The 56153-nt window shown below is 64.4% G+C and carries 55 protein-coding genes, 1 tRNA gene and 1 pseudogene (1 of these 57 running past the window's edge); 30 read left to right on the forward strand and 27 right to left on the reverse strand.

Annotation, left to right across the window (positions count from 1 at the left end; genetic code table 11):
- Positions 1–261: 261 nt before the first annotated feature.
- A complete protein-coding gene (locus tag QJT78_RS16105) occupies positions 262–1959 on the forward strand; it encodes an alpha-amylase family protein (protein WP_038942116.1) in 1698 nt (565 codons plus the stop codon).
- Between the two features lie 160 nt (positions 1960–2119).
- On the opposite strand, the gene QJT78_RS16110 is transcribed toward QJT78_RS16105, so the two are convergent.
- Complete coding sequence (locus tag QJT78_RS16110) at positions 2120–3724, reverse strand: alpha-amylase family glycosyl hydrolase (protein ID WP_038942117.1); 1605 nt, start codon at positions 3722–3724, stop codon at positions 2120–2122.
- Positions 3725–3896: 172 nt separating this feature from the next.
- Between QJT78_RS16110 and QJT78_RS16115 the strand changes: the two genes are divergently transcribed.
- Entirely contained in the window at positions 3897–4565 is a 669-nt protein-coding gene (locus tag QJT78_RS16115; protein WP_028149356.1) for an MBL fold metallo-hydrolase, read from the forward strand.
- 58 nt (positions 4566–4623) lie between these two features.
- On the opposite strand, the gene QJT78_RS16120 is transcribed toward QJT78_RS16115, so the two are convergent.
- A complete protein-coding gene (locus tag QJT78_RS16120) occupies positions 4624–4992 on the reverse strand; it encodes a helix-turn-helix domain-containing protein (RefSeq protein ID WP_028149355.1) in 369 nt (122 codons plus the stop codon).
- Between the two features lie 200 nt (positions 4993–5192).
- On the opposite strand from QJT78_RS16120, the gene QJT78_RS16125 reads away from it, so the two are divergent.
- Positions 5193–5495 (forward strand): hypothetical protein, encoded by a 303-nt coding sequence (locus tag QJT78_RS16125; RefSeq protein WP_240537480.1) that lies wholly within the window; start codon positions 5193–5195, stop codon positions 5493–5495.
- 22 nt (positions 5496–5517) lie between these two features.
- On the opposite strand, the gene QJT78_RS16130 is transcribed toward QJT78_RS16125, so the two are convergent.
- Both QJT78_RS16130 and QJT78_RS16135 read right to left on the reverse strand, forming a co-directional pair.
- Positions 5518–6690, reverse strand: a complete 1173-nt coding sequence (locus tag QJT78_RS16130; RefSeq protein WP_038942118.1) for a PHB depolymerase family esterase — start codon at positions 6688–6690, stop codon at positions 5518–5520.
- A 145-nt stretch (positions 6691–6835) separates the two neighbouring features.
- Positions 6836–8242: an MFS transporter gene (locus QJT78_RS16135; RefSeq protein WP_038942119.1), complete on the reverse strand. Its 1407-nt coding sequence runs from the start codon at positions 8240–8242 to the stop codon at positions 6836–6838.
- A gap of 159 nt (positions 8243–8401) precedes the next feature.
- On the opposite strand from QJT78_RS16135, the gene sthA reads away from it, so the two are divergent.
- From sthA to QJT78_RS16150, 3 genes are all read left to right on the forward strand, one after another.
- Positions 8402–9793, forward strand: coding sequence for a Si-specific NAD(P)(+) transhydrogenase (sthA, locus tag QJT78_RS16140; RefSeq protein WP_028149351.1), 1392 nt, complete (start codon positions 8402–8404; stop codon positions 9791–9793).
- Positions 9794–10051: 258 nt separating this feature from the next.
- On the forward strand, positions 10052–11287 hold the full coding sequence (locus tag QJT78_RS16145; protein ID WP_014491084.1) for an LLM class flavin-dependent oxidoreductase: 1236 nt from the start codon (positions 10052–10054) through the stop codon (positions 11285–11287).
- A gap of 150 nt (positions 11288–11437) precedes the next feature.
- The gene (locus QJT78_RS16150) at positions 11438–12811 is read left to right on the forward strand and encodes a cytochrome P450 (protein ID WP_028149350.1); all 1374 of its coding nucleotides are present in this window, start codon (positions 11438–11440) and stop codon (positions 12809–12811) included.
- A 200-nt stretch (positions 12812–13011) separates the two neighbouring features.
- Here the strand turns inward: QJT78_RS16150 and QJT78_RS16155 are convergent, their stop codons facing one another.
- Positions 13012–13851: a glucose 1-dehydrogenase gene (locus QJT78_RS16155; protein WP_028149349.1), complete on the reverse strand. Its 840-nt coding sequence runs from the start codon at positions 13849–13851 to the stop codon at positions 13012–13014.
- Positions 13852–14030: 179 nt separating this feature from the next.
- Between QJT78_RS16155 and QJT78_RS16160 the strand changes: the two genes are divergently transcribed.
- The 10 genes from QJT78_RS16160 (at position 14031) to QJT78_RS16205 (ending at position 28150) form a co-directional block, all read left to right on the forward strand.
- The gene (locus QJT78_RS16160) at positions 14031–14996 is read left to right on the forward strand and encodes a sensor histidine kinase (RefSeq protein WP_028149348.1); all 966 of its coding nucleotides are present in this window, start codon (positions 14031–14033) and stop codon (positions 14994–14996) included.
- A 206-nt stretch (positions 14997–15202) separates the two neighbouring features.
- Positions 15203–16939, forward strand: a complete 1737-nt coding sequence (locus QJT78_RS16165) for an EAL domain-containing protein (RefSeq protein ID WP_028149347.1) — start codon at positions 15203–15205, stop codon at positions 16937–16939.
- A gap of 257 nt (positions 16940–17196) precedes the next feature.
- Positions 17197–18636 carry a sigma 54-interacting transcriptional regulator gene (locus QJT78_RS16170; RefSeq protein ID WP_028149346.1) on the forward strand — a complete coding sequence of 480 codons (1440 nt, stop codon included), beginning with the start codon at positions 17197–17199 and terminating at the stop codon, positions 18634–18636.
- A 345-nt stretch (positions 18637–18981) separates the two neighbouring features.
- A complete protein-coding gene (locus QJT78_RS16175) occupies positions 18982–20166 on the forward strand; it encodes a substrate-binding domain-containing protein (RefSeq protein WP_028149345.1) in 1185 nt (394 codons plus the stop codon).
- Positions 20167–20227: 61 nt separating this feature from the next.
- The gene (locus QJT78_RS16180; RefSeq protein ID WP_038942120.1) at positions 20228–20992 is read left to right on the forward strand and encodes an ABC transporter ATP-binding protein; all 765 of its coding nucleotides are present in this window, start codon (positions 20228–20230) and stop codon (positions 20990–20992) included.
- The gene (locus QJT78_RS16185) at positions 20989–21711 is read left to right on the forward strand and encodes an ABC transporter ATP-binding protein (protein WP_028149343.1); all 723 of its coding nucleotides are present in this window, start codon (positions 20989–20991) and stop codon (positions 21709–21711) included. The genes QJT78_RS16180 and QJT78_RS16185 overlap by 4 nt, the downstream gene beginning before the upstream one ends.
- Positions 21708–22718, forward strand: coding sequence for a branched-chain amino acid ABC transporter permease (locus QJT78_RS16190; RefSeq protein ID WP_028149342.1), 1011 nt, complete (start codon positions 21708–21710; stop codon positions 22716–22718). The genes QJT78_RS16185 and QJT78_RS16190 overlap by 4 nt, the downstream gene beginning before the upstream one ends.
- A complete protein-coding gene (locus QJT78_RS16195) occupies positions 22715–23800 on the forward strand; it encodes a branched-chain amino acid ABC transporter permease (RefSeq protein ID WP_028149341.1) in 1086 nt (361 codons plus the stop codon). Before QJT78_RS16190 ends, QJT78_RS16195 begins: the two co-directional genes overlap by 4 nt.
- Positions 23801–23976: 176 nt before the next feature.
- Positions 23977–27087, forward strand: a complete 3111-nt coding sequence (locus QJT78_RS16200) for an EAL domain-containing protein (RefSeq protein ID WP_038942123.1) — start codon at positions 23977–23979, stop codon at positions 27085–27087.
- A gap of 1 nt (position 27088) precedes the next feature.
- Positions 27089–28150, forward strand: a complete 1062-nt coding sequence (locus QJT78_RS16205) for a diguanylate cyclase (RefSeq protein WP_049807426.1) — start codon at positions 27089–27091, stop codon at positions 28148–28150.
- Positions 28151–28185: 35 nt separating this feature from the next.
- Here QJT78_RS16205 and QJT78_RS16210 read toward each other — a convergent pair whose 3' ends face one another.
- A complete protein-coding gene (locus QJT78_RS16210; RefSeq protein ID WP_240537483.1) occupies positions 28186–28635 on the reverse strand; it encodes a hypothetical protein in 450 nt (149 codons plus the stop codon).
- Between QJT78_RS16210 and QJT78_RS16215 the strand changes: the two genes are divergently transcribed.
- From QJT78_RS16215 to QJT78_RS16235, 5 genes are all read left to right on the forward strand, one after another.
- A complete protein-coding gene (locus tag QJT78_RS16215; RefSeq protein ID WP_240537482.1) occupies positions 28528–29670 on the forward strand; it encodes an MBL fold metallo-hydrolase in 1143 nt (380 codons plus the stop codon). The two genes, QJT78_RS16210 and QJT78_RS16215, sit on opposite strands and share 108 nt — an antisense overlap.
- 1 nt (position 29671) lies before the next feature.
- A complete protein-coding gene (locus tag QJT78_RS16220; RefSeq protein ID WP_038942124.1) occupies positions 29672–30583 on the forward strand; it encodes a hypothetical protein in 912 nt (303 codons plus the stop codon).
- 25 nt (positions 30584–30608) lie between these two features.
- Positions 30609–31328, forward strand: a complete 720-nt coding sequence (locus QJT78_RS16225) for a metallophosphoesterase family protein (RefSeq protein WP_038952302.1) — start codon at positions 30609–30611, stop codon at positions 31326–31328.
- A gap of 104 nt (positions 31329–31432) precedes the next feature.
- Positions 31433–31509: transfer RNA gene (locus QJT78_RS16230), tRNA-Arg, on the forward strand.
- 447 nt (positions 31510–31956) lie between these two features.
- On the forward strand, positions 31957–32889 hold the full coding sequence (locus QJT78_RS16235; RefSeq protein ID WP_049807432.1) for a ferritin-like protein: 933 nt from the start codon (positions 31957–31959) through the stop codon (positions 32887–32889).
- A gap of 25 nt (positions 32890–32914) precedes the next feature.
- On the opposite strand, the gene QJT78_RS16240 is transcribed toward QJT78_RS16235, so the two are convergent.
- Together QJT78_RS16240 and QJT78_RS16245 are read right to left on the reverse strand one after the other, a co-directional pair.
- Positions 32915–33124 carry a hypothetical protein gene (locus QJT78_RS16240; protein ID WP_014491045.1) on the reverse strand — a complete coding sequence of 70 codons (210 nt, stop codon included), beginning with the start codon at positions 33122–33124 and terminating at the stop codon, positions 32915–32917.
- A 94-nt stretch (positions 33125–33218) separates the two neighbouring features.
- Positions 33219–33662 carry a TspO/MBR family protein gene (locus tag QJT78_RS16245; protein ID WP_028151139.1) on the reverse strand — a complete coding sequence of 148 codons (444 nt, stop codon included), beginning with the start codon at positions 33660–33662 and terminating at the stop codon, positions 33219–33221.
- Between the two features lie 43 nt (positions 33663–33705).
- Here QJT78_RS16245 and dinB point away from each other — a divergent pair, with 43 nt between their 5' ends.
- Positions 33706–34806 (forward strand): DNA polymerase IV, encoded by a 1101-nt coding sequence (gene dinB / locus QJT78_RS16250; protein WP_028151138.1) that lies wholly within the window; start codon positions 33706–33708, stop codon positions 34804–34806.
- A 123-nt stretch (positions 34807–34929) separates the two neighbouring features.
- Here dinB and QJT78_RS16255 read toward each other — a convergent pair whose 3' ends face one another.
- From QJT78_RS16255 to QJT78_RS16265, 3 genes are all read right to left on the reverse strand, one after another.
- On the reverse strand, positions 34930–35223 hold the full coding sequence (locus QJT78_RS16255) for a hypothetical protein (protein WP_028151137.1): 294 nt from the start codon (positions 35221–35223) through the stop codon (positions 34930–34932).
- Positions 35224–35428: 205 nt separating this feature from the next.
- Positions 35429–35722 (reverse strand): DUF1330 domain-containing protein, encoded by a 294-nt coding sequence (locus tag QJT78_RS16260; protein WP_028151136.1) that lies wholly within the window; start codon positions 35720–35722, stop codon positions 35429–35431.
- A 25-nt stretch (positions 35723–35747) separates the two neighbouring features.
- A complete protein-coding gene (locus QJT78_RS16265) occupies positions 35748–36437 on the reverse strand; it encodes a DNA-3-methyladenine glycosylase I (protein WP_038942165.1) in 690 nt (229 codons plus the stop codon).
- A 212-nt stretch (positions 36438–36649) separates the two neighbouring features.
- On the opposite strand from QJT78_RS16265, the gene QJT78_RS16270 reads away from it, so the two are divergent.
- A complete protein-coding gene (locus tag QJT78_RS16270) occupies positions 36650–37477 on the forward strand; it encodes a metallophosphoesterase family protein (protein ID WP_038942164.1) in 828 nt (275 codons plus the stop codon).
- Here QJT78_RS16270 and QJT78_RS16275 read toward each other — a convergent pair.
- The 5 genes from QJT78_RS16275 to QJT78_RS16295 all read right to left on the reverse strand — a co-directional run bounded on the left by QJT78_RS16275 (position 37416) and on the right by QJT78_RS16295 (position 40386).
- A complete protein-coding gene (locus QJT78_RS16275; RefSeq protein WP_038942163.1) occupies positions 37416–37904 on the reverse strand; it encodes a cyclic nucleotide-binding domain-containing protein in 489 nt (162 codons plus the stop codon). The two genes, QJT78_RS16270 and QJT78_RS16275, sit on opposite strands and share 62 nt — an antisense overlap.
- Positions 37905–37980: 76 nt before the next feature.
- Positions 37981–38517: a GNAT family N-acetyltransferase gene (locus tag QJT78_RS16280; protein ID WP_028151134.1), complete on the reverse strand. Its 537-nt coding sequence runs from the start codon at positions 38515–38517 to the stop codon at positions 37981–37983.
- Positions 38518–38638: 121 nt separating this feature from the next.
- The gene (locus QJT78_RS16285; RefSeq protein WP_028151133.1) at positions 38639–39379 is read right to left on the reverse strand and encodes a di-trans,poly-cis-decaprenylcistransferase; all 741 of its coding nucleotides are present in this window, start codon (positions 39377–39379) and stop codon (positions 38639–38641) included.
- Positions 39380–39407: 28 nt separating this feature from the next.
- Positions 39408–39782 carry a transcriptional regulator gene (locus tag QJT78_RS16290; protein WP_014491036.1) on the reverse strand — a complete coding sequence of 125 codons (375 nt, stop codon included), beginning with the start codon at positions 39780–39782 and terminating at the stop codon, positions 39408–39410.
- The gene (locus tag QJT78_RS16295; RefSeq protein ID WP_028151132.1) at positions 39769–40386 is read right to left on the reverse strand and encodes a hypothetical protein; all 618 of its coding nucleotides are present in this window, start codon (positions 40384–40386) and stop codon (positions 39769–39771) included. Before QJT78_RS16295 ends, QJT78_RS16290 begins: the two co-directional genes overlap by 14 nt.
- A gap of 205 nt (positions 40387–40591) precedes the next feature.
- Between QJT78_RS16295 and QJT78_RS16300 the strand changes: the two genes are divergently transcribed.
- On the forward strand, positions 40592–41836 hold the full coding sequence (locus QJT78_RS16300; protein WP_028151131.1) for a trypsin-like peptidase domain-containing protein: 1245 nt from the start codon (positions 40592–40594) through the stop codon (positions 41834–41836).
- A 166-nt stretch (positions 41837–42002) separates the two neighbouring features.
- On the opposite strand, the gene QJT78_RS16305 is transcribed toward QJT78_RS16300, so the two are convergent.
- From QJT78_RS16305 to QJT78_RS16330, 6 genes and pseudogenes are all read right to left on the reverse strand, one after another.
- Positions 42003–42737 (reverse strand): DUF899 domain-containing protein, encoded by a 735-nt coding sequence (locus QJT78_RS16305; RefSeq protein ID WP_080586491.1) that lies wholly within the window; start codon positions 42735–42737, stop codon positions 42003–42005.
- Between the two features lie 16 nt (positions 42738–42753).
- A pseudogene (locus QJT78_RS16310) lies at positions 42754–43086 on the reverse strand (SRPBCC domain-containing protein); the annotation flags it as partial.
- 11 nt (positions 43087–43097) lie between these two features.
- Positions 43098–43562, reverse strand: a complete 465-nt coding sequence (locus QJT78_RS16315; RefSeq protein ID WP_049807431.1) for a metalloregulator ArsR/SmtB family transcription factor — start codon at positions 43560–43562, stop codon at positions 43098–43100.
- A gap of 100 nt (positions 43563–43662) precedes the next feature.
- Positions 43663–43956: a DUF3551 domain-containing protein gene (locus QJT78_RS16320; protein WP_309248402.1), complete on the reverse strand. Its 294-nt coding sequence runs from the start codon at positions 43954–43956 to the stop codon at positions 43663–43665.
- 67 nt (positions 43957–44023) lie between these two features.
- On the reverse strand, positions 44024–44302 hold the full coding sequence (locus QJT78_RS16325) for a DUF3551 domain-containing protein (RefSeq protein WP_028151127.1): 279 nt from the start codon (positions 44300–44302) through the stop codon (positions 44024–44026).
- 149 nt (positions 44303–44451) lie between these two features.
- A complete protein-coding gene (locus QJT78_RS16330) occupies positions 44452–45426 on the reverse strand; it encodes a tripartite tricarboxylate transporter substrate binding protein (RefSeq protein ID WP_028151126.1) in 975 nt (324 codons plus the stop codon).
- A gap of 126 nt (positions 45427–45552) precedes the next feature.
- On the opposite strand from QJT78_RS16330, the gene QJT78_RS16335 reads away from it, so the two are divergent.
- Both QJT78_RS16335 and QJT78_RS16340 read left to right on the forward strand, forming a co-directional pair.
- On the forward strand, positions 45553–45963 hold the full coding sequence (locus QJT78_RS16335) for a VOC family protein (RefSeq protein ID WP_028151125.1): 411 nt from the start codon (positions 45553–45555) through the stop codon (positions 45961–45963).
- 185 nt (positions 45964–46148) lie between these two features.
- A complete protein-coding gene (locus QJT78_RS16340) occupies positions 46149–47729 on the forward strand; it encodes an AMP-binding protein (protein ID WP_028151124.1) in 1581 nt (526 codons plus the stop codon).
- A 180-nt stretch (positions 47730–47909) separates the two neighbouring features.
- On the opposite strand, the gene QJT78_RS16345 is transcribed toward QJT78_RS16340, so the two are convergent.
- The 3 genes from QJT78_RS16345 to QJT78_RS16355 form a co-directional block, all read right to left on the reverse strand.
- A complete protein-coding gene (locus QJT78_RS16345; protein ID WP_028151123.1) occupies positions 47910–49004 on the reverse strand; it encodes an HD domain-containing phosphohydrolase in 1095 nt (364 codons plus the stop codon).
- Between the two features lie 377 nt (positions 49005–49381).
- Positions 49382–51664 (reverse strand): molybdopterin cofactor-binding domain-containing protein, encoded by a 2283-nt coding sequence (locus QJT78_RS16350; RefSeq protein ID WP_028151122.1) that lies wholly within the window; start codon positions 51662–51664, stop codon positions 49382–49384.
- Complete coding sequence (locus QJT78_RS16355) at positions 51661–52152, reverse strand: (2Fe-2S)-binding protein (RefSeq protein WP_014491023.1); 492 nt, start codon at positions 52150–52152, stop codon at positions 51661–51663. Before QJT78_RS16355 ends, QJT78_RS16350 begins: the two co-directional genes overlap by 4 nt.
- A gap of 313 nt (positions 52153–52465) precedes the next feature.
- Between QJT78_RS16355 and QJT78_RS16360 the strand changes: the two genes are divergently transcribed.
- The 4 genes from QJT78_RS16360 to QJT78_RS16375 all read left to right on the forward strand — a co-directional run bounded on the left by QJT78_RS16360 (position 52466) and on the right by QJT78_RS16375 (position 55006).
- Positions 52466–53230: an alpha/beta fold hydrolase gene (locus QJT78_RS16360; RefSeq protein ID WP_038945347.1), complete on the forward strand. Its 765-nt coding sequence runs from the start codon at positions 52466–52468 to the stop codon at positions 53228–53230.
- 24 nt (positions 53231–53254) lie between these two features.
- Positions 53255–53590 carry a hypothetical protein gene (locus QJT78_RS16365; RefSeq protein WP_028151120.1) on the forward strand — a complete coding sequence of 112 codons (336 nt, stop codon included), beginning with the start codon at positions 53255–53257 and terminating at the stop codon, positions 53588–53590.
- Positions 53591–53761: 171 nt separating this feature from the next.
- Positions 53762–54436: a dienelactone hydrolase family protein gene (locus QJT78_RS16370; RefSeq protein ID WP_028151119.1), complete on the forward strand. Its 675-nt coding sequence runs from the start codon at positions 53762–53764 to the stop codon at positions 54434–54436.
- Positions 54437–54526: 90 nt separating this feature from the next.
- Positions 54527–55006, forward strand: a complete 480-nt coding sequence (locus tag QJT78_RS16375; protein WP_028151118.1) for a hypothetical protein — start codon at positions 54527–54529, stop codon at positions 55004–55006.
- 1 nt (position 55007) lies between these two features.
- On the opposite strand, the gene QJT78_RS16380 is transcribed toward QJT78_RS16375, so the two are convergent.
- Both QJT78_RS16380 and msrA read right to left on the reverse strand, forming a co-directional pair.
- A complete protein-coding gene (locus tag QJT78_RS16380) occupies positions 55008–55754 on the reverse strand; it encodes a polysaccharide biosynthesis/export family protein (protein WP_028151117.1) in 747 nt (248 codons plus the stop codon).
- Positions 55755–55911: 157 nt separating this feature from the next.
- Positions 55912–56153: the final stretch of a peptide-methionine (S)-S-oxide reductase MsrA gene (gene msrA, locus QJT78_RS16385; protein ID WP_028151116.1), read on the reverse strand. Its footprint extends 415 nt past the window's final position; only the last 242 of its 657 coding nucleotides appear in the window; its start codon lies beyond the right edge, outside the window; it ends in the stop codon at positions 55912–55914.

Genomic DNA, 56153 nt, shown 5'->3' on the forward strand with positions numbered 1-56153 from the left:
CTGAAGCTCTTGCCCGGGAAACAAACTCAAACTAACAGTCCCTTGTCCTGCCTCGCGGGTGGAGGAATTTGACTGACCACACCCGGAGGAATTTGAAGTGACCCGCGGGGAGTCTTCGCAAAACTACTCCCTGTGGTTATGGGTCCCGGATCTGCGCTTCGCTTGTCCGGGACGACAGCGAATGCGGCGCGGAACCTCGCCTTCCCCACGCACTTATCACGCAGCCGCCGCACCTCGGCGGAGCATCGAGGCCGCGCGCGCATGATCGACGATCTCTGGTACAAGAACGGCGTGATCTACTGCCTCTCCGTCGGCACCTATATGGATGCCAACGGCGACGGCGTCGGCGACTTCAAGGGCCTGCTGCGGCGGCTCGACTATTTGCACGGCCTCGGCATCACCACGATCTGGCTGATGCCGTTCCAGACCTCGCCGGGCCGCGACGACGGCTACGACATCGCGGACTATTACAGCGTCGATGCCCGCTACGGCACGCTCGGCGATTTCGTCGAATTCACCCATGGCTGCAAGCAGCGCGGCATCCGCATCATCATCGACCTCGTCGTCAACCACACCTCGGACCAGCATCACTGGTTCAAGGAGGCGCGGCGCGACAAGGATTCGCCCTATCGCGACTGGTATGTCTGGTCGGACAAGAAGCCGGCCGGCGCCAACAAGGGCATGGTGTTTCCCGGCGTGCAGAAATCGACCTGGACGCGCGACAAGGAAGCCGGCGCGTATTACTTTCATCGCTTCTACGATTTCCAGCCCGATCTCAACACCTCGAACCCGCATGTGCAGGCCGAAATCCTGAAGATCATGGGCTTCTGGATCCAGCTCGGCGTGTCCGGCTTCCGCATGGACGCCGTGCCGTTCGTGATCGCCACCAAGGGCGCGAAGGTGAAGAAGCCGGTCGAGCAGTACGACATGCTGCGCGCGTTTCGCGAATTCCTGCAATGGCGGCAGGGCGACGCCATCATCCTCGCCGAAGCCAATGTGCTGCCTGAGACCGACATGGAATATTTCGGCCGCGACGGCGACCGCATGCACATGATGTTCAACTTCCACGTCAACCAGCATCTGTTCTATGCGCTGGCATCGGGCGACTCGCGTCCGCTGGCGAAGGCACTGAAGGCGACCCGGCCGCGGCCGGCCAGCGCGCAATGGGGCCTGTTCCTGCGCAATCACGACGAGCTCGATCTCGGGCGCCTGACCAAGGCGCAGCGCGACATCGTGTTCAAGCGCTTCGGTCCCGACAAGGACATGCAGCTCTACGACCGCGGCATTCGCCGCCGCTTCGCACCGATGGTCGGCGGCGACCGAAGGCGGCTCGAGCTCGCCTACAGCCTGATGTGCACGCTGCCGGGGACGCCCGTCATCCGCTACGGCGACGAGATCGCGATGGGCGACGATCTCTCCCTGCCGGAGCGCAATTGCGCGCGCACGCCGATGCAATGGTCGACCGAGCCGCATGGCGGTTTCACCAAGAACGACAAGCCGGCATGTCCGGTCATCGACACGGGCCCCTACGGCTACGTGCACGTCAATGTCGCGAAACAGCGGCGCGATCCCAATTCCATGCTGAACTGGACCGAGCGCATCGTCCGCATGCGCAAGGAGGTGCCCGAGATCGGCTGGGGCGACTTCGCGATCATTCCGACGCGCGATCCCGCCATGTTCATAATGCGCTACGACTGGCGCAACAATTCCGTGCTGTTCGTGCACAATCTGGATGAGAAGCCGCGCGAGATCGCGTTCTCGGTGGGACTGCCCGGCGACGCCGGCGCGCACCTGATCAACCTGCTCGCGGAGGATCACAGCCACGCCGACAAGCGCGGCCAGCATCGCGTCGCGCTGGAGCCCTACGGCTATCGCTGGTACCGCGTCGGCGGCCTGGATTATCTGCTGAAGCGGAGCGATATCGACGGGAATACGACGGGCAACAAACATCCGGGGTAGGTGCGGCCTCACACGTCATTCCGGGGCGCGCGTAGCACGAGCCCGGAATCCATAACCGCAGGGAGGAGTGTGGCGCGAGCAGGTCACTCCGAATCTTCGCAAAACGACTTCCTGTGGTTATGGGTCCCGGGCTCGCGCTACGCGCGCCCCGGGACGACAGCTAGATATGTGGCGGCATCACCACCACGCCCTCGTTGCCGCGCAGGTCGAGCACGCCTTCCAGCCTCTCGCCCTCGCGATCCAGAAACGTCGACAGCAAGATCTCGCTGTTGAAACGGATCGCGCTGGTGGTCACGGCGATCGGGTCGGGCCCGAGATTGAGCACGACGATGATCGCGGTGTCCTCGGCCTCGCGGCGATAGACCAGCAGATCGCCTTGCGCGGCGATCGGATGGTAGTCGCCCTCGACCAGCGCCGGAGATGCCTTCCGCAAGGCAATCAGCCGCTTGTACAGACTGAGGATCGAACGCGAATCGGCTTCGAGATTGGCGACGTTCTCGCGGATATGGTCCTCCGGCAGCGGCAGCCAGGGCCTTACGCCGGAGAAGCCGCCGGCCGGCGACGCATCCCACTGCATCGGCGTGCGGCAGCCGTCGCGCCCCACCCCGATGCCGGGCACATTCTTCTCGAAGGGGTCGCGCACGTCCTCAGGGGAGATTGCCAGCTGGTGCATGCCGATCTCGTCGCCGTAATAGAGAGTCGGCGTGCCGCGCAAGGTCAGCAGCAACATGGCGGCGACGCGGGCCTGCTCCGGCCCGACACGGCTTGCGACGCGCGGACGATCGTGATTGCCGAGCACCCAGTTCGGCCAGGCGCCCTTCGGCAGCGCCTTCTCGTAATCCTCGACGATTGTCTCGATCGAGCGCGCGCTCCAGAACGTCGAGAGCAGCGCGAAGTTGAACGGCATCTGCGCGCCGGTGAGATCGTTGCCGTAATAGGCCATCAACCGGTGCAGCGGCAGATAGATTTCGCCGATCAGCACGCGGTCGCGATACGCGTCCGTGACGCGCCGCATCTCGGCGATGACGTCATGCACCTCCGGCTGGTCGGTGGAGTATTGCGTCAGGATCGTCTCGTTCGGCGGCCGGCCCTCGACGTAATGCGGGTTCGGCGGATTGTCGCGGAATTCGGCATCCTTGATCAGGTGCCAGATCACGTCGACGCGGAAGCCGTCGACGCCCTTCTCCAGCCAGAACCGCATCGCGTCGTAGATCGCCGCGCGGACATCCGGATTGCGCCAGTTGAGGTCCGGCTGCTCGGCAAGGAAGGCGTGGTAGTAATATTGACCTGTCGTCTCGTCGAAAGCCCACGCGCTGCCGCCGAATTCGGACAGCCAGTTGTTCGGGACGCCGCCATCGGCGGCCGGATCGCGCCAGACGTACCAGTCGCGTTTGGGATTGTCGCGCGAGGACCGGCTCTCGACGAACCAGGGATGCTGGCTTGATGTGTGGTTCGGCACCAGGTCGAGGATCAGCTTCAACCCGTTGTCATGCGCCGCCGCGAGCAGCGCATCGAAATCCGCCATCGTGCCGAACAGCGGATCGATGCCGGTATAGTCGGAGATGTCGTAGCCGAAATCGGCCATCGGCGAGGGAAAGATCGGCGACAGCCAGATCGCGTCGACGCCGAGCGATTTCACGTAAGGCAGCCGGCGCAAAATGCCGGCGAGATCGCCGACGCCGTCACCGTCTGTGTCCTGAAAGGAGCGCGGGTAGATCTGATAGAAGATGCCGTCGCGCCACCAATTGTCGCCGCCCTGAGCCATGCCGGAAAACCCACCCAAAAATCTGCGTCTCGCGCGAGTGAACGCGGAACGAACGCCGCGGTTCAAACCAGCAGCCGAATTGGGACGACCGTGTGACGGCGGGTGCGGCTGTTCCGGGGTGGGGCGCGAATCTTTTGCTTGGCGGCATGGCAAAAATCGGCATTGTGGCGCCATGACCGAGCAAAATGACACTCAAGCCAAGGCCGGCGCGATCATCGTCCCCGTGACGCTGTTCGAGCAGAACTGCACCATCATCTGGGACGAGCCCGGCAAGAAGGCCGTGGTGATCGACCCCGGCGGGGACGTGCCGAAGATTCTGGACGCGATCAAGCAGACCGGCGTCACCGTGGAGAAGATCTGGCTGACCCACGGCCATATCGACCATGTCGGCGGCGCGGCCGAATTGCGCGATGCGCTGAAGGTGCCGATCGAGGGGCCGCATGTCGCAGATAAATTCCTGCTCGACAACGTGGTCGAGAGCGGCGCCCGCTTCGGCATGACGGAGGTGCGCAATTTCGAGCCGGACCGCTGGCTCGACGAGGGCGACAGCGTGTCGATCGGCGGCCTGCAGTTCGACATTCTGCACTGCCCGGGCCACTCGCCCGGCAGCGTGGTGTTCTTCAACAAGGACTTGCGCTTTGCCCATGTCGGCGACGTGCTGTTTGCGGGCTCCGTCGGGCGCACCGACCTGCCCGGCGGCAGTCACGCCACGCTGATCAATTCGATCAAGACCAAGCTCCTGCCGCTCGGCGACGACGTCGGGTTCATCTGCGGCCACGGCGCGGGCTCGAGCATCGGCCAGGAACGGATGACCAATCCGTTCCTCACCGGCGAGATGTAGCCTTTTACTTGAGCATGATCTTTTCGGAAAACCGCTTCACACTTTTCCGGATCATGCTCTACTCGGCGGCCTCCGCCAACGCCGGGGTGTCACTGAGGTTGCGCTCGCCCCATTGCCGGATCGCGGCGACGACCGGCACGAAGCTCTTGCCCTTGCGCGTCAGGCGATACTCGACCTTCGGCGGCACCTCGCCGAAATCCTTGCGGTCGATCAGGCCGCTTTGGGTCAGCGCCTTCAATTCGCGGCTGAGCACGCGCGGGGTGATCTCGGCGCTGCCGGCCGTTCCGCGCAGCAGGCCGCTCCTGATCTCGCCATAGCGGCGCGGACCGTCCCTGAGGTCCCAGACGATGCGGAGCTTGTACTTGCCGCTGATCATCTTCTGAAAGGCCGCAACCGGACAGGTGCGCGCCGGGTTTGCCCTTGCCATGTCGCCTCCTCCATCCGCAGCCAGCGATTCTTGTTTTGACGCGTTTTCTTTACGCGAACCGGTATCCACTTCGCTCGAAAACGCTATGCGATAAGGATAGGAGCAACGTCGAAAAAGTCCATACTATCAATTTTGTCCATACTTGCAGGATCGCCTGCAAGGCGCAGATGATGGCGCACATGACGAACAGGGAGCGTCACATGAAGCACTTCATGATCAGATACGAATTCAGGAACGGCACGACGGAAGCCTGGCACCAGGAGATCGGCCGCTTCATCAAGGCGATCGACGGCGATCCGGAGTTGAAGGGGCGGATCGGCTATCGGGTCCTGAAGAACCGCGACGACGCCAGCTATTTCCACCTCGCCAGCGTCACCGACGAGGCCGCGCAAAAAGCGCTGCGATCGCGCGACTTCTTCAAGGCCTATCAGGAGATGACGCGGAAGGTCGCCGGCGGCGAGGTGACGGTGGCGCCGATCGAATGGATCGATCAGACGGCGTAGCCGTCGCTCATCGAGCGACGAACTACTTCATCAATCCCGCGGCGGTGAGTGCGCGGGTGATGATCTGGCCGAGATCGAAGCCGCGAGCCGCCTCGCGCTTCGGCTCGGCCGGCTCTTCGGCGACTGCGGCACGGATCGAGCGGGCGAGATGCGGCGCGGGTGAAAGCGCCGGCTTCGACGTCCCGGGCCCGGCCTTCTTTCCGGCCGCGTCCGGAATCCAGCCGGTGAGGCTGAAGAACTTTGCGATGTGGTACGACGAGGAAATACCGGCCTCGATCAGGAACGCGCCTTCGATGCCGTAACGCTGATCATTGTCGGCGAGGCCGAGCGGCGTGCCGTGGGCCATGTCGGTGATGGCGTAGGACTCGACCAGCGTTTCGCCGTCCTTGTTCCACCAGGCCTGGCGCGGATAGCCGTCGACGATCGTCTCCGCCATCGGCACGGCCGGCAGATCGTGCAAGTCGAGCCACTGCTTAACGATATCGCTGGCGTTGCCGGGATTGACGGTGCGGTCGGCGCTGCCGTGCCACACTGAAATCTTCGGCCAGGGCCCGCGATGGTTCGAGGCACGCCGCACGAAGTCGCCGAGCTCGCGCTCCGGCCGCGCCGGCGAATGGAACATGCCGTCGAGCGCCTCGCGCAGATTCGAGGCGATGCCATAGGGAAGTCCAGCGATGATCGCACCGGCCGCAAAAACTTCCGGATAGGTCGCGAGCATCACCGACGTCATGCCGCCGCCGGCGGAGAGACCAGTGATGAAGACGCGTTTGGGATCGATGCGGTGCGCTTCGGCTATATGCGCGATCATCTCGCGGATCGATTGCGCCTCGCCGCCGCCCCGCGCAGTGTCTTCCGGATTGAACCAGTTGAAACAGGTGTTGCCGTTGTTGGCGCGCTGCTGCTCGGGCATCACCAGCGCGAAGCCGTAATGCTTCGCGAGCGTCGACCATCCCGCACCGAGATCGTAAGCCGCAGCGGTCTGGCCACAGCCATGCAGCACGACGACGAGCGCGCGCGGCTTCTGGAGTTGCGCCGGCACGAACGCGAACATGCGCAAGTTTCCGGGATTGTCGCCGAAGCCCGTGACCTCTTCCAACGGACTGGATACGTCCGCGCTCCGGCCGAATTCGGCAAGGCGCACACCATCCACCTTTGGCAGATGTCTCAAGAGAACGAGATTTTTGGCAAGCGACACGGCAACTCCTGGCAGGCGACGTTCAACGTTCACCCGAACCAAATAGTTGCTGCGGTGCAAAATAAAAAGCCCGTGTGCTGTCTATCACCCGAAATCACGCAAAGATCCGCAGGAATCCGCATGAATTAACCGCAATGCCTCAACTTCATGCAGAGACGCGGCGCATCCACGCCAGAAATGCGGCGCAGATCGTGATTAACGCCGCAAACGCGGCGAGCGAAACGAAGAAGCCTGCGCGCGCCGATTGCAACGCTTCAACCGCGAAGAACGCCGCGCCGATTGCGGCCACTCCGGCCGCATTTCCGATCTGCGCCGTCGTGCCGTACATGCCGGACGCTGAGCCTGCCGCGACAGGCTTCACCGTCGAGAGTACCGCACCGGATAGCGGCGCCATCACCAGCCCCTGCCCGTAGCCGAAGATGATCATGACGAGTGCGAGCAAGATCGGCGCCGGCGTATCGATATAGCCTGTGACCAGCGCGAGTGCGGCGAGGCCCGCGATCTGCAACATGCAGCCTTCGATCAACACCTTGGTCCCGCGATGGCGCGCTCGCGCGCCGCTGTGACGCGACGCGACCACGAAAGCCAGCGCGAGCGGAATAAAGGCCATGCCGGCTGCGAGCGGCGGGATCTTCAGGCCGCGCTGCATGAACAGCGTCATGACGAGATAGAACGAGAGATTGGCGACGAAGAAAAAGAACGCCGCGCCGAGCCCGCGCAGGAAGGCTGTGTCGGACAGCAGCGTCAGATCGATCAGCGGCATGCCGCCGGCGCGCGCCACCGCATGCTCGAGCTTCAAGAACGCGACAAGGATCGCGCCGCCGCTCGCCATCACGGCCCATAGCCACGGCGCCCAGCCGACGTCGTGACCGAACAGCAGCGGTCCGATCAGGCACAACAGCCCCGCGAACAGCACCATGCTCCCTTTGATATCGAGCCGCGTGCCGGCCCGGCGTGGCACCGACGGCATGATGCGCCAGGCGGCGGCCGCAATGACGAGACCGCAGGGCACGTTGACGAAGAACACCGAGCGCCAGCCGGTACCGGCAAGGTCGATCGTGACCAGGAGACCACCGAGCAGGAAGCCCGCGGCGCCCGCAAGCCCGAGCACGATGCCGTAGATGGCGAAAGCACGGCTGCGCTGTTCGTCGGTGAACAGCAGATGCAGCGTCGCCAGCACCTGCGGCACCATCAGCGCTGCCGTCGCGCCCTGCGCCAGCCGCGCGATGATCAGCTCCGCGCCCGATTGCGCCAACCCGCACCACAGCGAGGTCACCGTGAAGCCGAGCACGCCGGCCAGGAAGACATTCTTCGTGCCGTGGATGTCGCCGAGGCGGCCGCCGGTGACGACCAGCGTGGCGTAGGCGATCAGATAGATCGCGATGACCGATTCGATCTGCGCCGGCGTCGCATGCAGATCGACCGCGATGGTCGGGATGGCCACGTTCACGATGAAGGCGTCCACGCCGAACATGAATTGAGCAGCGACAACGATCGCCAGCACGCCCCAGCGGCGCGACGAATCGACTTGTTTTGTGACGGTTTGATGCATTTTCGCGCGAGCTTTCAGCGATTTATTTGCGCGCAAAACTCGCAGATCGGCGTCATCAGTGCGATTACCTCCGAGGTAGGACTTGTTTTCCCCTTGCCGCTTTGGCCCGATTGCTGCATGGCAATTCCCGCTGGTTTTGCGGGCTCGGAAGTCTTCCGGATGTACGACTACGACATGGTGGTGATCGGCTCGGGCCCGTCGGGGCGCCGGGCCGCGGTGCAATGTGCCATGCTCGGCAAGGCCGTGCTGGTGGTGGAGAAGGGCCGGCGGGTCGGCGGCGTCTCCGTCCACACCGGCACAATTCCTTCAAAGACCCTGCGCGAGACCGTGCTCAATCTCTCCGGCTGGCGCGAGCGCGGTTTTTACGGCCGCTCCTACAAGGTGAAGCAGGACATCGCGGCGAGCGACCTGATGATCCGCCTTCAGAAGACGCTCGACCATGAGGTCGAGGTACTCGAGCATCAGTTCAGCCGCAATCTGGTGCGCACCGCCAATGGCGAGGCGCGCCTGGTCTCACCGCACGAGGTCGAGATCACCAGCGCCATCGGCGAAGTGAAGGTGGTGTCGGCCGCCTTCATCCTGATCGCCTGCGGCACGCGCCCGTTCCGCCCCGACTACGTGCCGTTCGACGGCACCACGGTGCTCGACAGCGACGAGATCATCGAGCTGCCAAAGCTGCCGCGCAGCCTGGCAGTGATCGGCGCCGGCGTGATCGGCGTCGAATACGCCACCATCTTCAGCGCGCTCGACGTGCCGGTGACGCTGATCGAGCCGCGGCCGACCTTCCTCGATTTCATCGACAAGGAATTGATCGACGAGTTCGTGCACGAGCTGCGCGACCGCAATGTCGCGCTGCGGCTCGGCGCCAAGGTCAACTCGATCGAGAAGACCGCGCAAGGTGGCATCGTCACGCATTTGTCGGACGGGCGGCACGTCACCACGGAAATGCTGCTGTTCGCGGCGGGGCGCGTCGGCGCGACCGATCGGCTGAACTTAGAGGCGGCCGGTATCGTCGTCGACCATCGCGGCCGCATCTCGGTCGATCCCGTGACCTTGCAGACCAGCGTGCCGCACATCTACGCCGCCGGTGACGTGATCGGCTTTCCGAGCCTTGCTTCCACCTCGATGGAGCAGGGACGCGTCGCCGCCTGCCACGCGCTCGGCATGGAGCCGCTCGCGCCGCCGGAGTTCTTCCCCTACGGCATCTATTCGGTGCCGGAGATATCGACCACAGGGCTCACCGAAGAAGAGGTACGCACGCGCGGCATTCCCTACGAGGTCGGCATCGCACGCTTCCGCGAGACCTCCCGCGGCCACATCATGGGGCTGAACAGCGGCATGATGAAGATGATCTTCTCGACCAAGACGCGCCGGCTGCTCGGCGTGCACATCCTCGGCGAAGGCGCCACCGAGCTGATCCATATCGGCCAGGCTGTGCTGAACCTCAAAGGCACCATCGACTATTTCATCCAGAACACGTTCAACTATCCGACGCTGGCCGAGGCGTACAAGATCGCCGGGCTGGATGCGTGGAACAGGATGACGCGGTGATGTTCTCCTCGCCCTCTTCTCGTCATGCCCGGGCTTGTCCCGGGCATCCACGTTCTTCGTAGCGCGTGGCAAGGCGTGGATGGCCGGGACAAGCCCGGCCATGACGGCGCGGAGCGTGTGCACGCAAGTCTGCTGAGAGGGAGAAGAAACACGCATGCCTGCATTCCGCCGCGCGGGACACCGCGCGATTGCGTTAAGTGCCCCCAGCACGTAGCCTCGCCACCTCAACAAACAGAAAATTCAGCCGGAGAGAACGCCATGGCGCGCCTGAAGTTCGGAGCCTTCCTTGCCCCGCATCACCCGATCGGGGAGCATCCGATGCTCCAGTTCCGGCGCGATCTCGACCTGGTCGAGCAACTCGACGCGCTCGGCTATGACGAGTTCTGGTGCGGCGAGCATCATTCCTCCGGCTGGGAGATGATCGCCTCGCCCGAGATGTTTCTGGCCGCGGCCGGCGAGCGCACCAAGCGGATCAAGCTCGGCACCGGCGTGGTGTCGCTGCCCTATCATCATCCCTTCAACGTCGCCCAGCGCATGGTGCAGCTCGACCACATGACCGGTGGCCGCGCCATTTTCGGCTCCGGTCCCGGCGCGCTGGCGTCGGACGCGCACACGCTCGGCATCGACCCGATGACGCAGCGCGACCGCCAGGACGAGGCGATCGGCGTGATCCGCCGCCTGTTCAACGGCGAGCGCGTCACCGCCAAAAGCGACTGGTTTACCATGAACGACGCCGCGCTCCAGATCCTGCCCTTGCAGGAGGAGATGCCGTTCGTGGTGGCCTCGCAGATCTCGCCCTCGGGCATGACGCTTGCCGGCAAATACGGCATCGGCATCATCTCGCTGGGCTCGATGACGACGCAGGGCCTGATGTCCCTGCAACAGCAATGGCAATTCGCCGAGGACGCCGCCAAGAAGCACGGCACCAAGGTAGATCGGGCGAACTGGCGCGTGCTGCTGACCTGGCACCTCGCCGAGACCCGCGAGCAGGCCCGCCGCGAAGCCGGCGCCGGCCTGATGCGCTGGCACAACGAATATAATGTCGGCACGCTGCAGCGGCCGGGCCTGACCGCGTTCGCTTCGCCCGATGAGGCCGTGGACAAGACCGCTTTCGTCGACGGTGCGGCCTCCGTGATCGGCACGCCCGACGACCTCGTCAAGATGATCAAGAACGTGATGCAGGTGTCGGGCGGCGTCGGCGCCGTGATCGGCTTCGTGCACGATTGGGCCAACCCCGAGAATACCCGCCGAAGCTGGGACCTGGTGGCGCGCTACGTCGTGCCGGAGATCAACGGCTATATCGACGGACTGCGCAAGTCGCAAAAGTTCGTGATCGAGAACCGCGCGATCTTCGAACGCGCCGGGCAGGCCGTGATGGCGAAGATCATGGAGAACGAGAAGGCTGCAGAGGCCTTGAAGGTGACCGGCGCCGGCCGCGTCGCCATTCCCGCCGTCAACGCCCCGGATTTGCAGAAGGAAGCGGCGAAGCGGTAGGCTCGTCGGAATTACGCTTGTAACGACGTTCACAAGGACGTTCATAAGAAAGACATACCGGCCTGTGCTATGCTGACCCCGGTCAGCTGGCGCGGGCCGTAGTCGTCTGTGTTCGCGCGGCTGTTCGGTCGGTCAACCGGAGCAATCGTCATGTCGATGCAGAATGTCGCCCCTGCGCTTCCGTTCACCGCACCCAGGCGCAACGAGCTGACGCACATCCCCGGCGACGAGGGCTGGCCGATCATCGGCAAGACCTTTCAGGTGCTCGCCGACCCCAAGGGACATATCGAGGCGAACGGCGCCAAATACGGCCCGGTCTACCGCACCCATATTTTCGGCGAGACCAATGTCGTGCTGCTCGGCCCCGAAGCCAACGAGCTCGTGCTGTTCGACCAGCAAAAGCTGTTCTCCTCGACGCATGGCTGGAACAAGGTGCTCGGCCTGTTGTTTCCGCGCGGCCTGATGCTGCTCGATTTCGACGAGCACCGGCTGCATCGCAAGGCGCTGTCGGTCGCGTTCAAGTCGGGGCCGATGAAGTCGTACCTGAGCGATCTCGACCACGGCATCGCCGCGCGCGTCGCGCAGTGGAAGGCGCAGCCCGGCGAGATGAAGCTCTATCCGGCGATGAAGCAGCTCACGCTCGACCTCGCGGCGGCGTCGTTCCTCGGCGCCGATATCGGGCCGGAGGTCGACGAGATCAACCGCGCGTTCGTCGACATGGTCGCGGCCGCGGTCGCCCCGATCCGCCGACCGCTGCCGGGCACGCAGATGGCGGCCGGCGTGAAGGGACGCAAGCGCATCGTCGCCTATTTCCGCGAGCAGATTCCGCTGCGACGCGGCAATCACGGCGGCGACGATCTGTTCTCGCAGCTCTGCCGCGCCACCCACGAGGATGGCGCCCTGCTCTCCGAGCAGGACATCATCGACCATATGAGCTTCCTGATGATGGCGGCGCACGACACGCTGACCTCGTCGCTGACCTCCTTCATCGGCGAGCTCGCCGCCAATCCGGACTGGCAGGACAGGCTGCGCGCAGAGGTCCTTGCGCTGGGGCTCGCACCGGGTTCACCGAGCAGCTTCGACGACCTCGAAAAAATGCCGCTGTCGGAGATGGCGTTCAAGGAGGCGCTGCGGATCAAGCCGCCGGTGCCGTCGATGCCGCGCCGTGCGATGCGCGATTTCACCTTCAAGGGTTTTACGATTCCGGCCGGCACCGCCGTCGGCGTCAATCCGCTCTACACCCACCACATGAAGGACATCTGGCCGGAGCCGGATCGCTTCGATCCCTTGCGCTTCACCGAGGAAGCGCAGCGCAACCGGCATCGCTTCGCCTGGGTGCCGTTCGGCGGCGGCGCGCATATGTGCCTCGGCCTGCACTTCGCCTACATGCAGGCGAAGTGCTTTGCCCGGCACTTTTTGCAGAACCTCGAAGTGTCGCTGGAGCCGGGCTACAAGCCGGACTGGCAGATGTGGCCGATCCCGAAGCCGCGGGATGGCTTGAGGGTGCGGGTGAAGGCGGTGTAGCTCACGTCTCTCGTGTCCCGGACGCGCTGCAGCGCTTGCGCTGCTGCGCTGCGTCCGGACACGAGACCTGCCGCGCGCGCAAGTCTCGTAGGGTGGGCAAAGGCGCGCAGCGCCGTGCCCACCATTCCTCGCGAAGAAAGAATTGGTGGGCACGCTTCGCTTTGCCCACCCTACGGCACTACGGCACCGCCGCCTATCCGCTACGCCCCCTGATCGAACGCCTTGCGCATGGCGACGTAACCCTGCTGCTGCTGGCTCCAGTTGCGGCCGCCGGTGACGGCGCCGTCGACGACGAGATCGTGTCCGTTGACGAAGCTGGATTCGTCGCTCGCCAGAAACACCGCGGCCTGCGCGATGTCATCGGGGAGGCCCGCGCGCGGGATCGGCTGTGCGGTCTTGAAGACCTCGCGCATCACGGCCGGCGTCGCCTCCGCCGCATCGGTCGTGAGCCCCAGCGCCTTGCCGAAAATGCCGGTCGCGATCGCGCCGGGCGAGATCGAGTTGACGCGCACGTTGGACTCGCCGAGCTCCATCGCCACGCATTTGGTGAGATGGATCACCGCCGCCTTGGCCGCGCCATAGACGACCGAGGAGGAAAAGCCGGCAAGACGGCCTGCGATGCTGCCATTGTTGATGATGCTGTCAGATCCCTGCTTCTTCATGACGGGCGCGGCATGCTTCATGCCGAGCATCACGCTGCGCACCAAGGTCGCCATCGCCGCGTCGAACCGCTCGACATCGAGGCCTTCGATGCCCCCGGTCTGCGCCGGGCCGCCGGCATTGTTGAACAGGCAGTCGATCCGGCCGAACTTCTCCACCGCGAGCGCGATCAGCGCCTGCATCTGCGCTTCGACCGTCACGTCGGTCTGGCGAAAGATGCAGGCGGCCCCGAGCTGCTTCGCCAGCGCCTCGCCTTCCGGTATGCGCCGCCCCGCGATCACAATTTTGGCACCTTCAGCAACGAAGACTTCCGCGGTACGCAGGCCGATCCCGCTCGTCGCGCCCGTGATCACCGCAACCTTGCCATCCAGCCTGCCCATGGAATGTTCCTGTTTTCGAATGATTTGATGTCAAATGGCGGACGCCGATCGATCTCGGCGCCGCGACAGTCACTATTCCTGCCGGTCTGCGACAAGGCAAGCTTTGCTTGTGCATGCGACATGCGTAACATTCCCGCTCCTTTCTCGATTTACGCGCGCATAGCGCAACCGGGCCGGGCATGGAGAAGCTGATCGACGAATTCCGCAAGGGCTGGCAGGGCGTGGCAGCGCCATCGCTCGCTCTGAGCCTCGGCTTCGCTGTCGCCTGCCTGCTGGTTGCGACGGTGGCGCGCTGGGGTCTCGCCCATGTGCGGCCCGACGTCTACTTCACCCCATACTTTCCGGCCGTGTTCTTTGCCGCCGCATTCGGCGGCTTGCGGATCGGCATCATCACCGCGCTGGTCGGCGGTGTGCTCGGCGTCGTCGTCAATTTCAGCGACGCTCTTGCCGATCGCTCCAGGTTCACCTTGCTGACCCTTTATTGGGGCGTCTCCGCACTCACGATCTGGGGCGTCGAGCATTATCGCGGGATGCTGGCGGAACAGCGCCGGATTTCCAAACGCCTGATCGAGGAAGAAGAATACCGCAAGCTGCTGGTCGACGAGCTCCAGCACCGGCTGAAGAACAAGCTGTCGACCGCGCACGCCGTGTTGCACCAGGTGCTGCACGACCAGCCGCAGGTCTGGGCCCGGATCGACCCGCGGCTACGGTCGCTGGCTGCAACCGACGATCTGATCTCGCGGATCGACAAGGGCGGCTGCGATATCCGCGATCTCCTGATCGCGGAGCTCGGACCTTACGGCCATGTCCGCTTCACGCTCAACGGCGACCGGCTGTTCCTGCCGCCGAAGCTCGCGGTCACGCTGTCCCTGATGTTTCACGAGCTCGCCACCAACGCGGGCAAATATGGTGCGTTCTCCGCACCGCGCGGATTATTGCAGGTGTCGTGGACCGTCAGCGGCGACCGTCTGACCGTCACCTGGGATGAAACCGAGGGCCCGAGCATCGACAAGATCTCCGAGCCCGGCTTCGGCACCAAGCTGCTGAAGTCGGCGCTGTCGGCTTTCGACGGCAAGTCCGAGGTCTCGTATCTCAAGACTGGCCTGCATTGCATCATGCAATGCCGCATCCCGCAAAACGGTTAGACGCGACACGAGCGCAAGAGACGCGCGCCCCGCTCGCAGTTTCGCTGCGCGCGTTGACGCTCCGTTAATGACGATGGGTCGGGCGCGTCGCATCGCCGCAAAACACCCCCGTATTTCTCCGTACCCCTTAACCAAACCTAAGAGGGAACTGCGCAAGATCGCGTTCATTGCAAAGGCGCGCTGAAACAACAAGATTCATGAATTCTATGAACGACAATGCATACAACGGCGCGAATGAAGCCGAACTCGGATTCCTCAAGGAAATCGTTAGAATGCTGCCTGCCGGTCTGACCGTGCAGGATGCGCAGGGCGAGCTTCTGCTGGTTAACGATGTCGCGGCCGCCCAGCTCGGCATGGACGGCAGCCGTCCGTCGCCCGATCTGACGCCGCGCCGGGAAGCCTGCCAGCGGGCACTGAGGTCCGGCGAGGCGGTCATCTCCGAGGAAGCGCTCCAGGACGGAGCTGCACGCCAGGTGCTGCTGACCACCCATCGCCCCGTCCGCGTTGCCGGACGCGAGCTGCTGATCTCGGCCTCCTCCGACATCACCGAACAGAAGAACTTCGAGGACCAGCTGTTCCGCTCGGCCTATTTCGACGAGCTGACCGGCCTGCCCTCGCGGCGCGTGATCGAGCATCGCGCCGGCAGCCTGCTCGCGCGCGACGACAAAGGCGAGCGGTTCGCGCTCGCCTTTCTCGACGTCGACAATTTCAAGCACATCAACGACTATTACGGCCACGCCGTCGGCGATGCGCTGCTGGTCGAGCTGTCAAAGCGGCTCGGGCGCGACCTGCGCGATTCCGACATGCTGTCGCGCATCTCCGGCGACGAATTCCTGCTGCTGCTCTCCCCGATCCAGAGCCAGGAGGAAGTCGCCGAATTCATGCAAGCGACGCTGGAGCGGCTGACCGCACCGTTCTTCATCGACAATTCGGAGGTCTTCGCCTCCACCTCCGTCGGCGTCAGCCTCTATCCCGACCACGGCCGCAGCTTCGAGACGCTGCGCCAGAACGCCGACATCGCGATGTACCGCATCAAGAACAGCGGCAAGGGCTCGACGGCCTTCTTCGACGCCAGCATGGAGCGCGAGGCGCTGGCGCGGATGAAGATCGAGCAGTCGCTGCGGCTCGCCATCCTCGAAAAGCGCTTCTGCTGCGCGTTCCAGTCCAAGGTCGACATCCGCACCCAGGCCGTGACCGGCATCGAGGCATTGGTGCGCCTGCGCGACGACGAGGGCGTGATCCAGGCGCCGGGCTCGTTCATCAACCTTGCCGGCGAATTGGGACTGATCGACGAGCTCACCCATCTCGTACTCGCCGAGATCGTCAAGTCGATCGACCTGATCAACGACAGCTTCGGCGCGGAAGCGACCATCAGCATCAACGTCGCCGCCAAGCAGGCCGGCAACCCCGAATTCATGCGCAGTTTCGCGCGGGCGCTGGACGAGACCGGCTTTCCGCAGCGCTTCATGATCGAGGTGACGGAAGACGCCTTCGTCGCCAAGAATCATTTCCAGACCGAGATCCTGCCGATGTTCCGCAAGCTCGGCGTCGGCATCTCCATCGACGATTTCGGCACCGGCTATTCCTCGCTCTCCGCGCTCGCCGACATCACTGCCGACGAGATCAAGATCGACCGCTCGTTCATCACCGACATCCATAAGCGCCCGCGCAGCCAGGGCATCTTGCGCGCGATCGAATCCCTGAGCGAGGCGCTCGGCATGACCGTGATCGCCGAAGGCCTCGAATCCTACGAGGAGCTGGCCTATCTCCAGGCCGCGACCAAGATCCGCTACGCACAAGGCTATTATTTCGCCCGGCCGATCTTCCTGGAGGAGCTCAAGCTCGCAACCCCCGCCTCCAGCGAAGCCCGCCCCGGCGTGTCAAATCGCCCGACGCAGCAGAACCGCCAGGGCTATTCGCGGGCGAGCGGGTACCGGCGGTAAGGCGACAACGGCGCAACAAGCACCGCCGTCGTCCCGGGGCGCGCAAAGCGCGAGCCCGGGACCCATAACCCCAGGGAGCAATTGTGGAGCGAGGCTCCCACTCCTAGTCTTCGCCAAACTTCATCCTGTGGGTATGGGTCCCGGGTTCGCTTCGGGCCCCGGGACGACGGCAATTGCTGAGCTGCTTACGTGCCATTTCCCCCTTTGAAATTACTGCCCTTTTGCTAATACACAGGCGGACTTCCCTGAGGTACGCCATGCCCTCCTCCCCCGACGTCAGCGATCCCGCCTATGTCCGCGCGCGGGCGATGGTGACGTTGTTCGAGCGGCTGGAGCATCTGTGCGAGGGCGCGATCGCGATCGATCGCGGCGGGCGGGTGATCTACGTCAACGAGAAATATCTGGCCTCGCTGGGCCTCAAGCACACCACCGAAGCGATCGGCCGGCCGATCGAGGAGATCATCCCGAACAGCCTGATGCGGACCGTCGCCGAGAGCGGCGAGCCGATCCTGCTCGACATCATGGAGCTCGGCGGCGAGCAGCTCGTGGTGACGCGCATGCCGATCGAGGACGAGGACCGCAACGTCATCGGCGCGATCGGGTTCGTGCTCTATGACCATCTCGAGAGTCTCAAGCCGCTGCTCGCCCGCGTCACCCAGCTCGAGAGCGATCTGCGGCTGGCGCGGCGGCAATTGTCCAACGCCCGCGCGGCGCGCTTCACCCTTGCCGATTTCGTCGGCACGACAGCGGCGATCGCGCAGGCCAAGGAGTTCGCCAAGCGCGCGGCGCGGCAGAGCGTGACCGTGCTGCTCACCGGCGAGACCGGCACCGGCAAGGAGCTGCTGGCGCAGGCGATCCACAATGCGTCCTCGCGCGCGGAAAAGCCGTTCGTCAGCGTCAATGTCGCGGCGATCCCGGAAACGCTGATCGAGTCCGAATTCTTCGGCACTGCGCCTGGCGCCTATACCGGCGCCGATCGCAGGGGGCGCGAGGGCAAGTTCCGGATCGCCGATGGCGGCACGCTGTTCCTCGACGAGATCGGCGAGATGCCGCTGCAATTGCAGGCCAAGCTGTTGCGCGTGCTGCAGGAGCGCGAGATCGAGCCGCTCGGCTCGGACAAGATCAGCAAGGTCGACGTGCGCGTCATCGCCGCGACCAATGTGGACTTGCGCAAGCGCGTCAGCGACGGCGCCTTCCGCGCCGATCTCTACTACCGCCTCAACGTGCTTTCGATCGACCTGCCGCCTCTCAGAAAATGCCTCGACGACCTGCCCGACATCTGCGCGCGGCTGATCGAGGACATCAGCGCCTCCGGCGACTTCCTCAATGCCAGGATCACGCCGAGCGGATTGTCGGCGCTCGCGCGCTACGACTGGCCCGGCAACGTCCGCGAGCTCCGCAACATTCTGGAACGCGCACTGATCCTCAGCGATTCCGGGCGCCTGACCGGCGACGATTTCGTTCACATCCTGCCGGTCACCGCGGAGGCCGGCCCTGGACCGGCGCCACAGATGACCGGCTCGGTCGTCCCCTATGCCGAAGCCGAGGCGGAGTTCGAGAAGCAGACGCTCGAGCATGCGCTCGCCGCCAGCAACGGCCAGATCTCGGAAGCCGCCCGGATGCTGCGCATCTCGCGCGCGACCTTCTACAAGAAGCTCGCCAAGTTCGGGCTGGCGTCGGGATCGCCGCCTGTCTGACTTTCGAGACGGCACATGTCCGGAGTCTCGGACTCCTGACACCGCCATATCGGCGCTCGCCTGTGGCGTTCGCGCATGATCCGCCGCATTTTCAGGCATTCCCGCGCAAAGCTCCGGATCTGGCGCAGGGCTTGCTCTGAGGCGGCCTGAGGAAACGCAAGGGCCGATGTGAAGCCAGGTGATCGTTAACGCGAACGCGTCGCGGCCTGCGACGATCCGGCACGCACACGTCAAGAGACTGTCACATGCGCCTCGTGCAAGCTCCGCCGGAAGGTGGAATTGCAATGTATGCACACTTGTGCAAATCGCTGTGATCAAGGCAGTTCATTCAAGGAGGAAATCATCGTGCGTCGATCGCTCATTCTCACGGCAGCCATTCTCGGCCTGGCCGCGAACACCTCCGCGCAGGCCGACGACCTCAAGGTCGCGCTGATCTACGGCAAGACCGGCCCGCTCGAAGCCTATGCCAAGCAGACCGAAACCGGCCTGCAGATGGGTTTTGAATACGCCACCAAGGGCACCATGACGCTCGACGGCCGCAAGATCGTCGTCATCACCAAGGACGACCAGGGCAAGCCCGACCTGTCGAAGGCCGCGCTCGCGGAAGCCTATCAGGACGACAAGGCCGACATCGCGATCGGCACGACCTCGTCGGCCGCGGCGCTCGCCATCCTCCCCGTCGCCGAGGAGAACAAGAAGATCCTGATCGTCGAGCCGGCGGTCGCGGACCAGATTACCGGCGAGAAGTGGAATCGCTACATCTTCCGCACCGCGCGCAATTCGTCGCAGGACGCGATCTCGAACGCGGTCGCGATCGGCAAGCAGGGCGTCACCGTGGCGACGCTGGCGCAGGACTACGCCTTCGGCCGCGACGGCGTCGCCGCCTTCAAGGAGGCGCTCGCCAAGACCGGCGCGACGCTCGCCGCGGAAGAATACGCCCCGACCAACACCACCGACTTCACCGCGGTCGGCCAGCGCCTGTTCGACGCGCTGAAGGACAAGCCCGGCCGCAAGGTGATCTGGGTGATCTGGGCCGGCGCCGGCAATCCGCTGGCCAAGCTGCAGGACATGGACCCGAAGCGCTACGGCATCGAGCTCTCCACCGGCGGCAACATCCTGCCGGCGCTCGCGGCGTATAAGGGCCTGCCGGGCATGGAAGGCGCGACCTATTACTACTACGACATCCCGAAGAACCCGGTGAACGACTGGCTGGTCGCCGAGCACCAGAAGCGCTTCAACGCGCCGCCGGACTTCTTCACCGCGGGCGGTTTTGCCGCCGCGATGTCAGTCGTCGCCGCCGTCACCAAGGCGAAGTCGACCGACACCGAGAAGCTGATCACCGCGATGGAAGGCCTGGAGTTCGACACGCCGAAGGGCAAGATGGTGTTCCGGAAAGAGGACCATCAAGCGCTGCAGAGCATGTATCACTTCAAGGTCAAGGTAGATCCGAACGTCGCCTGGGCCGTGCTTGAGCCGGTGCGCGAGCTGAAGATCGAGGACATGGACGTTCCGGTCCGCAACAAGCGCTGATATCAAATCTCCTCTCCCCGCATCGGCGGGGAGAGGCTTCCACATTCCCAGAGTTCTCCCGATGGCCCTGACGCTAGAGACGCGCGACCTCACCATCCGCTTCGGCGGCCATGTCGCGGTCAACAACGTCACCTGCACGTTCCGCCCGGGCGAGCTCACCGCCATCGTCGGGCCGAACGGCGCCGGCAAGACCACCTATTTCAACCTGATCTCGGGTCAGCTGCGCGCTTCACACGGCAGCATCCTGTTCGACGGCACCGACATCACGCAGCATTCCGCGCCGCTGCGCACCCGCGCCGGCCTCGGCCGCGCCTTCCAGCTCACCAACCTGTTTCCGAACCTCACCGTGGAAGAGAACGGCCGCCTCGCGGTGCAGGCGGCCAGCGGCACCCATTACGACATGCTGCGGCCCTGGATGGTCCGCCGCGACCTGATCGCCCGCGCCGATGCCATCCTCGACCAGGTCGCACTCGGCAATCGCCGCGGCGTCGCGGCGACAGCGCTGTCGCATGGCGATCAGCGCAAGCTCGAGGTGGCGCTGATGATCGCGCTCGAACCCAAAGTATTCATGTTCGACGAGCCGACCGCGGGCATGAGCATCGATGAGGTGCCTGTTGTCCTCAACCTGGTCGCCCAGCTCAAGCAGGACAAGAGCAAGATCATCCTCCTCGTCGAGCACAAGATGGACGTGGTGCGCTCGCTCGCCGACCGCATCATCGTGCTGCATAACGGGCAGCTCGTCGCCGATGGTCCGCCGGCCGAGGTGATCGCCTCGCCGATCGTGCAGGAAGCCTATCTCGGCGTTGCTCCAAAGAGTGCCGCATGACCGATCTGCTCAAACTCTCCGGCGTGCACACGCATATCGGCCGCTACCACATCCTCCAGGGCATCGACCTCGCGGTCCCGCAGGGCCAGACCACCATGCTGCTCGGCCGCAACGGCGCCGGCAAGACCACGACGCTGCGCACCGTGATGGGCCTGTGGCAGGCCTCCAGCGGCGAAATCACGCTCGCGGGCGAGCGCATCGAGAGCCGCGCCACGCCCGACATCGCGCGACTCGGCGTCGGCTACGTGCCGGAGAGCATGGCGGTGTTTTCCGACCTCACGGTGAAGGAAAACCTGGTGCTGGCGGCGCGCGACGGGCCGCTCGACGATACCCAGCTCGACTGGATCTTCGGCTTCTTCCCCGCGCTGCGCCGGTTCTGGCTGTCGCGGGCGGGAAGCCTCTCGGGCGGACAGAAGCAGATGTTGTCGATCGCGCGCGCCATCGTCGAGCCGCGCAAGCTGCTGCTGATCGACGAGCCGACCAAGGGGCTGGCGCCCGCGATCGTCATGGCACTGATCGAGTGCCTGAAGGAGATCAAGCGCAAGGGCGCAACGATCCTGCTGGTCGAACAGAATTTCTTTGCCGCCCGCGAGCTCGGCGACAACGTGCTGGTCATGGACAACGGCACCATCGTTCATCGCGGCGAGATAGCGGCGCTCGCCGCCGACGTGCCGCTGCAGGAGCGGCTGCTCGGCCTGAGCCTGGAGGCGCATCAGTGACTGAACTCGCCGCAAATGATCCGCTGCCGAAGCCGAAGCGCGATCTCGCGCCGATCCTGCTGCCGGTCGCACTGGCGCTTGCGATGATTCCCCTGGTGGGGTCACCCAGCACCTGGCTGACGCTGACCGCCGCGAGTCTTGCCATGGGCATGATGATCTTCATCATGGCTTCGGGGCTGACGCTGGTGTTCGGCCTGATGGACGTGCTCAATTTCGGCCACGGCGCCTTCATCGCCGTCGGCGCCTATGTGGCAACCCTCGTGCTGGCGCCGTTCGCGGCCTCGATGCAGGCGGATTCGCTGTGGATCAACCTCGCGGTGCTGGCGCCGGCGGCGCTGCTGTCGATGGCGGTGTCCGGCGCGCTCGGCCTGGTCGTCGAGCGTGTGCTGATCCTGCCCGTCTACGGCCAGCATCTGAAGCAGATCCTGATGACGACGGGCGGCCTGATCGTCGCCGAGCAGACGCTCTATGCGCTGTGGGGACCGCAGATCATACCGATGCCGCTGCCGACATCGCTGCGAGGCTCCTTCATCCTCGGCGACGTCGCGATCGCCAAATACCGCGTGCTGGCGATGCTGATCGGCCTCGCCGTCTTCATCGCGATCCAGCTCGTGCTCAACCGCACCAAGCTCGGCCTGCTGATCCGCGCCGGCGTCGAGAACCGCGAGATGGTCGAGGCGCTCGGCTATCGCATCCGCCGCCTGTTCCTCGGCGTGTTCATGACGGGATCGGCGCTCGCCGGCCTCGGCGGCGTGATGTGGGCGCTCTATCGCGAGCAGGTCCATGCCTCCATGAGCGACGACCTCACCGTCCTGATTTTCATCGTCGTCATCATCGGCGGCCTCGGCTCGATCGGCGGCTGCTTCATCGGCGCCATCCTGGTCGCGATGGTGGCCAATTACGGCGGCTTCCTGGTGCCGAAGCTCGCCCTCGTCTCCAACATCCTGCTGATGGTCGCCATTCTGATGTGGCGGCCGCGCGGCCTCTATGCGGTGACCAGCCGATGATGCTCCTGTCAGGCGATCCGCCCAAGAGCCGCGTGCTCACGCTTCTCCTCATCGTCATCATCCTGGCGCTGGCGGCGACGCCGTTCCTGTTTCCGGGCGCCAAGGCGCTGAATGTCGCGGCCAAGATCTGCGTCTTCGCCGCGCTCGTCGCCTCCTACGACCTCCTGCTCGGCTATACCGGCTCGGTGTCGTTCGCCCACACCATGTTCTACGGCATCGGCAGCTACGCCATCGCGATCGCGCTGTACGGCATGGGCCCGAACTGGGCCGCGGTCGCAACCGGCATCGTCGTCGGCCTGCCGCTCGCGGCGCTGCTCGCGCTCGCGATCGGCCTGTTCTCGCTGCGGGTCGCCGCGATCTTCTTTGCCATGATCACGCTCGCGGTCGCCTCCGCCTTCCAGGTGCTGGCTTCGCAGCTCTCCTGGCTGACCGGCGGCGAGGACGGTCGCAGCTTTCAGCTGCCGGAGTTGCTGCGGCCCGGAACGGTGCTGATCTCCAAGAACCTGTTCGGATTCGAGATCAATGGCCGCATCCTCACCTTCTACCTGGTGTTCGCCGTCTCGGCCCTGATGATTCTCGCCTTGTTGCGTGTCGTGAACTCGCCGTTCGGACGCGTGCTCCAGGCGATCCGCGAGAACCGTTTTCGCGCCGAGGCGCTCGGCTTTCGCACCGTCTTCCACCTGACCTACGCCAACTGCCTCGCCGCGCTGGTTGCCGCCAGCGCCGGCATTTTGAACGCGCTGTGGCTGCGCTATGCCGGTCCCGACACCTCGCTCAGCTTCTCGATCATGCTGGACATTCTGCTGATGGTGGTGATCGGCGGCATGGGCACGATCTACGGCGCGATCATCGGCGCCACCATCTTCATCCTCGCCCAGAACTACCTTCAGTCGCTGATGGGCGTGGCCTCCAAGGCGGCGAGCGAAGCCGGCCTGCCGTTGCTGCCGGGGCTGTTGCATCCCGACCGCTGGCTGCTGTGGCTCGGGCTGCTGTTCATCGCCAGCGTCTACTTCTTCCCGACCGGCGTCGTCGGACGTCTGCGCAATGCCGGCCGCGACAAGAGCGCGGGCGCTTCGCATTAAGCTGCGGTTAATGATGCAGCGCAGCGGTTGTGATGGGCACGGCACAACCGCGACGTGATTCCCGCCCCACTGCATAGGGGCGCGACTGCACAACCGGATTAATGCTTAGGTAACTGGCTTTCCTAAGGTTTGCGCCATTTGTGCGGTGTATTCCTGTCCTTCCAGGGAGGGGGGAAATGCGCCAGGTCTTTTCCACGGTGACAGCCGGAATGTCATCAGCCGCGACCAACGGCTGGGCGGCCTTGGCGCGGCGTGGTCCTGTCCTCTGGCTGACCCTGTGCGGCGTGTTGCTGGTCGCCGGGATCTTCGCCGTGACCGCCATGGCCGTCGGCGAATTCCGCGAACGCACCCTAGCCAACCGCGAGCGCGAGCTGGAAAACACGGTACAGCTGATCGCACGGCACTTCGATCAGCAATTCCAGGATTCCGACGTCGTCGCCGCCGACCTGATCGGGCAGATGAACCTGCCGGGGATCAGTTCGGCCCAGATGTTCCGCGAGCGGATGTCGGGACCAGCGGCCAATGAGATGCTGCGGGGCAAGATCAGCGCCGTATCCTATCTCGGCGACATCGTGATCTACGACGCCGATGGCGAGATCATCAACTGGTCGCGGTCCCAGCCGCTGCCCAGGATCAACGTCTCCACGCGCGCCTATTTCCAGAACTTCAAATCGAACCCGATGGCCGAGCCGGTGGCGCTTGAGTCCGTCCGCAGCTTCCTCATCGGCAAATGGACCACGATCGTGGCGCGCCGGCTGAGTCTGCCAGACGGCACCTTCGTCGGCGCAATGGTCCGGCGCATCGATCCGGACAGCTACCAGAACTATTTCGCATCTGTCGCGCTCGCCGAGGGTACGGCGATCTCGCTGTTCGATCGCGAAGGCAAGATGCTGGCCCGCTATCCGCATGCCCAAGAGCTGATCGGCAGGAATTTCAAGGACGCGCCGTTGATGCGCAAGATGCTGGCCGAGGGCGGCCGGCACACGCTGCGCGTCAAGGGTCCGATCGACGGCGAGGACCGCCTCGGCTCGGGGGCCTCGCTGTCGCATTTCCCGCTGGTCATCGTCGCGACCAACACCACGAGCGCCGCGCTGGCCGACTGGCGTCAGCAGACCGGCTTCATGGTCACCACGGCGACGCTTTCGGCGATCGTGATCGCGTTGATCCTCTTCCTGATCATCCGCCAGATCAGCCGGCAGAACCGGGAAGCCCAGGAGCGGATCGAAGCCGAACGGCTGCGGCTCGACACCGCCCTGAACAACATGTCGCAAGGGCTGATCCTGTACGACGCCGCCGGATTTATCGTCACCTGCAACCGCCGCTACTCCGAGATGTTCGGCCTGTCCCACGACATCATCAAGCCCGGCTGCCACATCCGCGAGGCGATGCAGCATCGCAAGGAGCGTGGCGCGTTCGGCGGCGACGTCGAAACGTTCTGCGCCGATGTGATGCGGGTCGTCGCCGAAGGCAAGGTTTCGAGCAGGATCCACGAGCTGCCCAACGGCCGCGCCTTCCAGGTCATCAACACCCCGCTGGCGCAGGGCGGATGGGTCGCCACGATCGAGGAAATCACCGAGCGGCGCAATCTGGAGCAGGAACGCGACCGCAACTACATGTTCCTGCGCGAGATCATCGATCACATCCCCTCGCAGATCACCGTGAAGGATGCCCTGACGCGGCAATATCTGCTGGTCAACCGGACCGCCGAGGAGCAGTTCGGCCAGTCGGGTGACGTCATCGTCGGCAAGACTCCTTTCGACATGTATCCGGAGGCCGCCGCCAGGATCGTCACCGACGACGACAGCAAGGCGCTGCAGGCGCCCGGGGGAATGTTCAAGGACGAGCACGCCTGGCAGAGCCAGACCAAGGGACCGCGCTACATCACCTCGACCCGGATCGGCATTCGCGACAAGTCCGGCGAGCCGCGCTACCTCATCAGCGTCGTCGAGGATGTCACCGAGCGGCGGCGCGCCCATGAGAAGATCGCGCATATGGCGCATTACGATGCGCTGACCGACCTGCCGAACCGCACTCTGTTCCGCGAACAGATCGAACGCGAGCTGGCCAAGGTCGCCGGCGGCGAGCAGTTCGCGCTGCTCTATATCGACGTCGACGAATTCAAGGGCATCAACGATTCGCTCGGCCATCACGTCGGCGACGAGCTGCTGAAGGCGATCGCGACCCGGCTGCGCGGCTGCCTCAAGAAGAGCGACCTGATCGCGCGGCTCGGCGGCGACGAATTCGCCGTGATCCAGAGCGGAATCCAGTCTTCTGCGGACGTGCTGTCGTTCGTGACGCGGATCTACGAGGCGATCCGCCAGCCCTATCACTGCCTCGGCCATCAGCTCTCCACCGACGCCAGCATCGGCATCGCGCTGGCGCCGCAGGACGGGACCGATCTCGACCAGCTCATCAAGCACGCCGATCTTGCGATGTACGGCGCCAAGGCCGAAGGACGCCGCACCCATCGCTTCTTCGAGCCGGAGATGGATGCGAGCGCCAAGGCGCGCCTGACCATGGAGCAGGATCTGCGTCAGGCGCTGGTGAACGGCGGCTTCGAGATCCACTACCAGCCCCTGGTCGACCTGCGCACCAACGACGTGTCGGGCTGCGAGGCGCTGCTCCGCTGGCGGCATCCCGAACGCGGCTGGGTGTCGCCGGCGGAGTTCATTCCGATCGCCGAGGATACCGGCCTGATCAACGAGCTCGGCGACTGGGTGCTGCGCATGGCCTGCAACGAGGCCGCGACCTGGCCGGTACATGTGCGGATTGCGGTTAACGTCTCGCCGGTGCAGCTCAAATGCGACACGCTGGCGCTACGGATTGCCGGCGCACTCGCCGCCTCCGGGCTCTCTCCCTCCCGGCTCGAGCTCGAAATCACCGAGGCCGTGCTGATCCGCGACGACGAGGCCGCGCTCTCGATCCTGCACCAGCTCCGTGCCATCGGCGTGCGCATCGCGCTCGACGATTTCGGCACCGGCTATTCCTCGCTGAGCTATCTGAAGCGCTTCCCGTTCGACAAGATCAAGATCGACCGCTGCTTCGTCGCCGACATCGCGGAGACCAGCGGCGCGCCCGTGATCGTGCAGGCGGTGGTGAACATCGCCGCGGCGAGCCACATGACCACCGTCGCCGAGGGCGTCGAGACCGAGGCGCAGCGCGAGATGCTGCGCGCGCTCGGCTGCACGGAGATGCAGGGTTATCTGTTCAGCAAGCCGAAGCCGGCCGCCGAGGTGCGAAAGCTGTTCGGTCCGAACGATGCCGCGCCGGTGGCGGCGGTGGCCTGAGATGGCGAAGCCGCGGAAAACGTCAGCGAAAGCCGTCGACGTCGCGGATTCCTATGCCGTGCGGCTGATGCAGCATCTGGTGGTGCCGACCTTCGTGATCGACCCCAAGCGCCGCGTCGTGATCTGGAACAGAGCCTGCGAGCGGCTAACCGGCGTCCCCGCTGCGGAGGTGATCGGCACGACGAAACACTGGCAGGCCTTCTACGAGACGCGGCGCCCCTGCCTCGCCGACCTGGTCGCGCTCGACCGTCCCGAGCAGCTGCCGGAATTCTATTCGGAGTATGCCGCACGCGGCCACAACGGGCTCGGCTTTTCCGCGGAGAACTGGTGCGTGATGCCCAAGCTCGGCAGCCAGCTCTATCTCGCGATCGACGCCGGCCCCATCCATGACGAGGCCGGCCAGCTGATCGCCGTGGTGGAGACGCTGCGCGACCTCACCGACCAGAAGCGCGCCGAGATGGCGCTGAAGGAGCTCGCCACCAAGGACGGGCTGACCGGCCTGTCGAACCGGCGCGCCTTCGACCAGATGCTGATGAGCGAATGGGCCCGCGCCCAGCGGACGCAGAAGCCGATGGCGCTGCTGTTCGTCGACGTCGATCATTTCAAGCTGTTCAACGACCGGCACGGCCACCAGAGCGGCGATGAATGCCTGCGCGCGGTCGCTGATGTCGTCAGCCGCCATGCCGTGCGCCCGCTCGACCTCGCCAGCCGCTATGGCGGGGAAGAGTTCGCGCTGATCCTGCCCGACATGGATTGCGATGCCGCCTGCGCCATCGCCGAGGAGATCCGCGGCACCGTCAAGGCCTTGCGGATCGCTCATGGAGCTGTTGGCGCCGGCGACCACGTCACCCTCAGCGTCGGCGTCGCCAGCCATATTCCCACTGAGGCCGACGGCAGCCCCGACCGGCTGCTGGGTGCGGCCGACGAGGCGCTCTATGCGGCAAAACGGCTCGGCCGCAACCGGGTCATCTGCTCCGAACGCCTGCTTGCGGAGTTCGCGCGCGCCGATCGCGGCTCGCCCGGGATTGAAGTCGCCGCCAATCGCCGGTCCAGCCGGGGCTGACGTTCATCCCCCCGAAGGTTCTATTGCGTTCGGCCTCACCAGCAGGTGATGTTGCGCCGGAACAACACGGACATTTTCTTCTCGAAAAGCCGCAATTTCTCGGGCGCTCGTTTGAATATAGATAAGTCGTTGCCTGGAGCCGTATTCGCTTTGAAATTTCCCCGCCCATCTCGCAGTGCCCTCCCCTCCGCCAAAAACGCCATCGCCTGGTCGCGAGTGACGGCCGAACCCGGTTCGGCCGCCAAGACCAACCGCTGATGACCGAAGCAGCCGGTTCGTTTCGCGGACGTGTCCACCGCGGAACGCAGCAAATTGGTGGCACCTGCATCGAGCTCGAGGCCGCGGGCGAACGAATCCTGCTCGACCTTGGCCTTCCGCTGGATGCCGACGGCGCGTCCGACGATCTTCGCCCGCCTGTGGCCGGGCTTCGCGCCGAAGATCCAACCCTGCGTGCGGTTGTCCTGTCGCACGGACACGGCGATCATTGGGGTTTGCTCCCCCTGTGCAGACCCAATGTCCCCCTCGCCATGGGCGCTGCGACCGCGCGCATCATGTGTGCGGCAGCTCCTTTCGTGCCCAACGCCTTCGTGCCGAATGTTTCATTCGAGCTGAACGATCGCAGAACCTTCCAGATCGGCCGGTTCAGCATCACGCCCTATCTTGTCGATCACTCGGCCTATGATGCCTATGCGCTGCTGATCCAGGCTGCCGGCCGGCGTCTGTTCTACAGCGGCGACATCCGTGCGCACGGTCGCAAGGGCGGTCTGTTCGAGCGATTGGTCAGCAATCCGCCCCGCGGTATCGACACGATGCTGATGGAGGGGTCGAGCCTCGGCCGTCTCGACGAGCACACGCAATTCCCGACGGAGGACGACATCGAGGCGAGGCTGACCCAGAGTTTTAAACAGCCAGGCTTCGTCATCCTCTCGGCGTCCGCGCAGAATATCGATCGCATCGTCAGTATCTATCGCGCCTGCAAGCGTAGCGGCCGGACGCTGCTGCTGGATCTCTACGCAATGGAGATATTGCGGGCCACCGGCAACGAGCGCCTACCGAACGTCGGCTGGCCCAATTTGTCGGTCTATGTGCCGGAATATCAACGGCGGCAGATCGCAAGGAAAGAGCGCTTCGACCTGCTGGATCCCTACAAATCCGCACGGATCTACCGCGAGCGCATCACCGAGATCGCCGATCGCACCGTGATGCTGTTTCGCCCGGCGATGGCCGACGACGTGGAGACCGCAAATCTCTGGCCCGGCACCAGAGCGATCTGGTCGCAATGGGACGGATATTTGAACGATGGTCCCGGCGCCCGGCTGAAGGCGGATCTCGCGACACGCGGCGTTCCCATCGAGATCATCCACACCTCGGGCCACGCCAGCATCCTGGATCTCAAGCGGCTCGCGAACGCAATACAGCCGGACAGGCTGGTGCCCGTTCACACATTCGAAGGCGACAGTTTCTCCAGATATTTTGACAACGTCACGCGACGCAGCGATGGCGAATGGTGGGAGGTATGAGATGAGCTTCAGACGCGGAATCCGGGGCGACGACTTTCGCAAGGCACTCGAGACACTCGCCCAGCAGGATGGGTGGTGGAAAGACGTTCTCGCCGATCCCACACTCATCATCGGCATTCGGGACGAGTACCTGAACGTCTATTGGCAGGGACAATCCATCTTCAAAGTGTCATTCAAGGGCGGGAAAGTGACCGCCTCGACGCACGAAAAGTATCTGCTGAATCCGGACTTGAAGGATCAGATTTCGCTCGTCGAGGGGGAGTTCGCCTTCGGCAAGGCCGAGCAAAGGATGCTGACGCGCGACTACGAAGGCGCAGAGACGCTGGCGAAGCTCAAAAGGGCCGCATCGCCCTATTCCGGACAGGAGAAGGAAGGCGTCCACGAGATCGCGACGTCCAATCTCTCCGTCGTCGACGTGGAGATTGCGATCAACGCATCCGGCGTCCCCGGCATCAAGCGGAACCTCCCCCGCATGGACCTGGCGAACTTCGAAACGACGGCGACCGGCGTGGATCTAGTGTTCTGGGAGGCCAAGACGTTCAGCAACCCCGAGCTGGAGAACGGCGACATCGTCGGTCAGCTCGGGGACTATCAGAAGGTGATCGACCTTCACAAGACGGAGTTCGATGACAGCTATCGATGGGTTGCGAAGAATCTGGCCGAGATGGCGGAATGGAGCAACGGACACCGCAATGTGGCTGCGGCGATCAGCGCCGTTGCGAAGGGGGCAAAGATCAACGTGAGCAGCGCCAATGTCGGGCTGCTCGTGTATGATTTCACCGCGGTTCAACGCGATCGCAAGGACAAGGACGACAAGACGCTGAGCGACAGAGTGATTGAATCGCTCGCGAAGGTGGGCGTGGGTCCGGAGCGGATCAGGTTCAAAGGCACGACAAAGGGTCTCACCATCTGAGTTGGCACGCGGGAGAAACCTGGCTTTGCATCCTCCCGAGCACGAAGAGCTCACCTTCGCGATCGGCGACATCCACGGCTGCTTTGAGAAGCTGACGTCGCTTCTCGCCGCGTGCGACCAGATTTGCGGCCTGCGGAGCGCCCGATTCGTCCTTGTCGGAGACTACATCGACAGGGGGCCCCAAAGCCGCGAGGTGATGGATTTTCTCGTCGGCGGCCATGGGAAGCAGGACCGCCCCTTCGTCTGTCTGCGGGGCAACCATGAGGAGATGCTGCTTCGCGCGGCCGACATGGAGCGCACCGACCGGGACCTGATGAATTGGTGGGGAAACGGCGGCGAGCAGACGCTCGACAGTTACGGGATCGACGATCCGGCCGATCTGCCGCGCGAGCATCTCGACTGGATCCGCGCGCTTCCGCTGATGAAAATGGAGCATGGACGAATTTTCGTCCACGCAGGACTACGGCCGGATGTACCGCTGGCGTCGCAGTCCGAGCGAGACTTGCTCTGGATCCGGGAACCCTTCCTGTCGTCGGATCATGACCACGGGCTTTTCGTTGTCCATGGCCATACGCCGGTCCGGTCCGGGACACCTGACCTGCGAGCCAACCGGTTGAATCTGGATACCGGCGCCTGCTTTGGCGGCCCGCTCACGGCGGCCGTGTTCACCACCTCGGAGACGGGCCCGCTGATGTTTGTAAACGATTCCGGCGAGATCTCGGGACCGGCCGCCCTCCGGGATTGAAGAGCGAAGCATTAAGACCAGGAATTGGGCGATGCTGGGCGGCCGGGCCCGGGCAAAGCGGAGGTTGCCCACCCCCCGCCAATCGGCTAAATGAACCTCGACTAGCACCCGTAGCTCAGCTGGATAGAGCGTTGCCCTCCGAAGGCAAAGGTCACACGTTCGAATCGTGTCGGGTGCGCCAGTCTCCTTGCTCTTTACCGAGACTGCGTGCCGGACCGAGACTGTGTGCCGGCTTTTGACGCTGTAACGGCACCATCCATCAGATGTTGCGGCTCGCAATCTGGCCTTCGCAACGACGCGCGCGTCCGGCTAAGCATGTCGAATGGAACAGTGGTCACAAATCTCTGACCAGCTGCGCAATTGATTGCACCCTTAAATTGTACTATTGTTTATGGGTTGCGGAAAATGAGCCTGATCGCAGGATGTTTCTGGTCGCGATCATCGGGGCAGGTCCGATTGTAGGCGTGATGTCGCAGACCGATATCCGGTTATTGTCGGACTGAACCACCCCCAGGAGCGCTCGTCCCGCAAGCAATGAGCCAGCACGGAACCTGCTTGACGACGTCGGTCCAGTGGCGGCGCAAGGAATAGGGCTTCGCAATCAACCGAGTCGGGAGGGGTGCTTCAGATGAAAACCATCGCCCAGTTCGTCGAGGATCGCATTACGACGCTTTCCGACCTGAAAGACGCACTCCAGACCGCGATGCAATTGGAGTTCTCCACCATCCCGCCTTATCTTTGCGCGCAATGGTCGATCAACAGCGACCCGGGCGGCGTCGGCGGTATGATTGAGGACATTGTGGTGCAAGAGATGTATCACTTTGCCTTGGCAGGCAACATGCTGACCGCGATCGGCGGCGTGCCATCCATTGCCAATGCGGCCTTCATTCCGAGCTACCCAACCAACGTCCTGCCCGGAGGAATTCTGCAAAAGTTGCCCGTTGATCTGAAGCCGCTTACGCCAGATCAAGTTCAGGTCTTCATGCAGATCGAGTATCCGGAATTTCCACCGGTCGCGCTCACCGCAAGAACGGGACCCGCGACGATCGGTGATTTCTACGATGCGATCGCCGAGGGTTTCACCACAGTCAATCCCACGATCAATGCCAGCGCTTTCGCGGTCAATTCAGGGGAAGCAACGCCGATCAAGAGCATTCCCGATGCGCAGGCGGCGATCCTGCTGATCAAGGGCGAAGGTGAAGGTACGGAAGGCTCTCTTAACCAACCCCCAACCGGCAATGCAACATTCGCCCACTATTATGTCTTCAAGGAAATCTACACCGAGAAAACGCTGGTGCAGGATGCGGCTGGCCATTGGAGCTTTACGGGAGCACCCATCCCGTTTCCGACCTGGCTCGATTTTCAGCAATCGACCGTCACACCGAGTCCGTCGCTTGCGTTCAATCAGGCCCTGTCGCAGCTCTTGATCGGCCTTCAAACGTGCTGGACAAGCGGTGCAAGACCCAGCATCGGCGCCATGTTCACACTTCAGTCGCTTGGCACGGACCTCATCCAGCAGGGCATTCGTCCGGAGTTCCTATGGGCGCCTCCGTCGGCATGAACTCCGGATCTGCCGCCTGCCTCCCTCACGTCAGCATCGAGATGATCGATTGGATCTGATCGGAGGCGGACGTCACCAGGGCGTCATACGACGTATGACCGTGCGCGGCAGCCTTCAAAATGCATTCGGCGACAGCGGCTTTCAGACCGAACACCGACTGATCGGCCGGCACGCTCGCCATCACGGTCTCGAGGGCCTGGCGCATGGTCTGAATGAGCTCGGAGCTGTATTGCATTGGCTGTCCTCCGCGCTCCCATATAGGAACGCGGGCCTAGGCTCACCACTCACAAGCCTGAGATTGCTCTTTGATGAACCTTGGACAAATCGCCTCAATTCAAGCGCCAGATGGCCGCATTGAGCAGGCCGGCAAAGGCGACCCAGGCTGCGTAAGGCACGAACAACGCGGCGGCCAGCCTGTCCCGTGATGTCTCGAGACTGATGTAGGTCACGATCGCGACGAACAGGCAAATGAGTATGACGAGCGCGGCTCCGATCTGGTGCATCGTGAACATCACCGGGGACCAGACGAAATTGAGCGCCAGCTGCGCGGCCCAGACCTGCATCGCTCGACCCGACGGCTCACGGCGAAAAGTCCGCCAGCCCGCAACCGCGATCATGACGTAAAGGATGGTCCAGGCCACCGGGAACGCCCAGTTCGGCGGCACGAAACCCGGCTTGGCAAGGGCCGCATACCATTCTCCCGGAAGATTGGTCGCGCCGATCAGCCAGCCGATGCCGACCACACCGACGACGAAGACTAATAGCTGAAGCATCCATCACCTCGCGCTTCTCTTCGGGCAATTGTATCATCGTCCCATGAGCGAATCCGGCACGGTGACTGGCGAGGCCACGCCCGTCCGCAAGATCATCCATATCGACATGGATGCCTTCTATGCGTCCGTGGAGCAGCGCGACAATCCGGAGCTGCGCGGCAAGCCGGTCGCGGTCGGCGGCTCCGCGGAACGCGGCGTCGTCGCGGCTGCGAGCTACGAGGCCCGCAAGTTCGGCGTTCGCTCCGCGATGCCGTCGGTGACCGCGAAGCGGCAATGTCCCGACCTGATCTTCGTCAGGCCGCGCTTCGAGGTCTACAAGGCGATCTCCAGGCAGATCCGCGAGATCTTTGCCGAGCACACGCCTGTTATCGAGCCATTGTCGCTCGACGAGGCCTATCTCGATGTGACGGAGAATTTGCAAGGCATCCCGCTGGCGCGGGACGTCGCCTTGCTGATCCGTGAGAAGATCAAGGCCGAGACCGGCCTCAACGCTTCGGCGGGCATTTCCTACAACAAGTTTCTTGCAAAGCTCGCCTCCGATCATCGCAAGCCCAACGGTCAGTTCGTGATCTCGCCGGAAATGGGCCCCGCCTTCGTCGAGACGCTGCCCGTCGGCAAGTTCCACGGGATCGGTCCGGCGACCAGTGCGAAGATGAATGCGCTCGGCCTGTTCACCGGCCTCGACATCCGCAACCAGACGCTGGAGTTCATGAATGCGAATTTCGGCAAGTCGGGCGCCTATTACTACTGGATCTCACGCGGCGTCGACGATCGGCCGGTCCGGGCCAACCGGATCCGCAAGTCGATCGGCGCGGAGACGACGTTCTCGACCGACCTCGACGAATACGGCGCGCTGGCCGCCGAGCTCAAGCCGCTCGTCGACAAGGTCTGGCGCCATTGCGAGACGACCGGCAACCGCGGCCGCACCGTCACCCTGAAGATCAAGTTCGCCGACTTCGAGATCATCACGCGCAGCAGGTCCGTCACAGCGCCGGTTGCAGGCCGGGACGACCTGGAGCGGCTGGCCTGCGGCCTGCTCGAGACCGAGATGCCGCTGCCCAAGCGCGTCAGGCTCGTGGGGGTATCGCTGTCTGCCCTCCAGGACGGCGACGATGCGGAGCCGCAGCTGACTTTCGGTATTTGAACCAGACTGGAAAGCCCCGCCGCGAACGCGAGATCCTTGTCCGCGGCGCGGCTCCAAACCAGTCATGGAAGGTGGCGGGATTTTTAGACCCGCCGCCGATAAAGGCCGATCCGCTCGGGCCAATCAATGCCTCACATGCTCGAACACGACGATCACGCCCGTCGGCTCCGGCTCGTGGGCCATCAGGCGCGTGAGGTCGGCATCGCTCCAGTCGGCGAGGCTGACGACTTCGCCGGTCTGGCGCTCGGCGCCGACCGACGGGGTCGGCTCGAGCACCTTCAGGCCCGTTTCGTCGACGAAGAAGGTGTGCTCGCCGAACATGCTGTTGAGCTGCGGCATGGCGGGATGTTCGTCGGGCAGCACCTGGGCGCCGAGTTGGTTGACGGTCTGCTTCACCTGTTCGGATGTGAGCTTCATGAGCTGCTCCGTTTCTGTCGTGCCGGGTTTCAGTGAGTTGAGCCAAAACGGGCGTTCCCTGCGCCTGTGTCGCCTGGCTCAAATTCCCGAACGGGTGTTGCGCACGAATGTTCCGGAAAAATGCATTTCGTGATCGCGAGTTTCATCCGCCGCGCTCACGGCACGGGATCGCCACACGATGCACACGATCCGCCTGTCGATGCCGCTATTCGGCGGCTTCGACGATCCGGATGTCGCGGTCGGCACCGTCGCCGAGCAGGTCGTGAGCGGCCTTGTAGGCGGGACTTTCATACGCCGCCCTGGCGCGCTCGACGCTGTCGAACTCGATGAGAACGACGCGTTCCATCAGGCCGTGCTCGTAGGCCGCAACCGGCATCCCGCGCGCGAGCACGCGTCCACCGGCGGCCTCGATGGCCGGACGCGACAGCTTGGCGTAGGCCGCCATGGCGTCGGGGCTCTTGATCGCGCGGTAGGTCGCAACCCAATAGGCTTTTGCCATTTTGTTTCTCCTGGTTTCTCGTGACCTAATGCTCGCCTCGGTTCTCGCCAACCGATAGCGCGCAGATGCGTGACAGATATGTGTATGGCAGACCCGTCTCCTCGGCCCAGGCGTTGAACTGTGCCTGCACTTTTGCGAGATCGCCCTTTGATTTGACCTCTTCGGCGACGTCGAGGCCGGCATCGCGCAGGCAGGCGACGACATCCCTGGAGGTGACAAAACCATCCCAGCCGACGAAGCGCAGCAGCATCTGCCCGGTGTTGCCGCCGAGCCGGCTGCCGCGCTTGGTCAGGAGATCGAGCAGGCCGACCTCGTTGGATGGCGGCCATTTCGCCAGAAACTTGCCGAAGCTGCCGTGCTCTTTTGCGATCTCCTGGACGAAGCTGGCGTTGTCGCGCACCGACATGATCTTGGCGCCGTTGCGCACGATGCGCGCGTCGCGCAAGAGGCCCTCCCAATAGTCCTCGGGCTGGAAGGTCAGCTTGGCCGGCTGGAAATGCAGGAACGCCGCTTCAAAGCCGTCCCATTTCGAATCGATCACGCTCCAGGCAAAGCCCGCGCAAAACACCCGCCTGGTCATCTCGGCGAGGATGCGATCGTCGCCGAGCTTGGCCAACCCCTTCAGGTCGGGCTTCTCGGGCATCAGCTTGTCGAGCGCCTTGGGGCCGCCCTTGCGTTTCTCGGCGCGGGCACGAATGGTCTTGAAGGAGGTCATGCGGATACGGGCGTTTGAGGATGCGCCACGACATCAGAACTCGATGACACGGTCCAGCCCTGCGGTGCCAGGCCACCTGCGCACGCCAATGCGCCGCAGCATGCGGCCGGCCATTGGCCTGACGAAGAGAGCAGCCATTCTGGTCTGCTTCTTGCTTTGTAAATTCCGTTTTGGACTTCCCAGACCTTTTCAAACCCGCCCATGGATTTTCAATGCGCTGCCTGGTCGTGGCCGATTTGCACTACTCGCTGCCGCAGCTCGACTGGCTGGCCAGCGCGGCGGCGCAGTTCGATCTCGTGGTATTCGCCGGCGATGCGCTCGACATCGGCTCGATGGTGGATTTTCGCGCGCAGATCGTGGTGGTGAAGAAATACCTCGCGCTGCTCGCGGCGCAGACCCGCGTGATCCTCTGCTCCGGCAATCACGACCTCGACGAGCGCAATGCGGAGGGCGAAAAGATCTCGCGCTGGATCTCGGAGGTGCGGGAGCTCGGGATCACTTGCGACGGCGACAGCCTCGCCATCGGCGAGACGCTGCTCACGGTGTGCCCGTGGTGGGATGGCCCGCTGGTCAAGCAGCGCATCGTCGAGCAGCTGCGCGACGCCGCCGCCAACCGTCCGCAGCGCTGGATCTGGGCGCATCATGCGCCGCCGGCGAATTCACCGACCAGCTGGGGCGGCAAGCGCTTCTTCGGCGATGTCGATCTGGTACAGTGGATCATGCAGTATCAGCCGTCGATGGTGATCTCGGGCCATGTGCACCAGTCGCCCTTCATCGCCGACGGCTCGTGGTTCGACCGGCTCGGGCAGACATGGGTCTTCAACGCCGGCCTGCAACCGGGACGGCCGCCAACGCATATCGTGCTGGATCTCGCTGCGGACAAGGCATTCTGGCTGGCAGCGGGCGAGGCGCAGTGGATCGACCTCGGCGCGCCGCTGAAGCGGCCCGCAAACACCGTCGAGGAGCCGCCGGACTGGCTCACATCCTTGGATCGGATTGCCGATCCGAGCCTGGCGAGACCTCGTGCGGCGGCAGGTTGATCATGCTCTGGAGCACCTCGCCGACCATGGCGAGATGCGTGCCGTGGCCGGCATATTGCCGCTTGAGATCGGCGAGATAGGTGTTGGCGGCGTTGAGACGCTGCGCCAGCGTGCGCGCGAGCAGCAGCGCCACCTCCGGCTTCTGTATGAGGAATGACGCCGCGTCCTCGAACTCATAGATGACCGAATCCGAGCTGGCCCGCACCGTCGCGGTGTGCGGCAGCCCGAGCAGCACGGACATCTCGCCGAACACGGCGCCGGGCTCGGTGATGGTCGCGACCACCGTGTCGCTCTTGAGCACGTCCAGTTTGCCCTCGACGAGCACGTAGAGGTGGCCGCTGCTGGTGCCGCCCTCGGTGACGACCGACGTGCCGGCGTTGACCTGCCGCTCCGTTCCGCCGGTGCAATGATCCAGAACTGCGCGCATCGCCGAAGCTCCCATCGCTGGGGAAATCCAGGCGATACTAGAGCACGATCCGTGCCAGGCGGCAACGCGCGGACGGCTACCGCGACAGGCGCTTTGCGAGGTGAACCGACTGCCAGTCTCCGAGGCCGGTATCCCTGAAGCCTGCCTTCTTTGCCAGACCACGCATCTCGGCATTTGTCCGCGCAGTCTCGGCGGCGATCATCTCGTGGCCAAGATCGGTCGCCCGCGTCTCCATCGCCGTCATCATCTGCAAGCCGAGGCCCAGGCGCTGGAACGCATCGGCGACCGAGATAGCAAACTCGCCATGCGGTGCAGTCGCATCATAGGCGTAGCTCGCTTCGCTGATGATGGTGTGCTGCCCTTCCTGCCTGACTTCGGCGAGCAGCGTGAAATGACCGGGACGGCCCGTCCTCGCCACGCATTCGGCCGCGACCAGGGCGAAGTCGGTACGCGCGCCCATGAAGCGCTTGTGGCGCGACGTCGTGGACAGGCCGGTGAAATAGACCGACAGGTTCTCGACATCGGATACGCCGGCGGTCCTGATGCAGACCATGCCCTTCGCTTCGGCCAGTTCGACCGGCTCGACGACGGCTCCCGGAAACAGCTGTGACATGCGTGATGCTCCCGGCAGGTTGCGTGGACCGCACACCTAACCGAGACCGCGCTTCCGCGGCTTGGACACCACTGCCAATCATGCGGCTGAAAACGAACAGCTCGTTGTCCCGTGCCGTGCATCACACTCGGGAGAGTGACGGCACCTCGTCGGGCATGATCGCCTGGAGGCCGCCGAAGCGGCGCTCACGGCCGTGGAAGGACGCCAGAGCCGCGGAGAGATCGCCCGCGTCGAATTCGGGCCACATCCGCTCGGTGAAGTGCAGCTCGGCATAGGCGCCTTCCCAGAGCAGGAAATCCGACAGCCGCTTCTCACCGGAGGTGCGGATGATGAGATCGACGTCGCGCAGGCCCGCTTCGCCGGTGACCAGCTGCGAGAAGGCTTCGCGGGTGAGGCTCGTCAGTGCGGCTGCCTTCGCTGCGGCGTTGAGGATGGCGTCGCGCGCGGAATAGTCGACCGCGATGCGCAGGTGAAGCGCGCTGCCGTGCGCGGTGGCGTCTTCCGCGCGCGCGATCGCATTGGCGATGCCGTCGGGCAGACGGTCGCGGCGACCGATCACGCTGAGGCGCACCCCGTTCCTGGCGAGACTCTGCACCTCGCTGGCGAGATAGAAGCGCAGCAACGTCATCAGCGCGGCGACCTCGGTTTTCGGCCTGCGCCAATTGTCGGTGGAGAAGGCGTAGAGCGTCAGCGTCCCGATGCCCTGCTTGGGCGCGGCCTCGACGATGCGGCGGATCGCCTCGACGCCGGCCTCGTGGCCGCGCACGCGCGACAGGCCGCGGCGCGTCGCCCACCGCCCGTTGCCATCCATGATGATGCCGACGTGAAGCTTCTCGCTGCGAGAGGTCATGTCGCTTTGCATTGCAAAGTCTCCGGTCAAAAAAGGGGGATCAGGTCGAGACGATACCGAGACGGCCGAGCGGCGGCGCGTCGCGGCCGGCGGCCTTGGCGGCGTCGCGCACCAGCCGCTCGAGCACGGCGAGATAGTCGAGGAAGCGGCGGCGGCCGGCCTTGGTCAGGCGGCAGGTGGTGTGCGGGCGGTTGCCCTCATAGCCTTTGGTCACCTCGACGAGGCCGGCCTCCTGGAGCACGGCGAGATGCCGGCTGAGATTGCCGTCGGTGAGGCCGCAGAGCTGCTTGAGGTCGGCGAACGCCAGACCCTTCGGATGCGCCATCAGCGAGGTCAGAAGCCCGAGCCTCGCCTTCTCGTGGATGACGCGGTCGAGCCCTTCATAGGAAAAGGGTGCGCTGTCAGTCTTCGACATCATGGTCTCCGGACGCGAAATACAGAATGCCCGCCATCACCGACTGCCCGATCACGAAGGGCAGCCCCATGGTCCATGGCGACAGCGTGTGAGTCCGGCTCGCGAGCACCACGACCGCGAAGCCGGAAATGAAATACCAGGCGCCCGCGAGCGCGACGGTTCGCGGCAGCGAGCGGACGGAAGCGAAAATGCCGAGCGACACCAGGATCTGCCACAGGCCGGGCAGCAGCCACAGCGTCTCGCTCGCGAACTTCCACATCACCACCGCGAGCAGCACGCCGGCGACGCCCGCGGGCAGGAACTGCTCGACCGCCTGATGGATCATGGCGTCGGCCAGGCCGGAATGATGACGGCGCGAGCGCGCGCGCATCTCGATGCCGATCATCAGAACGGAGAGCACCGCGGCCATGAACCAGCCGAAGAAGAAGCCGACCGGCTCGCTTGTGGGATCGCCGAGCAGCCAGAATTGGAGGATCGCAGTGAGAAGCGCGACGGCGCCCGTCGCAGCGATCGTCACCGGGCCATAGCCGCGGAACGCCGTGCCCGCCGCAATCTGGTTGCGGATCGCCACGATGTCGGCCAGTGCCTTGTCGAGATCGCGCATTGGCACCGCCAAAACCCCCGCTCCGCCCAATTCTCCGGGACCGCCCGTCCCGTCACTTTGTATCGCAAAGTATATAGCACCGCAAAGTAAAGACAAGCCCGGAAGTCGCAGCCGGATGGCTCGATCCCCACAAACAACTGCCGGTTGCGCCGCACGACCTCGGCCGGATAAGATGGCTTCAAAAGCATTCCGGGGGGAAGGAAGTATGTGGCTCAAGTCATTTGTCGTTGCGTCTCTGTTGCAGGTGAGCGTCGCCGGCATCGCGCATGCAAAAGGACCATTCGGCAGCGTCAATGTCGGCAACTGGATCGGCGGCTTCTTCAGCAATGACGAGACGGGCGTTTTCTCGCATTGCGCCGCGACGACGCCTTATGCGAACGGCGTCATCCTCGTCGTGAGCCAGAATGCCGCCGGCACATGGTCGCTCGCCTTTGCGAGTCCCAGCTACCGCTTCAACAAGGGCGAGAACGCCGCGATCGACGTGACCTTTGACGGGCAGGAGCAAGCCAGGCTGTTCGCCACGGCGTACCAGCCCAACATGCTCACGGCCATCATGCCGGTCAACGTTGTGCGTACGTTTCAGAAGGCGAGCCTGATGGTGGCGACAGCCGGCCGCGCCGTTCTGAATTTCGATCTGACCTCGACCGGGCCGGTGATCGCTGCATTGGCCAATTGCGTGACCAAGGTGAAGGCCGACGGGCTCGACAAGGCCGGCGACTTCACCAAGATCGCGGCCAAGCCGCAGCCTGCGCCGGACAAGCAGGCGCCGCCGGCCGGCGGCAAAGTTGCCAGGGCCAAGACCGGCACCGGCTTCGTGGTCAGTGCGAACGGCCACGTCGTCACCAACAACCATGTGATCGACGGCTGTGTCGGCGACATCAAGGGCAACCTCACCGGCGAGGCCGCGATGGTGCTGCGCGTCGTATCGAGCGACGTCAACAACGATCTGGCTTTGTTGCAGGCGCCGTCGACGACGACATTCAAGGACTTTGCGCGGATCCGCGATCGCTCGATTCGCTCCGGCGATTCCGTCATCGTAATCGGCTTTCCCTTCCATGGCTTGCTCACGTCGGACTTCACCGTGACGACCGGTATCGCGAGCTCGCTCAGCGGCATGCGCATCGACACGCGTTTCCTGCAAATCAGCGCGCCGGTGCAGCCCGGCAATAGCGGCGGCCCGCTGTTCGACACCACCGGTCAGATCGTAGGCGTGGTCACCGCAAAGATCCCCGCACTGCGCATCGTCGCTGCGACCGGCAACATTCCGGAGAACATCAACTTCGCCATCAAGACCGGCATGCTGCGCGACTTCCTCGACAATTCCGTGGTGCCCTACCAGACCGCCGAGCCCAAGGGTGAGCTCAAGACCACCGACATCGCCGGCAACGCGCGGCCGTACACGATGCTGATCTCGTGCAATGGCACGGAGCAGGCCGACGCCAAGCGGTAGGGCGCGGCGGAAGGACAGCTGCCTCGCCGCTCTCCGCTGTCATTCCCCGCGAAGGCGGGGCATCCAGTACGGCGCGGCCTCTCGATGAACCATGAACGACTCGGAATACTGGATCGCCCGGTCAAGCCGGGCGATGACACCGTTTGTGCAGGCCGAGCCTGCCCCCTCACCCGTGGCAGCACGCCCCCTTCGCCTGCGGCTCGTACTGATCGCGCAGGCGGACCCAGCCCATCGGATAGGGCAGGCCGTCCTCGTGACGACCGAGCGGGGTGAGGTCGAGATACTGATAGGCCGCGTTCATCATGTCGAGACCGCGCGCGAAGCATGAATAGGTATGGAAGATCTCGCCGGCCTCGTTGCGATAGAACACGCTGATACCGGGCAGCTCCGGACCGTAGAACGGCGTGGTGCCGAAATTGTATTTCGGCACACCCTTGTCGATCTGCTCGCGCGTGAACGAGACCTCGTAGTCGTAGTTGAAGTCGTTGCTCCCTGACGAGACCCAGTCGAAGGTCCAGCCCATCCGCTTCTTGAAGGCCTCGAGCTTGGCGCTAGGTGCCAGCGAGATCGCAACCGTTGAGGTGTCGCGCGCGGCGAGGTGCGGCACCATGCGATCGAGACCGTCAGCCCAGAACGAGCAGCTCTTGCACGCGGCCTCCCAGTCGGGCGCGAACATCACATGCTGCACCACGAGCTGCGGGCGGCCCCCGAAGAGGTCGCCGAGCGTCACCTTGCCGTTCGGCCCGTCGAACACATAGTTCTTGTCGACCTTCACCCAGGGCAGTGCGCGGCGCTGCTCGGCGAGGCGCTCGCGGGCCTGGCTGAGTTCCTTCTCATGCGCCAGGTGGGCCTTGCGGGCCGCGATCCATTGCTCGCGCGAGACGATCTGATGTTGCTGCACGGTATCCTCCATGGTGTCAGGCGACGAAGGCGTCGAGCTTGTCGAGGCACGAGCTCCAGCCGCGCTGGTGATTGTCGCGTGCGGTTTCGTCGAAGAACTGGGCGTGATGGAAGATCATCAGCGTGCCGGCGCTATCCGGCTTCAGCGTGATCGTCACCAGCGATTCGCGCTCTGGCGTCGAATGCCAGGCCCAGGTGAACACCAGCCGCTCGTTCGGCACGACTTCGCGATAGACGCCGCCGGCCTCGAAATATTCGCCGTCGTCACCGGTGAAGCTGATGCGGTAGCGGCCACCGGTACGGACGTCGAGCTTGGCGTCCAGCGTCGCCGGCTTCATGTTCGGCGGTCCGAACCACTGGACTAGCTGCGCGGCTTGCGTCCAGGCGGCGTAGACTTTCTCCGGCCGTGCGCGGAGCCGGCGCGTGAGCGTGAGGCTTGGACGTTCGTTTGGACGTTCGACTGTGCGGGGATCGGCGTTGACGGCTGCGTCGGCCATGTCTTGTCCTCCACGAGGGCGGCGAGGCGGTCGAACTTCTCGGACCAGAACTGCGCGTAGCGATTGAGCCAGTTCATCGCCTGCTCCATCGGCTGCGCGGTGAGCCGGCAGGACACCGTGCGTCCGGTCTTCTCCCGCACGATCAGGCCCGCATCCGTGAGCACGTCGAGATGCTTCATGATCGCCGGCAGCGAGACCGGAAACGGCGCGGCCAGCTCGCTCACCGACAGGCCGTCCCGCTCGCCGAGCCGCGCGAGAAGGGCACGCCGCGTCGGATCGGACAGCGCCGCAAAGGTCCGGTCGAGCGTCTCGTCTCTATACTTAACCATTTGGTTTAGTATAGACGTGAGCGAGAAGGCGTCAAGCAGGAACCCGCGCGTCCGGATCTGCACGACTGCGTGATCAGGCAGTGCTCAGTGTGAGGCGCGACTAGTACGGACGAACGTACCGACCGCGTAGTGACGGCTGAAGCGGAGGCCGTACGGCCACCTGGGCAGGATTTTGCGCGCAATAGCCCTTGCGGCCCGACGCGCTCATCTGACACTGCTCGCGAGTCTGATAGGAGCAGTCGCCGGGATAGCCGTATTCCGAGTTCTGAATGCACCACGCGTAATCATAGTCCGCGCGCGCCGGACTCCCGCCAGCGAGCCACACAAGGACTATGGTGCCCAGCACAAATTGCGCCTTGCGCATGACCGATCTCCCATGTTCGCCGCGCGACATGCGACCTCACAGAGGGAAAGGCTCGCGGAGCCGGTTTATTCCGGAGCGACCGCGCAAAAATGCGCGGCTAGTACGGTGCGACGGGCCGCGCGCGACGGTGCGGCCGAGGTTGTGGCTGCGGCGCCTGACCATAGGCCACAAACGGATTGGGCCCGCAGTACAGCAAGCGGCCGGACACGCTGGCCAGGCATTGTTCATAGGTGCTGTAGGCACATTCGCCCGGATAGTCATACTCGCCGCCCTGGGCGCACCAGGGATAGTCGCGAGCCGCCGCGGGCGCGATGATGACGAAGCCGGCAAGGACCGTCGCGCCCAGCGTCAGCAGCGCCAATTGCGTCTTGCGCATGATCCAGACTCCTCTCTGCACGGCGCGAGATACGCGCCATGTATGATCAGGTTTCGCCGCGCCGTTTTATTCCAGATCAGGGGACCGAAGTACGCAAGAAAAAAGCCCTGCCAGGCGGCAGGGCTCCAATCGCAGGGATCACAAGAGCGCTATTCGACCTTCAGGCCGGCGAACTCGACGACCTTCTTCCACTTCTCGGTCTCGGCCTTGATCTCCTCGCCGAACGCCTCCGGCGTCTGCACCCGCGGCTCACCGCCGAGCTCGACCAGGCGCTTGGTCATGTCGGGCTCCTTCATGAGCGTATTGATCTCATTGTTGAGCTTGGCGATGATCTCCTTGGGCGTGTTCTTCGGCGCACCCATGCCGAACAGCGCGCTGGCCTCGTAATCCTTCACGGTCTCGGCAATCGCCTGCACGTCGGGCAGCTGCGGCGAGCGCTCCGTGGTGGTGACGCCGATCGCGCGAAGCGAGCCGGAGCGGATGTGCTGGATGATCGAGGGCATGTTGTCGAAGATCACCTGCACCTGGCCGCCGAGCATGTCGGTGATCGCCGGCGCCGCGCCGCGATAGGGCACGTGCTGCATCTTGCAGCCGGTCATGGCCATGAACATCTCGCCGGACAGATGCACCGAGGTGCCGTTGCCGGACGAAGCCATGTTCACCTTGCCGGGATTGGCCTTCACATATTCGATGAATTCGGCGACGTTCTTGGCCGGAACGTCCTTGTTGACGGTCATCACGTTCGGCACCCGCTGGAACGAGGCGACCGGCGCGATGTCGCGCACGAAGTTGAATTTGAGGTTGGCGTAGAGAGAAGCGTTGATGAAGTTGGCCGGATTGACCAGTTGCAGCGTGTAGCCGTCGGGCTCGGCATTGACGACCGATTCGGTGCCGATATTGTTGCCGGCGCCCGGCTTGTTCTCGATCACGAATTGCTGGCCGAGCCGTTCCGACAGCCGCTGACCGATCAGCCGCGCCAGGATGTCGGTGGCTCCGCCCGGCGGATAGCCGACCACCCATTTCACGGGCCGGGCCGGATAGTCGGCGGCAAGGGCCTTCGACAGCGGGGTGGCTGCAAGCGGACTGGCTGCGAGCAGGCCCAGCGCGGTACGGCGAGTGATCATCTCAAGGGTTCTCCCAACGTGTTGTTCTTGAAAGCCAGATGGCTTCAAAGTGGCGTCGACGCGGTTGTAACAAAGCTTGCCGCAGGCGGAAAGTGCGCCCGGCGCATCACGACGAAAGGATAAGGCATGCCGGTCAAGGTCGAAGCCCTCGATCATCTCGTCATCAACGTCGCCGACGTCGCAGTGACCTCCGAGTGGTACCGCAAGATTCTCGGCATGGAAGTCAAGGTGTTCGACCCCGGCGGCGGCAAAGCGCCGCGGACTTCGTTGCAATTCGGTAACCAGAAGATCAACGTCCGGCCGCGCGATGCCGACAAGGTGGAGTGGTTCACTGCGGACCACCAGACCGCCGGCAGCGAGGATCTGTGCTTCCTCACCTCTGCCGCGCCCGACGAGGTGGTGGCGCATTTGACGGCACATGGCATCGCGATCGAGGAAGGCCCGGTTCCCAAGCAGGGTGCCCGCGGCACGCTGCGCTCGGTCTATTGCCGGGATCCGGATGGCAGCCTGATCGAGATTTCGTCGTACGAGGACTAGCGCGCCAAGGCGTGGATGGCCGGGTCAAGCCCGGCCATGACGGAGGAGAGAGCGTGCGCGCACCACGAGGTACGCCGCGCCTATCTTCCGCCTCCCCCGATTTGCTCCCCGCGCCATCCGATGGCAGGAAGACGCAATAATCAAAAGGCAGCCGCCATCAAGATGCAGGCTGCACGGGAGGAGCCATGCCACCTCAATACACCGGACCCGGACTCGTAGGACCGTTCGACGGGCTCGACGTACCCTGGCTGCTGAAGATGCGCGCCGCGGTGCGCCGCGATCATGCGTTCCTGATCTGGGCGCCGTTCGACGCGCCGGCGCGGCGCTGGAGCTATGGCGAGTTTCACGAGCGCGTCGGCGCGCTCGCGGCGGGGCTGGCCAAGCGCGGCGTGAAGCCGGGCGAATATGTGCTCATTCATCTCGACAATTGCATCGAGGCGCTGCTGGCCTGGTTCGCCTGCGTCGAACTGGGCGCCATCGCGGTGACCACCAACACCCGCTCAGCACCGGCGGAGATGGAATATTTCGCGGACCATTGCGGCGCGGTCGCCGCGATCACGCAGCCGGCCTATGCCGAGCTCGTCGCGCGGAACTGCCGCAACATCCGCTGGATGGCGGTGACCTCGCACGATGCCGGGGCCGCACCTGCGCAAGCCGTCTCGCGCGGCGACAGTTTTGAAGTGCTGTTCGCCGATAGCGCTGACCGGCCGCTTCGCGCGACCGATCCGTTCGCGCCGTGCAGCGTGCAGTACACGTCAGGCACGACCTCGCGCCCGAAAGCGGTGCTGTGGACCCATGCCAACGCGCTGTGGGGCGCCAAGATCAACGCCGCGCATGAGGACCTTCACGCGAGCGACGTGCACCAGACCTATCTGCCGCTGTTCCACACCAATGCGCTGGCCTATTCGATGCTGGCAACGCTGTGGGTCGGCGCCACCTGCGTGATCCAGCCGCGGTTCTCCGCAAGCCGCTTCTGGGGCGTCGCGCGTGCGCACGGCTCGACCTGGACCTCGACGATTCCGTTCTGCATGAAGGCGCTGCTCGAGCAGGAGATCCCGAAGGACCACAAATTCCGCCTGTGGGGCACCGCCATCAACGAGCCGCCGGCGTTTGCCGCGTTCGGCGTCAAGATGATCGGCTGGTGGGGCATGACCGAGACCATCACCCACGGCATCATCGGCGAGGTCGACCAGCCCAACATCCCGATGTCGATCGGGCGCGCGGCTCCCGAATATCAGATCCGCATCACCGACGACGATGGACGGCCGACCGAGGTCGGCGACACCGGCAATCTCGCGATCAAGGGCATCGTCGGGCTGTCGCTGTTCGCCGAATATCTGCACAATGAAAAGGCGACGCGCGAAAGCTTCGACGAGCACGGCTTCTTTCTCACCGGCGACCGCGTCGAGCGACTGGAGAACGGCTTCATCAGGTTCGGCGACCGCGCCAAGGACATGCTGAAGGTTGGCGGCGAGAACGTCGCGGCCTCCGAGATCGAGCAGGTGATCGCGGTGGTAGCCGGCGTGCGCGAAGCCGCGGTGGTGGCGAAGAAGCACCCGATGCTGGACGAAGTGCCTGTTGTCTTCATCATCCCGCACGGCGGCGTCGCGGGCGCTGCGCCCGATCTGCATGATCGCGTGATGGCAGCCTGCGGCGCGGGACTCGCGGATTTCAAGGTGCCGCGCGAAATCAGGCTTGTCGACGACATGCCGCGCTCGACGCTGGAGAAGGTGGCGAAGGCGGAGTTGCGGAAGATGGTGGGGTGAGCGGCCGCGCCAAACGACGACTCTCGTAGGGTGGGCAAAGCGGCTTGTCCGCCGTAGCTCGAAGAGCGAAGGCGGAAGCGTGCCCACCATTCATACAGCGAATGAGGATACATGGTGGGCACGGCGCGCGAAGGGCGCGCCTTTGCCCACCCTACGGCATCTCGCTCTACGGCATCTCGCTCAAAACGATCCCAGCGCCACCGGCCGGAACGCCTGCAGCAGTTGCTGATCCAGCTTGGCGCCCATGCCTTCCATCATCGTGAATGCGCGCGAGTGGGTGAAGGGCATGCGGTAGGCGCGCTTCTCCACCAGCGCCGCGTAGATGTCGACGATCGTCGTGACGCGCACGATGTCGCTGATCTGGTTCGACGACAGGCCATTCGGATAGCCAGAGCCGTCGAGGAATTCGTGGTGATGCAGCACGACGTCGAGCATCTCCGGCGGGAAGCCGCCTTGCTCCGCGAGCGCGTCATAGCCGCGGCGCGGATGCTGGCGCACCTCGGCCATCTCCTCGTCGGTGAGCTTGCCCGGCTTGTCGAGCAGCGCGGAGGGAACGAAGGCCTTGCCGACGTCGTGCAGCAGCGCGGCGCGGGTCAGGCGACGCTGGTCATCCTCGCGCATGCCGAGATGCTGCGCGAAGGCGACGGCGAAGCCGGTGACGAACAGGCAGTGGCGATAGCTGCCGACATGATGGCAGCCAACGGTGGTGAGCCATTCGCGCAGCGAGGAGTGCTTGATCGCCTTCAGGATCTTGCTCTCGGCGGCGATGACGTCGTCGAAGGTCAGGGGCACGCCGAGCGGCAGCTTCTCGAACATCTTCGCCAGCACCGCATGCGCCGCCTCGACGCCGCGGTTGAGCGTCTTGCCGCGATCGGTCGCGTCATAGGTTGCGGTGTCGGGGAACGCGGCGCGGATGCGCTGAAGAATCGCGTCGGGCTGCAGCGGCCGCGAGATCGTGTCGGTGGCGCCCAGCGCCCAGGCCTGCATGGTGCCGTGATGCAGGGCATCAGCGAGCACGAACAGGCGCGGCATTGATCGATAACCGTCGCCGCGCAGCTTGTTGCGCACCCGCTGCACGCTCTCGGGCGAACGCAGATTGATGTCGACCACGAGACCGGACAGATCGCGCGACGGCTGCTCGGGAATGTCCTGCGTCGTCACCGTCGCAACGTCGCCCACGGCCTTCAGGATGCTGGCAAGCTCGGTGCTCTCGTCGCTCCGGTCGGAAGCGAGCAAGAGCCGGCGTTTGGCGGCGGATTTGGCTGGCGCGTTCATGGCTTCCCCAGAGCACGGGACTGGATTTGGCGTCAGCCTAAGCCGGATCAGGTTCTCCGCCCCTTAAGAGGCGTGCTCAACGGAACGCTGCGGAATTGGGTGCAATTTGAGGGAATTGGGATCCCGGCGCGGTTCCAGTCAAAACTGGCGAAAACAACCCCATGCACAGTAGAAGGGGCATTGATGGATAAGGGGAATTTTTCTCCGTCATGGCCGGGCTTGTCCCGGCCATCCACGCCTTGACGCACGGCACGAAGAACGTGAATGCCCGGGACAAGCCCGGGCATGACGGTGAATGTTGAGATGCAGGAAACCCCAAAAACAAATCCGCCGGAGGATGGCCTCCGGCGGATTGTCTCGAGCAGCCTTCGACCGGCTTACGCCTTCATCGCCCCCTTCACGGCTTCGGCCGTGATCGGCAGGGCCCGGATGCGGGCGCCCGAGGCGTTGAAGATGGCGTTGCCGATTGCCGGGGCGATGACCGTCACCGCGGGCTCGCCGACGCCGGTGGCCTTTTCACCGTTGGCGATCACGGCGACGGCGACCTCGGGCATCTGGCTCATGCGCAAGGGCGTGTAGCTGTCGAAATTGGTCTGCTCGATGCCACCGTCCTTGAGCGTCGCCTTCTCGTACATCGCCAGCGACAGGCCCCACAGCGCCGCGCCCTCGACCTGGGCACGGATGTTGTCGGGATGCACCTGTGTGCCGACGTCGGTTGCGACCGTGAGCTTCTTCACGGTCACCTCGCCTGACGGCGCTACCGCGACATGGGCGACGCACGCCGTCCAGCTCGCGGTCGCGCGTTCCTGCGAGGAGACGCAGGCGACGCCCATGCCCTCGCCTTTCGGCAATTGCTTGGTGCCGTAGCCGGACAGCCCCATCGCGGCGAGCAACGTGTTGCGCAGCCGCTGCGCGCCGCCATCGTTCTTGCCCTTGCCGTCGAGCAGCGCGATGCGGAATTGCGCCGGGTCCTTGCCGGTCGCAGCCGCGATCTCGTCGATCATGCTTTCGACCGCCCAGAACGTCCAGCCGGGCGCCACCGAGCGAAGCTGCCCGGACGGCGTTGCATTGTGCGCGAGCTCGTTCTTGATCGCGCGCACATAATGGTTGGGCACGGTGTAGAAGAAGTCGGCCCCGTTCACCGTGAAGGAATCGAGCGGGCCCTTCTTGTCGACCGAGGGCGTCAGGAAGTCGGGGATGCCCCAGCGCGCGGTCGGCCAGGCCGAGACGACGTCGTGGCTGAGCGCGACGAGCTTGCCGTCGCCGTCCACGCCGGCCTTGACCTTCTGGTAGGTGAGCGGACGCGAGAAATCCATCGTCATGTCGTTCTCGCGCGTATAGATCACCTTCACCGGCTTGCCGATGGCCTTCGCCGCCTGCACCGCCGGCACCATCATGTCGGCATCGAGCCTGCGGCCAAAACCGCCGCCGAGCCACATCTGGTGCATCACCACGAACTTCGGATCGATCCCGGCGGCGCCTGCCGCAATCGCGCCGGAGCGCGTCGCGAACTGGTTGCCGGAATAGATGTGCAGGATGTCGCCCTTGAACTCCGCCGTGGCGTTCATCGGCTCCATCGGCGCGTGGATGTTGATGCTGGTGGTGTACTCCGCCTCGAGCACTTTTGCGGCCGAGCCGAACGCCGCGTTGTGATCGCCGTCCTTGACGAAGAACTGGCCGGAATCGTCCAGCTTCTGAAGCCGCTTGGCTTCGTCGAGCAGCGACTCGCTCGAGACCTTCGCGTTCGGACCGCCGTCATAGGCGATCTTCAGCGCCGCGGCCGCCTTCTTGGCATTGGCGTAGGTGCTGGCGACCGCGACGACCCAGCCCGATGTCGTGCCGGTCTTGTCGTCGAGGGTGATAGCCTTGATGAAGCCCGGCACCTTCTTCGCAGCCGAGTCGTCGACCGACTTCACCGTGGCGCCGAAGCGTACCGGCGGCGTCACCACCGCGCCATAGGCCATGCCCGGCAGCATCACGTCGATGCCGTATTTGGCCGTGCCGTTGGTCTTGGAGGGGATGTCGAGCTGCGGCACCGACACGCCGATCATGGTGTACTGATCCGGCGTCTTCAGCTTGATCGCCTTCAGCTCGTCCGGCGTGAAGGTCTTGGTCGCCTTGCCGCTCTTCACGACATCGGCGAACGACATCTGCTTCTTCGACTTCGGATGCGAGATCACGGAATCGCGCACCACGAGCTCCGACGCCGGCACGCCCATCGCGGCGGCCGCGCCTTCCGTCAATGCCGTCCGTCCGGCTGCGCCGGCACGGCTCATCGCGTCGAAGTTCATCATGGTCGACCAGCTGCCGCCGGTGATCTGTGCCCCGAGCACGGGGTCGTTGAACTTCGGATCGTTGGAGGCAAGCGCGACGCGCATGTCGCTCCACTTCGCGCCCAGCTCCTCGCAGACGATCTGCGCCATGGTGGAGGCGATGTGCTGGCCCATGTCGGCCTTGCCGCAGGTCACGGTGACCAGGCCATCGGGCGCGATCGCATACCAGACGCTCGGCTCGAAGTTCGAAGGCGCAGCGAGCGCCTCACCGATGCTGGGCACGCCGGCATAGCCGAGCACGAGGCCGGTCGCTGCCGTGCCGACCAGGAACGAGCGGCGGCTGAGATCGGTCGTCTCGGGCGTGATGGTGTTCACATGCTTATTCATGTGGGCCTCCGTTCGTTGCCGGAGACGGATGCGGTGCGCATCTCGGTAGCGGCGCGCATGATCGCCTTCTGGATCCGCGAATAGGTCATGCAACGGCAGAGATTGCCGTCCATATGCGCCACGACCTCCTCCTTGGTCGGATTGGCATTCTTGGCCAGCAGCGAGGCCGCCTGCATGATCTGCCCGGACTGGCAGTAGCCGCATTGCGGCACCTGCTCGGCGATCCACGCCTTCTGCAGCGGATGGTCGCCCTTGGCGGAAAGGCCTTCGATGGTGGTGATCTTCTTGCCGGCGACATCGCCGACCATGGTCTGGCACGAGCGCACGGCTTCGCCGTTGACGTGCACGGTACAGGCACCGCACAGCCCGGCACCGCAGCCGAACTTGGTACCGGTCATCTGCAATTGCTCGCGGATCGCCCAGAGGAGCGGCGTGTCGTTCGCCGCATCCACGGACAGACTCCGCCCGTTGATGGTGAGAGTTGGCATAGGCGTCTTCCCCTGCCGGTGCATGAAGCCGCTTACGGCGGCAACTTGAACAGTGGACGCCCACCGGGCTGGCGCCCACCTTGATCGCGAGAATGATCGGGTTCGCAGCCAGAGGCAATGCAATTTGGAATCGATCGAAACTATCGCGGCAGCTCAGTGTTGTGCGTTGCGACAACGGCACCCGATGCAGTGACTGGACGCAACAGAAGGGGCGTCGCACATGCGTGCCATCGCGTTCAGGCAGTTTCTTCCAGGTAACCCGTCGCGCTAGGATCGACGCGAAAACAACAATCAACATAATGAGGCGGGAGACATGCCAAGGATCGATCGGGACGGCGTCGGGATCTACTACGAAGTTCACGGCGAGGGTCCGCCGCTGCTGCTCACCCACGGCTATTCCTCGACCTCGGCGATGTGGCATGGGCAGGTCGATGCGCTCGCGAGGGACCACAAGCTCATCCTGTGGGACATGCGCGGCCACGGCCAGTCCGACTATCCCGACGATCCCCATGCCTATAGCGAAACGCTCACCACCGACGACATGGCCTCGATCCTCGATGCGGTCGGCGCCGAGCGCGCCATCATCAGCGGGCTCTCCCTCGGCGGCTACATGTCGCTCGCGTTCTATCGCGCTTATCCGCAACGCGCCCGTGCCCTGCTGATCATCGACACCGGCCCCGGCTTCAAGAAGGACGACGCGCGCGGGGCCTGGAATGCACGGGCGCTTGCGACCGCCGACAAGCTCGACCATGAAGGTCTCGACATGCTGAAGTCGGCGACACGCGAGCGCGCCACCGCGAGCCATCGCAATGCCAGGGGATTGGCGCTCGCCGCACGCGGCATGCTGACCCAGCGCGACGCCCGCGTGATCGAGCTGCTCCCCGACATCAAGGTGCCGTCGCTCGTCGTGGTCGGCGCCGACGACGCGCCGTTCCTCGCCGCGTCCGACTACATGGCCGCAAAGATCCCCGGCGCACAAAAGGTCGTGATCCCCGCCGCCGGTCACGCCGTCAACATCGATCAGCCCAAGGCTTTTATTGACGCGGTGACGCCTTTCCTGAAGAACTTGCCGGGATAGGACGGTCGGACAGGGACACTGGCAATGAAGCAAGCGATACTGGCTGCGAGCGCGGTGCTGCTATCGATGTCTGCGCAGGCTGAGCCGTTCGGCGGCACGCCGCCGCGCCGGCCCTTCGTTGCGACCTTGTCGAACAACACGCCGCTCGCCTTCGGCATGGATGCCGAGCAGACCGCGCGGGCACTGGGGCAGCCGCTGCAATATGTGCGCGGACGGCCCGGCAACGAGATCTATCTCGCGCTTCGCAACCTCGGCGGCAGCGGACTGATCCCCTACCGTCACCGCCTGTTCCTGCAGTTCCGTCACGGACGGCTGGCAGGATGGAAGGAAGACTACGGCGAGAACTGGATGTGGGAGTGAGAGCGACGCACAGCCGCTTCCCCTCATCCTGAGGAGCTTGCGGAGCAAGCGTCTCGAAGGATGAAGGCCCTCGCTGCTGCTTCTCGGCCTCCATCCTTCGAGACGCGCTGACGCGCTCCTCAGGATGAGGGGAGAGATTAGAGTTCGTAGTAACCAAGAAGGACAACCCGCGTGGGACAAGACATCAAGCTGACGGCTTCCGACAATTTCCAGCTCGGCGCGTATCGCGCCGATCCCTCAGGCGCCCCGAAGGGCGCGGTGGTGGTGATCCAGGAGATCTTTGGGGTCAATCACCACATCCGCTCGGTCTGCGACCGCATCGCTAGGGAAGGCTATGTCGCGATCGCACCGTCGATCTTCGACCGGACTTCGCCGAACTTCCAGTCGGGCTACACGCCCGACGAGATCGCCGAGGCGCGCAAGTTCGTCGCCAGTCCCGACTGGGACGCGATGCTGCGCGACACGCAGGCCGCGATCGACGCGGTGAAGAGCGTCGGGCCGGTCGGCATCATCGGCTTTTGCCTGGGCGGCAGTGTTGCCTTTGTCGCGGCGACGCGGCTGTCGGGCCTCAAGGCCGCGATCGGCTATTACGGCGGCGCCGTGGTGCGCTTCGCCGACGAGAAACCGAAAGTGCCGACACAACTGCATTTCGGCGAGAAGGACGCCGGCATTCCCCTGACCGACGTCGAGACCCTCAAGGCGAAGCGGCCGGATGTGGAGGTCTTCATCTATCCAGGCGCCCAGCACGGCTTCCATTGCGACGAGCGGCCGAGCTACGACAAGGCAAGCTCGGATATCGCCTGGCCGCGCAGCCTGGCGTTTTTCGCGAAGCATCTGACGAAGTAGCGCGCCACTCAAAGCAGGAATCGGGTGGCTGCATCACGGCACCCGGCGATAGAGCTGGCCGATCAAGCCAACTCGCGCCGGGAGATCGCCATGCAGCAAGCCATCACGCACCTCGTCATCCGCAATCCGTTCGGAACCATGGACGTCCCGGGCCCGGACGATTCTGAAGTCATGGACTACGCGGCGACCGCCACGCTGGCCGGCGATGCGGCCGACATCAACGCGGCGGCATGGACATCCATTGCCGCCCTCTCCAATCCGCTCGAGGGCATCTGGGCTAGCAGATGGAATGGCGGCGCCGATCCGACCATTGCGGGCGATCCGCCGGACAGATGGAAAGAGGGGCGCGCCGAAGTCCGCGTCGCGGGGAGCCGGATCTATCTGCGTTTCGACTGGGACCAAGGCCGCCGGCACGGCCTGATCGATGCTGCGCGCGAGGGCGCGCGCCTGGTCGGAAAGTACATCAATCTGACCACGCCTGCGATCACGCGGCCATGGGTCGGGCTCGTGGTCGATGGCACGCGCATCGACGGATGCTTTCCGAACGGACGGCTGGATTTCAGGCGGTGAGCTAGAACCAGCGCTCGCCGACGAACACGGTGTCGCCGGGGCTCAAGGGAGTGCCGAGCGGGACGATGGCGCGCATCGCGCCGCCGGCTTCGGTGTGCGTGACGGTGACCACGTCGCGCTTGGCGCGGGGCGAGAATCCGCCGGCGATCGCGACCGCGCTTTCGACCGTCATGTTCGGCACATAAGGATATTGGCCGGGTGCGGTGACTTCGCCGAGGATGAAGAACGGGCGGTAGGCTTCGATCTCGACCGCGACCGAGGGCTCGCGGATGTAACCGTTGCGCAGGCGCGCGGCGATTTCACCGGCGAGACCCGCCGGGGTGCGGCCGCGGGCCGGCACCCCGCCGATCAACGGCATGGTGATCGAACCGCCAGCATCGATGGCGTAGCTGTTGGTGAGGCCTTCCTGGCCGTAGACCACGACGCGCAGCCTGTCGCCGGCATCGAGATGATAGGAGGAGTCGTAGCGCACTGGCGCCGCCATCGGCGCGGCGTAGCCGACCGGCATGGGTGCAGGCGACGAGGCAAAGGAATTGCGCAACGCGCCGATGGCGCCGCCACCGTCGGCGACGACGACCGGCTGTGGTGCGCCATAGGGCTGACCATAGGCCATGGAGTCGAGATCGGCACGGGGCTGCATGACCGCGACGGGACCGGCGGTCTGCATGCAGCCGCCGAGGGCAAGCGCGGCGGACGCTGCCAAGGAGGCTGTCAAGATCGACCATCGAAACGCGCGTGCAACCGGCACCGGACCTAATCCCTCGAAACGAGACGGCCCCAGTCTTGCACTGGTTATGGTTAACAAAGCGTTGAGGGGGGCAGCGCGGCAATGCGGATGCGATGACACCGCACACTCCGTCATGCCCGGGCTTGTCCCCGTGCATGACGAGTTGTTCGTGGCGAACTTACGCGCTCACGCCCACGCCGATCGGGCAGGACACGCCGGTGCCACCGAGGCCGCAATAGCCGGCGGGGTTCTTCGCCAGATATTGCTGATGGTAGTCCTCGGCGAAATAGAACGCGCCGGCAGGCGCGATCTCGGTGGTGATGGAGCCGAGACCTTTTGCAGCAAGCGCCTTCTGATAGAGCGCCTTCGATTCATCGGCCGCTTTCTTCTGCGCATCAGAGTAAGTGTAGATCGCGCTTC

Source organism: Bradyrhizobium sp. Mp27, from assembly GCF_029953005.1.
Taxonomy (GTDB): Bacteria; Pseudomonadota; Alphaproteobacteria; order Rhizobiales; family Xanthobacteraceae; genus Bradyrhizobium; species Bradyrhizobium barranii.

Bases quoted from the DNA above. Each gene is read 5' to 3' on its own strand.
- QJT78_RS16105 (WP_038942116.1), top strand. From the start codon at position 262: ATGATCGACGATCTCTGGTACAAGAACGGCGTGATCTACTGCCTCTCC.
- QJT78_RS16110 (WP_038942117.1), bottom strand. From the start codon at position 3,724: ATGGCTCAGGGCGGCGACAATTGGTGGCGCGACGGCATCTTCTATCAG.
- QJT78_RS16115 (WP_028149356.1), top strand. From the start codon at position 3,897: ATGACCGAGCAAAATGACACTCAAGCCAAGGCCGGCGCGATCATCGTC.
- QJT78_RS16120 (WP_028149355.1), bottom strand. From the start codon at position 4,992: ATGGCAAGGGCAAACCCGGCGCGCACCTGTCCGGTTGCGGCCTTTCAG.
- QJT78_RS16125 (WP_240537480.1), top strand. From the start codon at position 5,193: ATGAAGCACTTCATGATCAGATACGAATTCAGGAACGGCACGACGGAA.
- QJT78_RS16135 (WP_038942119.1), bottom strand. From the start codon at position 8,242: ATGCATCAAACCGTCACAAAACAAGTCGATTCGTCGCGCCGCTGGGGC.
- sthA (WP_028149351.1), top strand. From the start codon at position 8,402: ATGTACGACTACGACATGGTGGTGATCGGCTCGGGCCCGTCGGGGCGC.
- QJT78_RS16145 (WP_014491084.1), top strand. From the start codon at position 10,052: ATGGCGCGCCTGAAGTTCGGAGCCTTCCTTGCCCCGCATCACCCGATC.
- QJT78_RS16150 (WP_028149350.1), top strand. From the start codon at position 11,438: ATGTCGATGCAGAATGTCGCCCCTGCGCTTCCGTTCACCGCACCCAGG.
- QJT78_RS16155 (WP_028149349.1), bottom strand. From the start codon at position 13,851: ATGGGCAGGCTGGATGGCAAGGTTGCGGTGATCACGGGCGCGACGAGC.
- QJT78_RS16160 (WP_028149348.1), top strand. From the start codon at position 14,031: ATGGAGAAGCTGATCGACGAATTCCGCAAGGGCTGGCAGGGCGTGGCA.
- QJT78_RS16165 (WP_028149347.1), top strand. From the start codon at position 15,203: ATGAACGACAATGCATACAACGGCGCGAATGAAGCCGAACTCGGATTC.
- QJT78_RS16170 (WP_028149346.1), top strand. From the start codon at position 17,197: ATGCCCTCCTCCCCCGACGTCAGCGATCCCGCCTATGTCCGCGCGCGG.
- QJT78_RS16180 (WP_038942120.1), top strand. From the start codon at position 20,228: ATGGCCCTGACGCTAGAGACGCGCGACCTCACCATCCGCTTCGGCGGC.
- QJT78_RS16185 (WP_028149343.1), top strand. From the start codon at position 20,989: ATGACCGATCTGCTCAAACTCTCCGGCGTGCACACGCATATCGGCCGC.
- QJT78_RS16195 (WP_028149341.1), top strand. From the start codon at position 22,715: ATGATGCTCCTGTCAGGCGATCCGCCCAAGAGCCGCGTGCTCACGCTT.
- QJT78_RS16200 (WP_038942123.1), top strand. From the start codon at position 23,977: ATGCGCCAGGTCTTTTCCACGGTGACAGCCGGAATGTCATCAGCCGCG.
- QJT78_RS16205 (WP_049807426.1), top strand. From the start codon at position 27,089: ATGGCGAAGCCGCGGAAAACGTCAGCGAAAGCCGTCGACGTCGCGGAT.
- QJT78_RS16210 (WP_240537483.1), bottom strand. From the start codon at position 28,635: ATGATCGCCGTGTCCGTGCGACAGGACAACCGCACGCAGGGTTGGATC.
- QJT78_RS16220 (WP_038942124.1), top strand. From the start codon at position 29,672: ATGAGCTTCAGACGCGGAATCCGGGGCGACGACTTTCGCAAGGCACTC.
- QJT78_RS16235 (WP_049807432.1), top strand. From the start codon at position 31,957: ATGAAAACCATCGCCCAGTTCGTCGAGGATCGCATTACGACGCTTTCC.
- QJT78_RS16240 (WP_014491045.1), bottom strand. From the start codon at position 33,124: ATGCAATACAGCTCCGAGCTCATTCAGACCATGCGCCAGGCCCTCGAG.
- QJT78_RS16245 (WP_028151139.1), bottom strand. From the start codon at position 33,662: ATGCTTCAGCTATTAGTCTTCGTCGTCGGTGTGGTCGGCATCGGCTGG.
- dinB (WP_028151138.1), top strand. From the start codon at position 33,706: ATGAGCGAATCCGGCACGGTGACTGGCGAGGCCACGCCCGTCCGCAAG.
- QJT78_RS16255 (WP_028151137.1), bottom strand. From the start codon at position 35,223: ATGAAGCTCACATCCGAACAGGTGAAGCAGACCGTCAACCAACTCGGC.
- QJT78_RS16260 (WP_028151136.1), bottom strand. From the start codon at position 35,722: ATGGCAAAAGCCTATTGGGTTGCGACCTACCGCGCGATCAAGAGCCCC.
- QJT78_RS16265 (WP_038942165.1), bottom strand. From the start codon at position 36,437: ATGACCTCCTTCAAGACCATTCGTGCCCGCGCCGAGAAACGCAAGGGC.
- QJT78_RS16270 (WP_038942164.1), top strand. From the start codon at position 36,650: ATGCGCTGCCTGGTCGTGGCCGATTTGCACTACTCGCTGCCGCAGCTC.
- QJT78_RS16275 (WP_038942163.1), bottom strand. From the start codon at position 37,904: ATGCGCGCAGTTCTGGATCATTGCACCGGCGGAACGGAGCGGCAGGTC.
- QJT78_RS16280 (WP_028151134.1), bottom strand. From the start codon at position 38,517: ATGTCACAGCTGTTTCCGGGAGCCGTCGTCGAGCCGGTCGAACTGGCC.
- QJT78_RS16285 (WP_028151133.1), bottom strand. From the start codon at position 39,379: ATGCAAAGCGACATGACCTCTCGCAGCGAGAAGCTTCACGTCGGCATC.
- QJT78_RS16290 (WP_014491036.1), bottom strand. From the start codon at position 39,782: ATGTCGAAGACTGACAGCGCACCCTTTTCCTATGAAGGGCTCGACCGC.
- QJT78_RS16295 (WP_028151132.1), bottom strand. From the start codon at position 40,386: ATGCGCGATCTCGACAAGGCACTGGCCGACATCGTGGCGATCCGCAAC.
- QJT78_RS16300 (WP_028151131.1), top strand. From the start codon at position 40,592: ATGTGGCTCAAGTCATTTGTCGTTGCGTCTCTGTTGCAGGTGAGCGTC.
- QJT78_RS16315 (WP_049807431.1), bottom strand. From the start codon at position 43,562: ATGGTTAAGTATAGAGACGAGACGCTCGACCGGACCTTTGCGGCGCTG.
- QJT78_RS16320 (WP_309248402.1), bottom strand. From the start codon at position 43,956: ATGTCGCGCGGCGAACATGGGAGATCGGTCATGCGCAAGGCGCAATTT.
- QJT78_RS16325 (WP_028151127.1), bottom strand. From the start codon at position 44,302: ATGCGCAAGACGCAATTGGCGCTGCTGACGCTGGGCGCGACGGTCCTT.
- QJT78_RS16330 (WP_028151126.1), bottom strand. From the start codon at position 45,426: ATGATCACTCGCCGTACCGCGCTGGGCCTGCTCGCAGCCAGTCCGCTT.
- QJT78_RS16335 (WP_028151125.1), top strand. From the start codon at position 45,553: ATGCCGGTCAAGGTCGAAGCCCTCGATCATCTCGTCATCAACGTCGCC.
- QJT78_RS16340 (WP_028151124.1), top strand. From the start codon at position 46,149: ATGCCACCTCAATACACCGGACCCGGACTCGTAGGACCGTTCGACGGG.
- QJT78_RS16345 (WP_028151123.1), bottom strand. From the start codon at position 49,004: ATGAACGCGCCAGCCAAATCCGCCGCCAAACGCCGGCTCTTGCTCGCT.
- QJT78_RS16350 (WP_028151122.1), bottom strand. From the start codon at position 51,664: ATGAATAAGCATGTGAACACCATCACGCCCGAGACGACCGATCTCAGC.
- QJT78_RS16355 (WP_014491023.1), bottom strand. From the start codon at position 52,152: ATGCCAACTCTCACCATCAACGGGCGGAGTCTGTCCGTGGATGCGGCG.
- QJT78_RS16360 (WP_038945347.1), top strand. From the start codon at position 52,466: ATGCCAAGGATCGATCGGGACGGCGTCGGGATCTACTACGAAGTTCAC.
- QJT78_RS16365 (WP_028151120.1), top strand. From the start codon at position 53,255: ATGAAGCAAGCGATACTGGCTGCGAGCGCGGTGCTGCTATCGATGTCT.
- QJT78_RS16375 (WP_028151118.1), top strand. From the start codon at position 54,527: ATGCAGCAAGCCATCACGCACCTCGTCATCCGCAATCCGTTCGGAACC.